46 protein-coding genes and 1 riboswitch (1 of these 47 only partly in view) are annotated in these 57671 nt (G+C 71.0%); of the genes, 24 read left to right on the forward strand and 22 right to left on the reverse strand.

The genetic code is table 11. The features are described 5' to 3' along the window. Nucleotides 1-462, reverse strand: a complete 462-nt coding sequence (gene rnhA / locus AB0M36_RS02110; RefSeq protein WP_364150977.1) for a ribonuclease HI — start codon at nt 460-462, stop codon at nt 1-3. Nucleotides 463-706: 244 nt separating this feature from the next. Here rnhA and AB0M36_RS02115 point away from each other — a divergent pair, with 244 nt between their 5' ends. From AB0M36_RS02115 to AB0M36_RS02165, 11 genes are all read left to right on the forward strand, one after another. Beyond that, nucleotides 707-1633 carry an ABC transporter ATP-binding protein gene (locus AB0M36_RS02115; RefSeq protein ID WP_364150980.1) on the forward strand — a complete coding sequence of 309 codons (927 nt, stop codon included), beginning with the start codon at nt 707-709 and terminating at the stop codon, nt 1631-1633. A gap of 83 nt (nt 1634-1716) precedes the next feature. Further along, nucleotides 1717-2511 carry an ABC transporter permease gene (locus AB0M36_RS02120; RefSeq protein WP_364150983.1) on the forward strand — a complete coding sequence of 265 codons (795 nt, stop codon included), beginning with the start codon at nt 1717-1719 and terminating at the stop codon, nt 2509-2511. A gap of 750 nt (nt 2512-3261) precedes the next feature. Beyond that, a complete protein-coding gene (locus AB0M36_RS02125; protein WP_364150985.1) occupies nt 3262-4779 on the forward strand; it encodes a sugar transferase in 1518 nt (505 codons plus the stop codon). 61 nt (nt 4780-4840) lie between these two features. Next, on the forward strand, nt 4841-5695 hold the full coding sequence (locus tag AB0M36_RS02130) for a phosphatase PAP2 family protein (protein ID WP_364150988.1): 855 nt from the start codon (nt 4841-4843) through the stop codon (nt 5693-5695). Between the two features lie 5 nt (nt 5696-5700). Then, the gene (locus AB0M36_RS02135) at nt 5701-6633 is read left to right on the forward strand and encodes a glycosyltransferase (RefSeq protein ID WP_364152221.1); all 933 of its coding nucleotides are present in this window, start codon (nt 5701-5703) and stop codon (nt 6631-6633) included. 215 nt (nt 6634-6848) lie between these two features. Then, on the forward strand, nt 6849-8747 hold the full coding sequence (locus AB0M36_RS02140) for a hypothetical protein (protein ID WP_364152224.1): 1899 nt from the start codon (nt 6849-6851) through the stop codon (nt 8745-8747). A gap of 99 nt (nt 8748-8846) precedes the next feature. Next, nucleotides 8847-10547, forward strand: coding sequence for a hypothetical protein (locus tag AB0M36_RS02145; protein WP_364150991.1), 1701 nt, complete (start codon nt 8847-8849; stop codon nt 10545-10547). Next, nucleotides 10540-11454 carry a glycosyltransferase family A protein gene (locus AB0M36_RS02150; protein WP_364150994.1) on the forward strand — a complete coding sequence of 305 codons (915 nt, stop codon included), beginning with the start codon at nt 10540-10542 and terminating at the stop codon, nt 11452-11454. Before AB0M36_RS02145 ends, AB0M36_RS02150 begins: the two co-directional genes overlap by 8 nt. 3 nt (nt 11455-11457) lie before the next feature. Further along, complete coding sequence (locus AB0M36_RS02155; RefSeq protein ID WP_364150997.1) at nt 11458-12831, forward strand: O-antigen ligase family protein; 1374 nt, start codon at nt 11458-11460, stop codon at nt 12829-12831. Continuing rightward, nucleotides 12828-14354, forward strand: coding sequence for a polysaccharide biosynthesis C-terminal domain-containing protein (locus AB0M36_RS02160; RefSeq protein ID WP_364151000.1), 1527 nt, complete (start codon nt 12828-12830; stop codon nt 14352-14354). The genes AB0M36_RS02155 and AB0M36_RS02160 overlap by 4 nt, the downstream gene beginning before the upstream one ends. Continuing rightward, nucleotides 14351-15238 carry a sulfotransferase domain-containing protein gene (locus tag AB0M36_RS02165; protein ID WP_364151003.1) on the forward strand — a complete coding sequence of 296 codons (888 nt, stop codon included), beginning with the start codon at nt 14351-14353 and terminating at the stop codon, nt 15236-15238. Before AB0M36_RS02160 ends, AB0M36_RS02165 begins: the two co-directional genes overlap by 4 nt. On the opposite strand, the gene AB0M36_RS02170 is transcribed toward AB0M36_RS02165, so the two are convergent. The 3 genes from AB0M36_RS02170 to AB0M36_RS02180 all read right to left on the reverse strand — a co-directional run bounded on the left by AB0M36_RS02170 (nt 15178) and on the right by AB0M36_RS02180 (nt 18284). Beyond that, entirely contained in the window at nt 15178-15489 is a 312-nt protein-coding gene (locus AB0M36_RS02170) for a hypothetical protein (RefSeq protein ID WP_364151005.1), read from the reverse strand. The two genes, AB0M36_RS02165 and AB0M36_RS02170, sit on opposite strands and share 61 nt — an antisense overlap. Continuing rightward, the gene (locus AB0M36_RS02175; RefSeq protein WP_364152227.1) at nt 15486-16670 is read right to left on the reverse strand and encodes a hypothetical protein; all 1185 of its coding nucleotides are present in this window, start codon (nt 16668-16670) and stop codon (nt 15486-15488) included. The genes AB0M36_RS02170 and AB0M36_RS02175 overlap by 4 nt, the downstream gene beginning before the upstream one ends. Before the next feature lie 105 nt (nt 16671-16775). Then, nucleotides 16776-18284: a family 16 glycosylhydrolase gene (locus tag AB0M36_RS02180; protein ID WP_364151007.1), complete on the reverse strand. Its 1509-nt coding sequence runs from the start codon at nt 18282-18284 to the stop codon at nt 16776-16778. A gap of 261 nt (nt 18285-18545) precedes the next feature. On the opposite strand from AB0M36_RS02180, the gene AB0M36_RS02185 reads away from it, so the two are divergent. Together AB0M36_RS02185 and AB0M36_RS02190 are read left to right on the forward strand one after the other, a co-directional pair. Next, complete coding sequence (locus tag AB0M36_RS02185) at nt 18546-19721, forward strand: hypothetical protein (RefSeq protein WP_364151010.1); 1176 nt, start codon at nt 18546-18548, stop codon at nt 19719-19721. Between the two features lie 333 nt (nt 19722-20054). After that, nucleotides 20055-20134: riboswitch (cyclic di-GMP riboswitch) on the forward strand. Nucleotides 20135-20148: 14 nt separating this feature from the next. Then, a complete protein-coding gene (locus AB0M36_RS02190; RefSeq protein ID WP_364151013.1) occupies nt 20149-23064 on the forward strand; it encodes a Calx-beta domain-containing protein in 2916 nt (971 codons plus the stop codon). 59 nt (nt 23065-23123) lie between these two features. Here the strand turns inward: AB0M36_RS02190 and AB0M36_RS02195 are convergent, their stop codons facing one another. The 5 genes from AB0M36_RS02195 to AB0M36_RS02215 all read right to left on the reverse strand — a co-directional run bounded on the left by AB0M36_RS02195 (nt 23124) and on the right by AB0M36_RS02215 (nt 29705). Beyond that, complete coding sequence (locus AB0M36_RS02195; protein ID WP_364152230.1) at nt 23124-25040, reverse strand: ABC transporter ATP-binding protein; 1917 nt, start codon at nt 25038-25040, stop codon at nt 23124-23126. Between the two features lie 121 nt (nt 25041-25161). Next, a complete protein-coding gene (locus tag AB0M36_RS02200; protein ID WP_364151015.1) occupies nt 25162-26898 on the reverse strand; it encodes an ABC transporter ATP-binding protein in 1737 nt (578 codons plus the stop codon). After that, entirely contained in the window at nt 26892-27524 is a 633-nt protein-coding gene (locus tag AB0M36_RS02205) for a TetR/AcrR family transcriptional regulator (RefSeq protein WP_364151017.1), read from the reverse strand. The genes AB0M36_RS02200 and AB0M36_RS02205 overlap by 7 nt, the downstream gene beginning before the upstream one ends. 25 nt (nt 27525-27549) lie before the next feature. Continuing rightward, a complete protein-coding gene (locus tag AB0M36_RS02210; protein WP_364151020.1) occupies nt 27550-29097 on the reverse strand; it encodes a glycerol-3-phosphate dehydrogenase/oxidase in 1548 nt (515 codons plus the stop codon). Next, nucleotides 29094-29705, reverse strand: a complete 612-nt coding sequence (locus tag AB0M36_RS02215; protein WP_364151023.1) for a helix-turn-helix domain-containing protein — start codon at nt 29703-29705, stop codon at nt 29094-29096. The genes AB0M36_RS02210 and AB0M36_RS02215 overlap by 4 nt, the downstream gene beginning before the upstream one ends. Before the next feature lie 17 nt (nt 29706-29722). Between AB0M36_RS02215 and AB0M36_RS02220 the strand changes: the two genes are divergently transcribed. Beyond that, complete coding sequence (locus AB0M36_RS02220) at nt 29723-31225, forward strand: FAD-binding oxidoreductase (RefSeq protein ID WP_364151025.1); 1503 nt, start codon at nt 29723-29725, stop codon at nt 31223-31225. Next, nucleotides 31222-32103 carry a YegS/Rv2252/BmrU family lipid kinase gene (locus AB0M36_RS02225; protein ID WP_364151028.1) on the forward strand — a complete coding sequence of 294 codons (882 nt, stop codon included), beginning with the start codon at nt 31222-31224 and terminating at the stop codon, nt 32101-32103. Before AB0M36_RS02220 ends, AB0M36_RS02225 begins: the two co-directional genes overlap by 4 nt. 728 nt (nt 32104-32831) lie before the next feature. On the opposite strand, the gene AB0M36_RS02230 is transcribed toward AB0M36_RS02225, so the two are convergent. The 3 genes from AB0M36_RS02230 to AB0M36_RS02240 all read right to left on the reverse strand — a co-directional run bounded on the left by AB0M36_RS02230 (nt 32832) and on the right by AB0M36_RS02240 (nt 34973). Next, nucleotides 32832-34064, reverse strand: a complete 1233-nt coding sequence (locus AB0M36_RS02230) for a helix-turn-helix transcriptional regulator (RefSeq protein WP_364151031.1) — start codon at nt 34062-34064, stop codon at nt 32832-32834. A 119-nt stretch (nt 34065-34183) separates the two neighbouring features. After that, nucleotides 34184-34639 carry a GNAT family N-acetyltransferase gene (locus AB0M36_RS02235; protein ID WP_364151033.1) on the reverse strand — a complete coding sequence of 152 codons (456 nt, stop codon included), beginning with the start codon at nt 34637-34639 and terminating at the stop codon, nt 34184-34186. 55 nt (nt 34640-34694) lie between these two features. Further along, entirely contained in the window at nt 34695-34973 is a 279-nt protein-coding gene (locus tag AB0M36_RS02240; RefSeq protein ID WP_364151036.1) for a YggT family protein, read from the reverse strand. A 299-nt stretch (nt 34974-35272) separates the two neighbouring features. On the opposite strand from AB0M36_RS02240, the gene AB0M36_RS02245 reads away from it, so the two are divergent. After that, nucleotides 35273-36043 (forward strand): hypothetical protein, encoded by a 771-nt coding sequence (locus AB0M36_RS02245; RefSeq protein ID WP_364151038.1) that lies wholly within the window; start codon nt 35273-35275, stop codon nt 36041-36043. Between the two features lie 110 nt (nt 36044-36153). On the opposite strand, the gene AB0M36_RS02250 is transcribed toward AB0M36_RS02245, so the two are convergent. Beyond that, the gene (locus tag AB0M36_RS02250; RefSeq protein ID WP_364151040.1) at nt 36154-37386 is read right to left on the reverse strand and encodes an IPT/TIG domain-containing protein; all 1233 of its coding nucleotides are present in this window, start codon (nt 37384-37386) and stop codon (nt 36154-36156) included. A 373-nt stretch (nt 37387-37759) separates the two neighbouring features. On the opposite strand from AB0M36_RS02250, the gene AB0M36_RS02255 reads away from it, so the two are divergent. Continuing rightward, on the forward strand, nt 37760-41353 hold the full coding sequence (locus AB0M36_RS02255; RefSeq protein ID WP_364151043.1) for a family 78 glycoside hydrolase catalytic domain: 3594 nt from the start codon (nt 37760-37762) through the stop codon (nt 41351-41353). Between the two features lie 20 nt (nt 41354-41373). Here AB0M36_RS02255 and AB0M36_RS02260 read toward each other — a convergent pair whose 3' ends face one another. From AB0M36_RS02260 to AB0M36_RS02275, 4 genes are read right to left on the reverse strand one after another with little or no spacing between them, the layout of a single operon-like run. Further along, nucleotides 41374-42408 carry an ABC transporter ATP-binding protein gene (locus tag AB0M36_RS02260; RefSeq protein ID WP_364151046.1) on the reverse strand — a complete coding sequence of 345 codons (1035 nt, stop codon included), beginning with the start codon at nt 42406-42408 and terminating at the stop codon, nt 41374-41376. After that, entirely contained in the window at nt 42405-43196 is a 792-nt protein-coding gene (locus AB0M36_RS02265; RefSeq protein WP_364152233.1) for an ABC transporter permease, read from the reverse strand. The genes AB0M36_RS02260 and AB0M36_RS02265 overlap by 4 nt, the downstream gene beginning before the upstream one ends. Further along, entirely contained in the window at nt 43193-43981 is a 789-nt protein-coding gene (modA, locus tag AB0M36_RS02270; RefSeq protein WP_364151049.1) for a molybdate ABC transporter substrate-binding protein, read from the reverse strand. The genes AB0M36_RS02265 and modA overlap by 4 nt, the downstream gene beginning before the upstream one ends. Then, nucleotides 43978-44373, reverse strand: a complete 396-nt coding sequence (locus AB0M36_RS02275) for a TOBE domain-containing protein (protein WP_364151051.1) — start codon at nt 44371-44373, stop codon at nt 43978-43980. The genes modA and AB0M36_RS02275 overlap by 4 nt, the downstream gene beginning before the upstream one ends. Nucleotides 44374-44521: 148 nt before the next feature. Here AB0M36_RS02275 and AB0M36_RS02280 point away from each other — a divergent pair, with 148 nt between their 5' ends. Further along, entirely contained in the window at nt 44522-45508 is a 987-nt protein-coding gene (locus AB0M36_RS02280; RefSeq protein WP_364151054.1) for a hypothetical protein, read from the forward strand. A 26-nt stretch (nt 45509-45534) separates the two neighbouring features. Here the strand turns inward: AB0M36_RS02280 and AB0M36_RS02285 are convergent, their stop codons facing one another. Both AB0M36_RS02285 and AB0M36_RS02290 read right to left on the reverse strand, forming a co-directional pair. Continuing rightward, the gene (locus AB0M36_RS02285) at nt 45535-45981 is read right to left on the reverse strand and encodes a hypothetical protein (protein ID WP_364151056.1); all 447 of its coding nucleotides are present in this window, start codon (nt 45979-45981) and stop codon (nt 45535-45537) included. Between the two features lie 107 nt (nt 45982-46088). Beyond that, nucleotides 46089-47633: a ricin-type beta-trefoil lectin domain protein gene (locus tag AB0M36_RS02290; protein WP_364151059.1), complete on the reverse strand. Its 1545-nt coding sequence runs from the start codon at nt 47631-47633 to the stop codon at nt 46089-46091. A 185-nt stretch (nt 47634-47818) separates the two neighbouring features. Here AB0M36_RS02290 and AB0M36_RS02295 point away from each other — a divergent pair, with 185 nt between their 5' ends. From AB0M36_RS02295 to AB0M36_RS02310, 4 genes are read left to right on the forward strand one after another with little or no spacing between them, the layout of a single operon-like run. After that, nucleotides 47819-48988, forward strand: coding sequence for an NAD(+)/NADH kinase (locus AB0M36_RS02295; RefSeq protein ID WP_364151062.1), 1170 nt, complete (start codon nt 47819-47821; stop codon nt 48986-48988). Then, on the forward strand, nt 48985-49275 hold the full coding sequence (locus AB0M36_RS02300; RefSeq protein ID WP_364151065.1) for a UBP-type zinc finger domain-containing protein: 291 nt from the start codon (nt 48985-48987) through the stop codon (nt 49273-49275). Before AB0M36_RS02295 ends, AB0M36_RS02300 begins: the two co-directional genes overlap by 4 nt. A 10-nt stretch (nt 49276-49285) precedes the next feature. Beyond that, a complete protein-coding gene (locus AB0M36_RS02305) occupies nt 49286-50944 on the forward strand; it encodes an FAD-dependent oxidoreductase (RefSeq protein ID WP_364151068.1) in 1659 nt (552 codons plus the stop codon). Continuing rightward, nucleotides 50944-52416, forward strand: a complete 1473-nt coding sequence (locus tag AB0M36_RS02310) for an ATP-binding protein (protein WP_364151070.1) — start codon at nt 50944-50946, stop codon at nt 52414-52416. The genes AB0M36_RS02305 and AB0M36_RS02310 overlap by 1 nt, the downstream gene beginning before the upstream one ends. 146 nt (nt 52417-52562) lie before the next feature. Here AB0M36_RS02310 and AB0M36_RS02315 read toward each other — a convergent pair whose 3' ends face one another. Continuing rightward, entirely contained in the window at nt 52563-53165 is a 603-nt protein-coding gene (locus AB0M36_RS02315) for a TetR family transcriptional regulator (protein ID WP_364151072.1), read from the reverse strand. A gap of 75 nt (nt 53166-53240) precedes the next feature. On the opposite strand from AB0M36_RS02315, the gene AB0M36_RS02320 reads away from it, so the two are divergent. Then, nucleotides 53241-53669, forward strand: a complete 429-nt coding sequence (locus tag AB0M36_RS02320; protein ID WP_364151075.1) for a VOC family protein — start codon at nt 53241-53243, stop codon at nt 53667-53669. 130 nt (nt 53670-53799) lie between these two features. On the opposite strand, the gene soxR is transcribed toward AB0M36_RS02320, so the two are convergent. Further along, nucleotides 53800-54309, reverse strand: coding sequence for a redox-sensitive transcriptional activator SoxR (gene soxR, locus AB0M36_RS02325; RefSeq protein WP_364151078.1), 510 nt, complete (start codon nt 54307-54309; stop codon nt 53800-53802). An 87-nt stretch (nt 54310-54396) separates the two neighbouring features. Here soxR and AB0M36_RS02330 point away from each other — a divergent pair, with 87 nt between their 5' ends. Further along, nucleotides 54397-55263, forward strand: coding sequence for an NmrA/HSCARG family protein (locus AB0M36_RS02330; protein ID WP_364151080.1), 867 nt, complete (start codon nt 54397-54399; stop codon nt 55261-55263). 53 nt (nt 55264-55316) lie between these two features. Here the strand turns inward: AB0M36_RS02330 and AB0M36_RS02335 are convergent, their stop codons facing one another. Beyond that, nucleotides 55317-57671: the 3' portion of an RHS repeat-associated core domain-containing protein gene (locus AB0M36_RS02335; RefSeq protein ID WP_364151083.1), read on the reverse strand. Its footprint extends 1506 nt past the window's final position; 2355 of the gene's 3861 nt are visible here — the last part of the coding sequence; its start codon lies beyond the right edge, outside the window; its stop codon occupies nt 55317-55319.

Here is a 57671-nt window from a genome sequence, read left to right on the forward strand (position 1 = left end):
TCAGCGGGCGGCGAGGGCTTCCTGGAGGCCCCGGGCGGCGAGGCGGTCGGCGCGCTCGTTCTCCGGGTGGCCGGCGTGGCCCTTGACCCAGTGCCACTGCACCTCGTGACACCGCACTGCCGCGTCGAGGCGTTGCCAGAGGTCGACGTTCTTCACGGGCTGCCGGGCCGAGGTCTGCCAGCCGTTGGCCTGCCAGCGGGGCAGCCACTTCGTGATGCCGTCGCGGACGTAGATGCTGTCGGTGTAGAGCAGCACGGGTAGCGGCGAGCGGGTCAGGCTCTCGAGGGCGCGGATGGGCGCCATCAGTTCCATCCGGTTGTTGGTGGTCGGGGTGGCCTCCCCGCCGCAGAGGTCCTTCTCCCGGGTGCCCCAGCGCAGCACGGCGCCCCAGCCACCGGGTCCGGGATTCGGCACGCAGGCGCCGTCCGTGTAGATCTCCACCGGGGTGACCGAGCCTGTCATGGGCAGCACCCTACCGAGGCGAAGGTGGCGATGTTCAGGCCGCCGGCCCGGGGGCCTGCGTGACTTGGACAGGCATCCGGGGGGAACCGGGTCCGGGCCGGCGGCCTGCCCCGCTTCCCGCAGCGTATGGGAGCGCTCCCAACGACGCAACCACCGAACGGCTCCCGACTGCGCGGGCAGGAGGTAGGACACACCGGCCGGAGGCCCGGAGGCGGCGCCGAGCCCTGCCAGTACAGTTTCGCCCATGGTCGAGGCCGCCGTCGTGGTGCAGGACGTCGTCGTCAGATACGGCGAGGTCACCGCCGTCGACGGTGTGTCCCTGACCGTCCCGCGCGGCGCGATTCTCGCCCTGCTGGGCGACAACGGCGCCGGAAAGACCAGCTTGTTGCAGGTCTGCGAGGGCTTCCGCGGCCCGGACGGCGGATCGGTGCGGGTGCTCGGTCTCGACCCGGTCGCCGACCATGACGCCCTGATGCCGCGGCTGGGCATCATGCTGCAGTCCGGGGGCGTCTACCCCTGGGCCACCGCGGGCGAGATCCTCCGGCTCTTCGCCTCGTACGCGGCGGATCCGCTCGATGTGGAGATGCTGCTCGACCTCCTGGGCCTGCGCAAGTTCGCCAAGACCACCTTCCGGCGACTGTCCGGCGGCGAGCAGCAGCGGCTCTGTCTGGCCGTCGCCCTCGTGGGCCGGCCCGAGCTGGTCTTCCTCGACGAGCCGACCGCCGGCATGGACGTCGGCGCACGGCAGACCACCTGGCAACTCGTCGACAGCCTCCGCGCGGACGGCGTGTCGGTGCTGCTCACGACCCACCTGCTCGACGAGGCCGAGAGCCTCGCCGACCACGTCGTCATCATGGACAAGGGCGTGGTGGCGGCCACGGGAACCCCGGCGGAGCTGACGGCCGCGGCCGGCATCGACCTCCTTCAGGTACGCGCGGATCCCGGTCTGCCCATCGCCGGCCTGGCCGCCCGCCTCACCGCCACCGTCACCGTCACCGTCACGGAGAGTTCCCCGGGGGAGTACACGGTGGCCGGTGCCCTCGACACCGAGGCGATCGCGGCGGTGCTGGCCTGGTTCGCCTCGGCCGGAGCCCAGGTGACCGCGGTGAACACGCGCCGCCGCACCCTCGAGGACGTCTACCTCGCCCTCACCGCGGGAGCGGCCCGATGAGCACCAGCAGCGCGGGAGCGGCCCGATGAGCACCAGCAGCGCGGGAGCGGCCCGATGAGCACCAGCAGCGCGGGAGCGGCCCGATGAGCACCAGCAGCGCACGGCAGTCGGCCGGCGCGAGGCCCGGCACGTTCACCCCGGCGCCCGGCCGCGCGCCCACCCGGGCGATCCTGCGCAGGCAGATCCGGATGGAGCTGCTCCTGACCGCCCGGCGCGGCGAGGCCGTGGTGCTCGCCATGGGCGTCCCGCTGCTCGTCCTGCTCGGCGCCGGGCTCACGCGCGCGACCAGCCTGCCCACCGACGACCGGCTCGGCTACGTCGTCCCCGGCGTCCTCGCGCTCACCGTCATGTCGACGGCGTTCACCGGGCAGGCGATCACCACCGGGTACGAGCGCAGCTACGGCGTCCTGAAACGTCTCGGCGCCTCGCCGCTCACCCGGCCCGGCCTGCTCTTCTCCAAGACCGCGGCGATCGGTTGCCTCGTCGGCCTGCAGACGCTGGTGCTCGCCCTGGTCGGCGTCGCCGCCGGCTGGCGCCCGGAGTTGTCCGGGCTCGTGTCCGCGCTGGGCGTCACCGTCCTGGCGACCGCCGCCTACTGCGGGCTGGCACTGCTCATCGCCAGCCTGCTGCGGCCCGAGACGGTCACCGCGGCGGCGACGCTGATCTACGTGCTCATGCTGGCCGCCGGGGGCATCATGTTCGCGGCGCCGGACCTGGGGTCGGCGGGTCACTTCCTGCTGCCGCTGGCCGCTCACGCCGAGGCCCTGCGGGCCACCCTCACCGCCGGCGCCGCCGTGCCGGGCACGATCTGGCTGAGTCTCACCCTGTGGGCCGCCGGCGCCCTCACCGCGGCCGCCCGTAAGTTCCGCTGGGAGTAGCCCTCCGCGCGGCGGCGGTCGTGCCGTGTGGGGCGGAGGCGCGGCGGCGGTCGTGCCGTGTGGGGCGGAGGCGCGGCGGCGGTCGTGCCGTGTGGGGCGGAGGCGCGGCGGCGGCTGAATGCCCGCCTCGCGGCGATTGCCGGCCCCGTCGTAATTGACCGGCTCCGATGGATTGGCCCGCTCCGAAGTGGTTGACCGGCCGCGCCGGGCTGGCCGAATCGGATCATACTGCGGCATCCCGGACGCACGCCGGTCCGTCGACCGGTGTCAAGTGGGCCGATCGACGGGTGTTGCTCACATCCGGGTGGTTCTGTCCAGTACGGACGATCGACTTCTCATCGAAGATCATGGCCTGCCGTCGGCGCGCTCCGAGGTGGGAAGGTTACTGAGCGCGGCCGCGAATTCCCGTATCGGACAAATGACGGCTGATCATGCGGAGAAATCGGTCAAATATTGACGGCGATATCAAGTCTTCCGTCACTCTCGGTTCTCCTGGTACTTTGTCCGCTGTAGAGACGAGTTCACCTGCAATGCACAGGATGCCTCGCAAGACGGCATCCGAAATTTTGCGTACGGCCCAAGTAAAGATTGCGACACGCGGGGTCGGCTTTCGTCGGTTCCTCGTCTAGCGTTCACCGCCTAGGCGTCCTTGCGCTTGTTTGTCGTGGGCCAAGGGGTGGGGGGCGTGGACCAAGTGGCGTGCAGAAAATTGCCGAGTGGGCGTGGGGTCTCACCGGAGGCAGAGGCGTCGTGACAACGACGGGAATGACGGCGGGCAACGCCGATACGCAGGACATACCAAAAATTTCCGACTACCCGGACGTCGGCGAAAGGGATCTCGACGACGCCTGGGGACGTGGTCACGCGGACCGGTGGGTGTGGGAGGCGCGCTACGTCAAGCTGCTCCTGGTCATCGACTTCGGAGCGACGCTGGTGGCCACCCTGGCCGCCTTCGTGCTGCGCTTCCAGGGCGCCGCGTACGCCGACTGGTATCTCGCACTGTCCGCGCTCATCCCGCCCGCGTGGGTGGGCCTGCTGGCGCTGTCGCACGCGTACGAGCGGCGCATCCTCTTCGTCGGTGGCGAGGAGTACTCGCGCGTGCTGCGGGCCGGCGTGCGCCTGACCGTCGGCATGGCACTGGTCTCCTACGTCGCCAAGGCCGACCTCGCCCGCGGCTATCTGCTCATCGCGCTGGTGCTGACCACCGTGTTGTCCCTCGGCGGCCGGTTCGCGCTGCGCAAGATTCTGCACCGCGCCCGACGGCGGGGCGCCTGCATGCACCGGGTTCTGGTGCTCGGTCATGCCCCGGCGGTCGCGCAGCTCACGAGCCAGTTGAACCGGCGTTCCCACCACGGGTTGCAGGTCATCGGTGCCTGCCTGCCCGCCGATCAGCTCGCCGGGGCGGCGCGCCTGGTGGACGTCCCGGTGTTCGGCGCCCTCGGTGCCGCCGCCAACTCGGCGGCCGCGGCCGGCGCCGACACCGTCATGGTGCTGTCCTGCCCCGAACTCGACGGGCCGATGCTGCGTCGGCTCGCCTGGGAGCTGGAACGCGACGACATCGACCTGATGGTGTCGTCCTCCCTGGTGGACACCGCGGGCGACCGCATCACGGTGCGTCCGGTCGACGGGCTGCCGATGATGCACATCGAGCACCCGCGGCTGTCCGGCGGACGGCGACTGATCAAGTCGGTCTTCGACGTCTCGGTGGCCGCCCTGCTGCTGGTGCTGCTCGCACCCGTCTTCCTGACGATCGCGCTGATCATCAAGCTGGACACCGGAGGACCGGTGTTCTTCCGCCAGATCCGCGTCGCCCGGGGCGGCGAGATGTTCCGGATGTATAAGTTCCGGACGATGCATACCGACGCCGAGGCGCGGTTCGCCGCCATGCGCGAGCAGAACGAGTTCTCCGGTGTGCTATTCAAGATCCGCGATGATCCGCGGGTCACCCGGCCCGGCCGTTGGCTGCGCCGGTACTCGCTGGACGAGCTGCCCCAGCTCATAAACGTGCTGCTGGGCGAGATGTCGCTGGTGGGTCCGCGGCCGCCGCTGCCCAGCGAGGTCGAGCAGTACCCGCAGGACATGCGCCGGCGGCTGGTGGTCAAGCCCGGCATGACGGGGTTGTGGCAGGTGAGCGGACGGTCGGATCTGTCTTGGGAGGACTCGATCCGGCTCGACCTGCGGTATGTGGAGAACTGGTCACTCACCGTGGACCTGGTCATCCTCATGCGGACAGCGATGGTCGTGACGCGGGGCGCGGGCGCGTACTAGACGCGCCCAGGCAAACAAGGGGATCGTGCGGTCGGGACACCGCGGATGTGGGGACAGTTCGGTGGTATTGCTGTATTTCATCGCGGCCTTGTCGGTCATCGTGCCGGCCGTGGCCGGTCCGTTGCTCGCGAACGGGCCGGGTCGTCGGCTGGCCGGGGGGCGCCTCGTGGCCAGGACCAGGGAGGCCGTCGCCGGCCTCGTCCTGACGCTGGGGCGGCCGGTGGCGGCGTTGGCGTTCCTGCTGTTCTGGGGCGCTGTCATCGTGGCCGTCTTCTGGCCCGTCGGGCTCCTGGCCCACAGCCTGGAGAACGTGATCGACTGGCCGGTGCTCCTGTGGATCACCGACCGGCGCAACCCCACCTTCGAGGATTTCAACTGGTTCTACACCGCGCTCGGAGACCGTGACCCGCTCAAGAAGGTGGTCGTGGCCGCCGCGATCGTCTTCGCGGTGCTGTGGCGCCGACGCTTCTGGATCCCGCTGGTCGCGATCCTGGTCAGCTTCCCGTTCGAGCAGTACGTCCAGGCGATCCTGGCCGGCATGGTGGACCGCGGGCACCCGCCGACCGGGCTGGGGTCGTACCCGTCGGGTGGCATCGCGCGGATTGTCATGACCTTCGGGGCGATCGCCCTGTTCATCGCCCTGACCTGGAAGCTGAGCCGTCGCTGGCACGTGGTGCTCGGCACCGTGGTGTTCGTGATGGCGGCCTACGAGGGCTACTCCCGGATGTACACGCAGAAGCACTGGCTCACGGACGTGATCAGCGGCCTGACCTTCGGCCCGGCCCTGTTCCTCGGCTACGCGATCGCCGTCTGCGTCCTCGCGGGCCGCTATCCCGGCGGCACGTCGGTCGCGAAGACCGCCGAGGTGCGGGAGAGCTCCGGCGACAAGCAGCCGGAGGCGGTGCCGGCGGCGTGACCACCATGCTCGTCGCCTCGACCGGCGGTCACCTCGCGGAGCTGCACGACCTGGCCCCGCGGCTCGGACTGGGCAAGCGGCGGTGGGTGACGTTCGACAGCCCCCAGAGCCGCTCGCTGCTCGACGGCGAGGATGTCGTCTTCGTCCCGCCGGTCACCAGCCGTGACATGACCGGAGTCCTCCGCGACCTGGCGGTGGCGCGGCGCATGTTCAAGGCCGAGCGGTACGAGCAGGTCATCAGCACCGGCGCCGCCGTCGCCATGGCCTTCTTCCTGCCGGCCGCGGCCGCCGGGGTGCGGTGCTCCTATATCGAGAGCGCCACCCGCACCGCCGGTCCCTCGCTCACCGGTCGGCTCGCCGCCCGGATGCCGCGGGTGAGCCTCTACACGCAGTATCCGGGGTGGGCCGAGGGAAGCTGGCGCTACGGCGGCTCCATCTTCGATGCCTTCGAAGCCGAGGCGCGGGTCGATCCCCCACCGATTCGCAAGGTGGTGGTGACACTCGGTACGCATGCGCGGTACACATTTCCGCGTTTGCTCACCCACCTGGTCAAACTGCTTCCGCGGGAGTGGGACATCCTGTGGCAGGTTGGCTCGACTGTCATCGATAAGATGCCCGAAGGTGCACGCCGGCAGGTGCCGATCACCGAGATGCGACAAGCTTTGGCGGAGGCGGACGCCGTCATCTCCCACGCGGGGGTGGGCTCCGCCCTGGCGGCGATGCAGGCCGGCAAGCGCGCGTTGTATGTCCCCCGGCGTAAGGCGTTTGGCGAGCACATCGACGACCATCAGGTCGCGATGGCTCGGGAACTGGAAGGCAGAAAACTGGTCGTGGCCCGCGAGGCACAAAACGTGACCCTCGAGGACCTGGAAGTAGCCGCGGCCTGGTCGGTGCGAGCCTCACCGGGCGTCGCGCCGTTCCGGCTCGCACCACGGTGACAGCGTGTCCGTGCCCCGTCCCCAGTGCACGGACCGAGGACAAAAGATCGCGCTCTTCGTCCGTACGGTCGATAGCGCACCGCCCTTTAGGGCAGCAGGCTGCGTCAATCTTTAAATTTCTATTAGGAGGGCTCGTGTCCTTGAAGCGTCGACTCCGGTCGCGGCCGCTCGCCAGAGTGCTGGTGCCGGCCGTGGTGACGAGTCTGACGGTCGCAATGACCGCCATTCCGGCGAAAGCCGTGTATGTGCCGGCGAGCGAACCGGCCACCATCGTCGCGACGAGTCCTGCGGACAACACGCCGCACGCCCAGAACGGCAGCATGCGCGCGTTCGCGCAGATCGGTAACACGGTCTACGCGGGCGGTTCCTTCACCGGCATCAAGGCGGCCGGCGCGACCGCCTGGTCGCCGGCCAACCACCTCGTCGCGTACGACGTGACGACGGGCGCGCTGAAGACCGGCTTCGCCCCGGCGCTGGACGGTGCGGTGCAGACCCTCGCGGTCAGCCCCGAGGGCAAGCTCATCGTCGGCGGCAACTTCACGACCGTGAACGGTGTCGCCCGCAAGAACCTCGTGGCCCTCGACCCGGCGACCGGCGCGACGGTCACCAGCTGGGTCGGCCGCGCCGACGGCGGCGTCGTGCGCCGGGCGATCGTGCAGGGTAACCACCTCTACATCGCCGGCGCCTTCCACTGGGTCAACGGCACCGAGCACTCGCTGCTCGCCCGGCTCAACGCCACGACCGGCGCGATCGACTCGACGTTCCAAATCGACGCGGGCGGCGCCCGCCCCTACCCCAACTCGACGGAGCTGGTGTGGGGTCTCGCGGTCGCACCCGACGGCAAGACCGTCGTGGCGGTCGGCAACTTCACGTCCGTGAACGGCGCGAGCCGCAACCAGGTCGTGATGATCGAGACCTCCGGCACGCCGGTCGTCGCCGACTGGAGCACCGATCGGTACGTGGCCGCCTGTTACAGCGGCACCTTCCCGTTCTACGCGCGCGACGTCGACTTCTCGGATGACGGCAAGTACTTCGTCATCATCGCCGACGGTGGACTCAGCGCCAACGCGTACTGCGACGCCACCGCCCGTTGGGAGACCGCCGACCGGGGCACGAACGTCAAGGCCACCTGGGTGGACTTCACCGGTGCCGACTCGGTCACCTCCCTCGAAGTCGCCGACGGCGTCGTCTACGTGGGTGGGCACTTCCGGTGGCAGAACAACGCCAACGGCAACGACAAGCAGGGTCCGGGCGGCGTCGGCCGTTACGGCGTCGCCGCGTTGGACCAGCAGAACGGCGTCCCGCTGAGCTGGAACCCGACGCGCTCGCCGGGCAGCCAGCTGCCGAGCGGCGGCACCAGCTGGGGTCCGATCATGTGGGAGATCTGGAAGGGGCCGAGCGGACTCTTCATCGGCCAGGACTCCGACGGTCTCGGCAACGAGTACCACGGCCGCCTCGGCTACTTCCCGGAGGCGGGCGGGCGCACCATCGCGCTGCAGGACGCGCCTCAGGCCGCCTCGGGCAACATCTACCTGGGCGCGGGCAACGGCCAGGTCACCAAGTTCGCGTACGGTCCGGATGGCCTCGGCGCCCCGACGACGGTGAGCCAGCCGCAGCTCACCAACGCGCGGGCGGCCTTCGCCCTGCACAACAAGCTCTACTGGGCGAAGGTGGACTTCTCCGCGCCAAGCGGTTCGGTCCTGAACGCGTCGATGCTGACCGGTGGCACCATCGGTGCGCCGTGGGTCGGCAGCGGCTTCAACTCCTGGTTCCAGGCCTCGTCCATGACGGGTGCCTTCTACCTGCAGGGCCGGATGTACTACACGTCATCGAACAGTAGGGATCTGTCCTACCGGTACCTCACGCCGGACGGCTCGGTGATCGGCTGCACGGTGTTCACGTTGCCTACGAAGGGTATCGACTGGCGCACCGTCCGTGGTATGACCTGGGTGGCGGGGAAGCTCGTCTATGGTTCGACGGACGGATCGCTGCGTACTGTGGGGTTTGACCCGGCGGCCGCCACGGCGGTCGACGGCTCGAGCGCGACCGTGGTGGCGCCCAAGACCGGGGCGGTGAGCTGGAACAACCCCACCCTGTTCTTCGCGACGTCCTAACGGAACCAGGAGCGGACCGTTCCCGGCCAGGCAGCCGCCCGGCCGGGAACGGTCCGCCGGACAAGCACCACAACTGCACCACCCGGGGAGAGACGACACATGGATGTGACTGATTCCGTCGCCGCGAGCCGGCAGCGGGTCGTCGGCTTTGCGGATGTCGTAAGGATTCCGCTGCGCCGCTGGCGTGTGGTGGCGGCCGCGACCGCGGGCACCACGCTTTTGGTGATCGCCTACCTGTTGTTCTTTCCGGCCACATTCCGGGCCACCGCGGTCGTGGTGCTGCGACCTGTGGTGACCGACCCGTTCACGCTGCCGTCCAGCGGCGCGGACCGGGCGATCAACATGACCGCCGAGAACGGCATCGCGCTCGGCAATGACGTCATCGACTCGACCGCGAGCAGCCTCAAGCGCGACCCCGAGGACGTGCGCGAGGCGCTCAGCACCGAGGTGCCCACGGGTGGGCAGGTGCTGCGCTTCGAATACGCCAGCAACAGCGAGGACAGCGCGATCACCGGCGCGAACACGGCCGCCCAGACCTACCTGCGGGTTCGCGAGGACATCTACAAGCAGCAGCGAGAGGCGCTGATCCTGTCGTACGACAACACCGTCAAGTCGGTGTCCGAGCAGCGCCAGGCGGCGCAGAAGGGCCTGCCCGAGGACGCGCAGGACGGCTCGGAGTTCGTCTCGCCGCGTACCCAGGCCAAGCTGGACCAGGTCAGCAAGCTCAACGACCAGATCGCGCAGCTCGCCAACGCCCGCGCGAAGGTCGCCTCCGCCGACCTGAGCCCCGGCTCGATCGCCGCCGCGGCCCGCGCGCCCGTGCCGTCCAGCCACGACGCCGCCCTGCTCTACCTGGCCGCCGCCGTGCTCGGCGGCCTGCTCTTCGGCATGGTTGCCGCGCACGCGCGGGAGGCGCTGGACCGCCGGATTCGCTCGATCGACCAGGCCGCCGACATCGTCGGGGTGCCGGCCCTCGGGGTGGTCCGGGCCGGCGGACGTCACGGCGACGCGGGACCCGCCGCCGACGCGCGGTACGTCTCCCTCGCCCTCCTGAAGTGGATCGATCGGGACCCCGACCGGCCGCTGGTCGTGCTCTCCGGCAGCGACGACGAGGGCCGCACCACCGTCAGCGGCAATCTCGCCGTGGCGCTGGCCGAGGCCGGTCAGGACATCACGCTGGCCGCTCCCAGCCAGACGCAGGAGGAACTCAAGCGCATCCTGTTCGCGGCGCAGAAGCGGACGCCTCCACGGCCGCGGGCGGCCCAGTCGTCCAGCGCGGGGCTCAACGGCAGCAACGCGACCGGCGGCGGCTTCGGCCGCGGTGTCGGCGCGGGTGTGTCGGCCGCGTCCGCCGGTGGGCTCCCGTCCGCCGGTGGGCAGAGACATGGCGCTCCCATGCGGCTCGCCGAGGCTCGGCCCGGGGTGGTGGGGCAGGACCCCGATGCGACGCTCATCATGCAGGCGGGCATTCCGCGGCAGAGCTCCGCGTCGACCACCGGCCAGCCGCACCGGTCCACATCGGATCTCGACTCGCGGGCGGGGCACGTCGTGCTCGTCGGCGCCGGAGTCGTGCGGCTCTGCACGCTGGGCGAACAGCCCGAAACCGGCGTGGTGGTCATCGACGCGCCCGCCTCGGACACCGACGAGCGGGGCGTGCGCGCCGCGCAGGAGGGCGTCGCCGTGCTGGTCGTCGCCCGGGACCGGACCCGCAACAGCGAGCTCAGCCGCCTGGTGGACCGCCTGCGGTCCGCCGGTGCCCAGACCGTCGGCTTTGTCCTGACCGGAGGCAACGGTGCCTGAGGGTTACCCGGACATCAGTGTCATCGTCGCCACCCGCGACCGGCCGGGTCTGCTGGAACGGGCGGTCGCCAGCATCCTCCAGCAGGACTATCCCGGCCGCGTCGAGTGCATCGTCGTCTACGACCACGTCGACGTCCGCGACCTTGGCGTCACCGCGGGGCCCGACCGGTCGCTCAAGCTCATCAACAACACGCACAAGCAGGGGCTGCCGGGCGGGCGCAACAGCGGCGTCGACGTGGCCACCGGTGAGCTGTTGGCCTTCTGCGACGACGACGACATCTGGCTGGCGGCGAAGCTGAGCCGCCAGGTGGAGCTGCTCGCCGACCCCGCCGTCGGCGCGGTCAGCTGCGGGCTGCGGCTGCGCGGGCCGGGCATCGACAAGGAACGCGTGCTCGAGCGGGACCTCGTCACGCACGAGGACTTCCTCGCCGACCGGGTGATGGAGGTGCACTCCAGCACCATGCTGGTGCGCCGCACCACGTGGGAGGCGGCCGGCCAGGTCGACGAGGGGATCCCCGGCGGCTACAGCGAGGACTACGAGTGGCTGCTGCGGGTCTCGACGCACACGCCGGTCGCGGTGGTGCGCCGGGCCCTCGTCATCGTCGACTGGCACGGCGGCTCGTTCTACTTCGGCCGCTGGGCGACGATCGTCGAAGCGCAGCGTTACCTCATCCGCAAGCATCCCGACCTCGCGCAGCACCGTGCCGGCCTGGCCCGGCTGCGGGGTCAGATCGCGTTCGCCCTCGCCTCCAGCAACCGGCGCACGGAGGCGGTGCGGGAACTGGCGGCGGTGATCCGGCTCAACCCGTGGGAGAAGCGGGTGCTGGTGACCGTGCCGGTGATTCTGCGGCTCATGACCGGCGAACGGGTTCTGCGGATGGCGCAGAAGCGCGGCAAGGGGATCTGAGGCTTGGCCAGGACGTCCGTGCGGACCCGGCGGCTCGTGCGGGCGACCGCGCCGGCCCGGGCCCGCGCGGTCGCCGCGGTCGCCGAGGGTGTGCTCGATCCCCGCGCCTGGCTCGTCCGCACCGCCAAGCTGCCCCTGTGGCCGCTGGTCGTGATGTTCGCGTTCATGCCGGTCTGGTGGGCGCTCGGAGTCTGGTATTTCGTCTGGCCGTTCTTCGGCGTGATCCTGCTCGCCCTGCTCACCACCCGCGGCGACGTGCGGCTGCCCACCGGCACGTGGCTCTGGTTCATCCTGCTCGGCATCGTCGTCATCAGTGCCACCCGGCTCGAACGGGTCACCTCGCTGCTGACCTTCGGGCTGCGCCTCGGCCACCTGTTCACCGCGCTCATGGTGGGCATCTACGTCTACAACGTGGCCCGCGACCGCGCCTCGTGGGTGAAGATCGCCAACCCGCTGGCCATCTTCTGGCTCTCCATGGTGGCGCTGGGCTGGCTCGGCGTGCTCGCGCCGAAGTTCAGCATGCCCAGCCCGTTCGAGCTGGCGCTGCCGCAGGGCGTGCGCAGCGAGCGCTTCATCACCGACGTGTCCCACCTGGACTCCACCGAGTTCAACGCGCAGAGCCGTAACCCCATCTATCGGCCGGCGGCGCCGTACCCGTACACCAACAACTGGGGCACCGCGTATTCCTTCCTCGTGCCGTTCGTGCTCGCGTACCTGACGTCCGTGCGTCGTGGGAAGATGCGCGTCCTGCTGATGGTGTCGCTGCCGCTTTCGATCGTTCCGGCGTTCTTCACGCTCAACCGGGGCATGTTCATCGGCCTGGGCGCGGGCGTGCTCTATCTGCTCGGTCGGGAGATCGCCCAGGGCCGGGTGCGGCTGCTGGTGCCGGTCACCGCCATCCTGTTCGCCGGCTGGGTCGTCACGCTGTTCATCCCGGTCGTCGACATGATCACCAACCGCACGTCGACGACCGACACGACCTCCGACCGCCTCGACCTCTATGTGCAGACCTGGGCGGCCGTCATGCGCTCGCCGCTGCTCGGGTTCGGCCAGCCCAACTCGGTCGACACCACGCACTCCACCGAGCCGCTCGGCACCCAGGGCATGATCTGGCAGCTGATCTACAGCCACGGCATCCCCGCGACGCTGTGCTTCTATCTGCTCCTACTGATCCTCGCGCGCCGGCTGGCCGCCGCGGTGACGCCCGCCGGGCTGTGGCTCAGTGCCCTTCCGATCATCGCGGCGGTGGTCACCCCGTTCTACGCGTACATCGATCCCAATATGTCGGTGTTGCTCTTCGCCACCGGCCTCGGGCTCGCGGCGGTGGACGGCCCGGTCAACCGTGAACCGAAGATCGTCCCAGAGGCGCGACCATGACGGCGGTCGCCGACGAGACAACCGCCACCGAGGTACGCCGGAGCACCCGCAGCGGGGCGATCGGCCTCGTCGGCGCGGCGGTCAACGGTGCCTTCGGCTTCGTGCTGACCATCGTCGTGGTGCGGGCGTTCGGCGCCGACGGTTCGGGCGCGCTGTTCAGCGCCATCGGGCTGGTCTCCATCGTCGGCGCGGTCTGCTGCCTCGGCGCCGACACGGCGCTGATCTGGGCGCTGCCGCGGCGGCGTAGCGGGCCGGACGGCAACGCCGCCCGCCTGCTGCTGCCGGCCCTGGTCCCGCCGGTGGGACTCGCCCTGCTCGTGGCGGCGATCGGGCTGATGACGGCCGGACCGATCGCCCGGGCGTTGCTCGACGACGCGGACGGCGCGGCGCTGATCCGGCTGGCCTTCGCCGGCGTGCCCATGATCGTCGCGGTGACGGTGCTGCTCGCGGCCGTACGGGCGACCCGCGCCGTATCGGCGTACGTGGCGGTGCAGTTCTTGTTCGTCCCGATCGCCCGGCCGGCGCTGATGATCGCCGCCGTGGCCGCCGGTGGGGGAGTGCTGGCCGGGTTCGGCGGCTGGCTGCTGCCCCTGACCCTGGCGCTGCTCATCGCGCTCGCGCTCGTGATCAGACCCTTCGGCATCGGTGCGGGTGCCTCGCTGCGGCCCGCCGTGACCGACTGGCGGCCGTTCTGGGGCTTCGCGCTGCCGCGCGCGGCGTCGGTGGCCATCGACGCGAGCAGCATGTGGGTCGGCGTGCTGCTGACCGGTGCCCTGGCCACGCAGGCCGAGACGGGCGTGTTCGCCGCCGTGGGCCGCTATGCCCTCGCCGGGCTGCTCGTCATGCAGGGGGTGCGCGTGGCGATCGCCCCGCAGCTCTCCCGCCTGCTCGGGGCGGGCCGGCGTCCCGAGGCGGCGCGGATCTATCGGAGCACGAGCCTGGGGATCGTCCTGCTGTCGTGGCCGGCGTACCTGATGCTCGGGGTCTTCGCCCCGGCGTTCCTGGCCCTGTTCGGCGCGGACTTCCGCTCGGGAGCCACGCCGATGGCCGTGCTCGCCGCCGCCATGGGAGTCAACGTCGGCCTCGGGCTCGTGCAGACCGTGCTGCTGATGAGCGGCAACAGCCGGGGGCATCTGATCGCCACCGTCTCCGGACTGACGCTCAACGTGGGGCTGTGTCTGGTGCTGATCCCGCGGCACGGCGCCCTGGGCGCGGCTATCGCCTGGTCGGCCGGCATCGTGTGCGAGAACGTGCTGGCCGCCGTCCTGGCCCGCCGGGCGTTGGGCGAGGCGCTTTTCGGGCGTACCCTCGTCGTCTCGGCCCTCGCGGTGACGGCCGCGACCGGCGCCGCCGCCGCGACGGGCGTCCTGGTCGCCGGCCGGGGCCTGACCGGCCTGGCCGTGGCCCTCGCGATCGTGGCCGTCGGCGCCGCCGCCCTGCTCGCCGACCGCCGCGTTCGCGCGGCCCTGGCATCCGTTCGCCATCAGCTCAGGCCCTCCGGGCACTCCAAGGAGGAACAGTGACCGTCAAGGACCGGATCAAGAGCGTCGCACCGCGAGGCGCCCGGGAGCAGGTCCGCGAGTTGCTGGTCCGCTACGGCGAGCGCACCAGCGACCAGCGGCCACTGCCGGACTTCCTCGTCATCGGCACCAAGCGTGGCGGCACCACGTCGCTGTGGCGTTACCTGATCCAGCATCCGCTCGTGCCGCAGTTGTTTCCCGCGTGGAACACCAAGACCTCGCACTACTTCGAGGAGAACTGGTCGCGCGGCGAGGCTTGGTACAGGTCGCACTTCCCGACCCGCCGGCAGCGGGCTGCCCTGGAACGCAAGCACGGTGGGCCGTGCAAGGCCGGCGAGGCCGCGCCGCTGTACATGTTCCACCCGCTGGTGGCGGGGCGCGTGGCCGACCTGATGCCGAAGGCCCGGATGATCGTGTTGCTGCGTGACCCGGTGGAGCGGGCGTTCTCGCACTGGAAGGAGCGCCGCACCGAGGGTGTGGAGCCGCTGGACTTCGCCGCCGCCCTGGCGGCCGAGGAGAGCCGCACGGCCGGAGAGGCCGCCCGGCTGGAGGCGGAGCCAGGCTACTTCTCGCCAGCCTTCGACTCGTACTCGTACCGGGCACGCGGACGGTATCTGGAGCACCTGGAGCCGTGGCTGGAGCGGTTCGACTCCTCGCAGCTGTTCATCGTCGCCAGCGAGACGCTGTATCGGCAGCCGGCGCGGACGTACGCGCGGATCCTCGACTTCATCGGGCTACCGGCGTACGAGCTGCCCGCCTACGACGTCTACAACGACCGGCCCAGCAAGGGCATGGACGCCTCGGTACGCGCGGAGCTGAGCGCCTACTACCGGCCGTACAACGCGGCGCTCGAGGAGCGCCTGGGCATGACGTTCGACTGGTCCTGAGCCGCGGCCCGCTGCACCAGCCGGGCCAGGTGGAGCAGTTCGGCGCTGTGCGGGAAGTCGCGACGCTCCAGCTCGGCCGTCGCACCGGCCAACATGGAACGCTGCACCGACGTCAGCCGCCCCCGCGAGTCGAGCACGGCGACGGCGCTGGCGCGCACCTGGGCGGCCTCCGCGTCTCCGGTGGTGTGCAGGTGCGCCACGCGTTCCGTCCAGAAGCGACGGACCGCGAGCAGGTCGGCGGAACCACTCATCGCGGCAGGCGGGTGGCGAGCACGTCGAGCAGGGCGGGATGCAGCTTGGGATTCCAGCCGGCGCCGCCGCCCGACAGCTCGTAGGTGCGCAGCCACAGCTCCACGAGGTAGGCGTCGGCCACGAACCGTCGCGCCTCGCCGTCCAGTCCCAGCGCCGCACCGTGCTCGCGCAACGCCTCGTCCACGGCGACAGCGCAGGCCGCCGCCGGGCGCCCGTGGGTGGACAGGGCCGTCTGGAACGCCTGGTGGGCCAGGTCGAAGCCGACCGGCACGCCCGCGGACCGGTTCTCCCAGTCCCAGACCAGCAGGCCGCCGCGGTGCCGGGCCATGTTCCACGGCACCCAGTCGCCGTGCCAGTCGCCGAACTCGAGCGAGATGCCGGTGTCGAGCGCGTCGATGAAGTCGAGGATGCGCGGGTCGGCGCCCGCCGCGCGGCGCCGCCACGTCTCCAGCAGACCGGTGACGGGTGCCGGGGGAGCGGCGGGTCCGCCGCGTCGGGCGACCGCCAGCATGGCCTCCAGCCGGGGCCGGCCGGGTCGCCGGATGCGCTTGACCGTGCGGGGCATGGGCTCGATGACGGCGATCTCCCGGCCCCGCCACCGCGTGTGCAGCAGGAGCCGGGGTGCGGGCGGGAAACCACCGCCGGACGGCAGGTCACCCAGGGTGGCGGTCTCGGCGCGGACCATCGCCCGGGTGCCGTCGTTCCAGCCGATCTTCGCGTACCCGCGGGGGCGTCCGCGATCGTCGAAGAGCTGGAGCGTCGGCTTGTGGTGCGGGTCTGGCGGGCGGATGCCGATCGCGGCGTGCAGTCGGGGCTCGCCCAGGAGGTCGGCCAGGAAGGCCGCGAGCAGGTCGCCGGGCTCGGTGGCGTGCACGGAGAGGGTGGGCGCCTTGGTCAGGCCCAGCAGGCCCACGCGGGCGAGCATCCCGACGGCGGCCCGGCCCGCTCGCACCTTCGGCGGGCGCAGGGCGTTGTAGGCCAGCAGCGACGCCGCGGTGACCCGGGGCGAGACGAGCGGCAGCAGGAAGCGCGCGTTGTCGAGGGACGGAATCACCGCGTATCGGACCGTGGCTCCGGGGTCGTCGCCGACGGAGACCGTCACGCCGGCGTCGCCGAAGATGGCGCGGGTGACCCAGCCGAGGCCGTCCCGTCGTTCCCGGGGGTCGTTTTGGGCCGGGATGGGATCTGACGGGGGCCGCTGTCCGGGTACGGCGGCCCGCGTCGACTCATTCAGCACGAGCTAGACGATAGGTGAAGGTCTGTCATGAAAAACAGGCCCCCGGGGTCAGCGTTGGTAGACCCGCACGTAGTCGACGACGAAGTCCGCCGGGAACCGCGTCTTGGCGTCCGGGTTCCCGAGCCAGCCGCCGACCTGGAAGTTCAGTCGGATGTTGTACGGCTTGTGGAAGGCCTTGTCGTACCACGGCGTGGTGGTGCGGTCCCGGCTCCAGACGAGCTTGCCGTCGACGTACCACTTCAGCGCGTTGGCGTCCCATTCCGTGGTGTACGTGTGGAAGCCGTCTCCCGGGTAGCCGCCACTGGGCAGGTCGATGCGGGTGTCCTGCTTGACCGGGCTGTAGTCGTAGAAGATGGCCGCGGTGGTCTGGTCGTACCAGCCCTGGCCGCCGGGGAGCTCGGTCACGTCGATCTCGCCGTTGCCGCCGTCGTTGGGGCGCAGCCAGAACGCTGGCCAGAGGCCCTGGGAGGTGTCGGCCTTGTTCGGTGATTTGGCCCGGATCTCGAAGCGGCCGTACGTCCACGAGGCCTTGCCGATGGTGTCGAGGTACGACTGGGTGTACTGCCGGTTCTGCGAGCTGCAGGTGGCGTTCTCCCGAAGGGCGCGCAAGGTGAGGTTGCCGCCGCTGACGAAGGTGTTCTTCGGATCGTCCACATTGCAGCCGAGGTCCATGTCGCGGCCCTCGTTGTCGCGCAGGTTCCACTTGTAGAGGTCGACCTTGCCGCCGGTGAATTCGTCGTTCCAGACCAGCTTCCAGCCCGGTGGCGCCGGCGGGGTGGTGGGGGCCGGCGGCTTGGTGGTCGGCGCGGGCGCCGTCTTCGTCGGCGTCGTCGGCTTCGAGGTCGTCGGCGTCGCGGTCGGCCTCGGGGGTGCCGTCGTGGGCGGCGGCAGCGCGGTCCCGGGCGTGGTGGGTGTCGGCGGGGGCTTGCCGCCCGTCTCGTACGACAGCACGAGCTCGGGGTGCAGCTGGTCCTTCGCGTTCTCCCGCGACGCCCAGTAGACCCGGGTGTTCAGGGTCTCCTGGGACAACGCGAACGTGTAGGTCCCGTTGCGCCGCACCGACGCGGACACGTCGAATTCGTTGTAGCCCTTCTTCACCGCGTTCAGCGCGGGGACCGCTGCGGCGGTCGCGAACCGCTCCGGATCGGCCGCGGCGCTGAGGTCGCCGGGGATGGTGCGGGCCACGATGCGGGCGGCGACGTCGTGCCACGCGTACACCCGCAGGGTGGCCTTGACCCTGGCGACGTGGGAAGGCAGCTTGTCCACCGCGAACTGCAGGGTGGCGTCACGCCGGCCGCGCGCGTTGTTGTCGCAGAGGGCGGGGCAGCTCGCGAGCGTCGTCTTGGCGCTGGTGTCCCCGTCCTGGCGGACCTGGGTGACGGTCGTGTCGGCCACCGGGTGCAGCGTCAGGCCGTGGTCGTCGCCGGCGAAGACCGGCACGAGGGTCGCGGCGGTGACGGCGGTAACCGTCGTGCCGATGATGATCAGCGATCGGGTGCTCCGGATCCCCCGTCGCGGCGCCGGTGCGTGGACCGGCGCGTGCGCCCTGCGCGACATCAACTCTCCCTTGTGGTTCGTCGATGTCGGAGCGTATAGGTACGGCGGAAAGATCACAGCCTCGCACACCAGGGCCTAATGCATGTTTAAGGCAGCCCTAATCCGAGCGCCGTGCATTTCCTCGGACGACGAATCAGTCTTGTCCGCACATGTCCGGTGCATCTGTCGCGCTCGGGGAGTAGTACGTTCGGTCGGGCCGAAAAGCCGGGAGCGTTATCGAATCGAGATAGTCGGTGGCGCCGGCTTTCTAAGCTCGGCGCCATGCTGCGCAGGATCGCCGCCGTCGTGGTCACGCTGGTCGCCCTGGTCGCGGCCGTGCGGCTGACCGGCGGCGACGACACCGCGGGGGTACGCCGTCAGCTCACGTTCCTGCGGTCCGCTCTCGACGACGGTGCCGCCGACGACGCCCAGCGGCTCTTCCCCGAGGGCTACTTCTTCCTGCACGCCCTCTACGGCCTCACCCAGGTGGAGCTCGGTGACGAGCAAGAGGCCCGCTGGGCCTTGGAGCGGCTGGAGAGCCCGGCCGGGCGGGCCCCGTTCAGCGCGGGCCTGACCCCGGCGTACGGCGTCTTCTACCAGGGCTGGACGAACTGGCTGCGCGGCGGCATCCTCTCGATGCGCCCGGATCCGGCGCTGAGGGAGCGCTTCGAGGCGTCCTCGGCAGCCCTGGCCGCGGCGTTCGACGCGGCGCCAACGCCGTATCTCGTCGCCTATCCCGACCAGGCGTGGCCGGTCGACTCCACCGTGGCGATCGCGTCGCTGCGTCTGCACGACAAGCTGCTCCCGCCGCGGTACGCCGCCACGGTCACCCGGTGGCTCGACGGCGTGCGGTCGCGCCTCGACCCGGTGACCGCTCTGATGCCGCACGCCGTGGATCCGGTCACCGGGGCGCCGGCCTCCGTGGCCCGCGGCACGTCGCAGAGCATGATTCAGCGCTTCCTGGTCGACATCGACCCGGCCTTCGCCCGGGAGCAGTACCTGCGCTTCCGCTCGACATTCGTGACCCGGCCGCTGTGGCTCGGCCCGGCGGTGCTCGAATTCCCGCCCGGCGTCGACGGTGCCGGCGATGTCGACTCGGGGCCGCTCATCCTCGGCGTGAGCCTGTCCGCGACGGCGGTGACGCTGGGCGCCGCCCGGGCGCAAGGGGACACGGGTCTTGCCGGGGCGTTGTCCGACTACGGGGAACTGGCGGGCGTACCGGTCTCCACGCCGTGGTCCAAGCGGTACGCGCTCGGGCTGCTGCCGATCGGCGACGCGTTCCTCGCCTGGTCGAAGACCGCGCGGCCGTGGGTGTCGGCGCCCCAACCGTCGCCAGCCCCGGCGCTCACCCGTCTGTGGAGGCTGCCGTTGCTGGGCGTGCTGGCGTTGGCGGTGTTGCTCGCCTGGCTGCCGGTGGCCCGGGCCGCTGCCGCTGCCGGTCGCGCCGGACCGCGATAGCCCCGATCCCTTTTGCTCGCTTCTTGTTCCTAATGCCGTCAGCCACCGCGGGGCATGCCTGACTGGGCCTGCTCGGCGTGCGGGCGATAGTAGCGGCCGGTCCCTTCTCGGCGCCGCGACAAACCGGTGACCATGAACGAACGGATGATCACCGCTGGCCCTAAAACCGTGCAGAGAGGGCTATCCGAGCGAAAAGTCCATTTCCCCCACAAGCCCTCAAATCCGTGGTTAGAGTACGGTCGGCGCAGTTCCCAAGTGCGAGCTTTGTCCCCGTGCTTCCGAGCGCGCCGAACCGGCTTCGAGGCCGGCGCTCCATCCGCCGTCGCGTGCGGCACCGAGAAAAGGCAAACCCGTCGAGAGTCGGGGACGCAAAGCCAGGGACCTCCCGAGCGGGAGGCGGCCCAGCCGCCGAAGGAGACAGAAACACATGCGCTATTCACCAGCCCATGCGGCCAAGAGCGGCTCGGTTCCGTTCATGCTGCGTGGCCCGAAGTCGGTCCGTACGGTGCTGTCCGCCGCCGTCGCCGGTGTCATCGGCCTCGTGCCGGCGGTCATGATCACTTCGCCCGCCCAGGCGGCCATCGCGGACTACACGGTCTCGTCGCCCACCATCACGGAGGGCGGAGACCTGGTCTTCGTCATCACCCGTGACCTCAATGCTGCCGCGGCCGAGGAGGAGACCCTCACCTGGACCATCGACGATCCCGACGACGGCGCCGGGGTCGACGACGATGACCTCGAGGAGACCAGCGGCACGGTGACGTTCTCCGCGGACGCCACCACGCCGTTCCCCGACCAGACCGAGGTCCTCACCATCGGCACCAACAACGACACGCTGGACGAGGAACAGGAGTCCTTCAAGCTCATCCTCACGGACGAGTCCGCCACCGACATCACGGTGGCCCCGACCGGCACCATCCTCGACAACGACGAGGCGCCCACCTACACGATCGAGTTCGACGACGCGAGCACGGACGAGGGCGCCGGCTCGGTCCAGGTCACCGCGAAGTTGAGTGCTCCGTCCGGCAAGGCGGTGAGCATCCCGATCACCACCAAGGACGGCACGGCCAAGGTCGCCAACGACGACTACACGCCGATCCTCGCCGGCGCCGGCGAGACGTTGGACATCGCGGCGGGCGACACCGAGAGCGTGCCCGTGGCGATCGCGCTGAACGACGACGACCTCTATGAGGAGGCCGAGCAGACGTTCACGGTGGTCGGCGCCGCCGACACCACCGTCAAGGGCACGGCGACCGGCACGGTGACGATCCTCGACAACGAGGACGTCCCCGAGCTCACCATCGCCGGATCGAACGCGACCGAGGGTTCCCCGATCACGTTCACGGTCACGATGTCCGCCCGCTCCGAACGGGAGGTCACCGCCTCCTACAGCACCGCGGACGGTCCGGGGGCCGACACCGAACCCGAGGACGTCGAGGACCATGGCACCGCCACGGCCGGCAGCGACTACACCGCCGTTCCCGCCGGCACCGTGAAGTTCGCGGCCACGACCACCGACACCGCGGGCGCCCAAACGACGACGTTCAACGTGAACACCCGGATCGACAACGCGGACGAGCTCGACCCCGAGGACATGCACGTCACGCTGGCCAGCCCCACTGTGGCCAAGCTGGGTGCGGCCGACGAGATCGTCGCCACCGGCGAGATCGACGATGACAACGACGCGCCGGTCGTCGACCTGCTGCCGTCCACCTTGGAGTTCTCGGAGGGCAACTCCGGCAAGAACACCAAGACGTTCACGGCCCGGCTCGCGCAGGCGTCCGGTCAGCAGGTCACGGTCAACTACAACACGGTGTCCGACACCGCGATCCAGGGCCAGGACTTCACCCGGGCCGCGGGATCGCTGGTCTTCGCGCCGGGCGAGACCTCCAAGACGTTCACGGTGGACCTCGTCGGCGACACGATCTACGAGACCGACGAGGACTTCGACATCAGGCTGACGGGAACGGGGATCTTCGGTCCGGTCACCGAGACCGTCACCATCGAGAACGACGACAAACTGCCCACGTTCACCGTCTCGGCGATGAGCGTCGCCGAGGGCGACGAGGGCACGGTCGCCGTCTTCCCGGTGAAGCTGTCGAACGCGGCGGACACGGCGATGACCTTCACCGTCAACGCCACCGCGGACTCGGCGACCAAGGACGCCGGCGACGACGATGACGACGGCGACGTCGACGGCGACGACAGCGTCGACCCCGGTGACATCGACTACCTCGAGCCGGGCAACCTGGTGATCCCGGCCGGGCAGACCACCGGTTACATCTACTTCCTGGTCAACGGCGACGACGTCTACGAGACCAACGAGACGTTGAACATCGAGGTGGACCCGACCTCCGCGAACGTCACGGACGGCAACAAGGACGCCGACGTCAGCATCACCAACGACGACTCCGCACCGACGCTGACGATCATGAACACCTCGGGCAACGAGGACGAGACGGTCCAGGTCCGTGGCATGACCGCCGGGGTGGCCCAGGACGACATGCAGTTCAACATCACCTTCGTGGGCGGCTCCGTCGACGGAAGCACCGCGGCGTCGTCGGGTGACTTCACCGCTTCCAGCCCGGCTGCCGTCACGATCGAGGGTGGCACGTTCTCCGGCTCGATCATCGACGTCGGCACGGCGGTGGAGCTCGAGGACGACGCGACCTCCGAGGGAGCCGAGACCATCGTGGTCTCGGGCACCGGCTTCGGTGCCGGCACGGTCAACAAGGGTGTTCTCACCATCGCGGCCAGCGACGGTGGCACGACCCCGCCGCCGGCTTCCGACAAGCCGACCCTCGCCGCCTCGGCCGCGTTCCGGCTCGGTGCCGGTTCGCTGAAGCTGACCGGTAAGGCCGCCGCCGGCGCCACCGTGAAACTGTGGGGCACGCCGATCGGCAGCGACGTCGAGGGGGACTGGGAGGACCTCGGCTCCATCGCGGCGAGCTCGGCGGGCACCTACAGCTTCATGCCCGAGTTCACCACCACCGGCTGGTGGTTCCGGACGACGGTGGGCGACGCGCAGTCGAACACGGTCAAGGTGAACCTCAAGCAGGACCCGGACTTCTTCGTCCGGTCGTCCGCCAAGGGCGCCGCGACCCTGTCGGTCTTCGGTGACCCGCGGGTCGGCGGTCTCTCGGTCCGCTTCCTGCGCGCCAACAAGGGCGGCACCTGGAGCACGGTCGGCTCGGGCACGCTGGACGCCAACGGCAAGCTCGTCAAGACGCTCACCGGTCTGAAGTCCGGATCGTCGATCCTCTACAAGGCGTTGGTCCTCGGCGACGGCGACGTCGGCATGCTGACCAACTACTCGAAGAGCGCACGCGTCTCGGTGCGCTGAACCACCTAGCGACAAAGAAGGGGGCGGCCCGGTGGGCCGCCCCCTTCTCCCATGTCCGCTCAGTCCACGTCGACCGCCGCCTCGGCGAACTGCGCCGAGTACAGCCGCGCATACGCCCCGCCGGAGGCGATCAGTTCGTCGTGGGTGCCCTGCTCGACGATCGCGCCGTCCTCCATCACGAGGATCACGTCGGCGTCGCGGATCGTGGACAGGCGGTGGGCGATGACGAACGACGTACGCCCGGCGCGCAGCGTGTTCATCGCCCGCTGGATCAGCACCTCCGTCCGCGTGTCCACCGAGCTGGTGGCCTCGTCCAGGATCAGGATGCTGGGCTCCGCCAGGAACGCCCGCGCGATCGTGACGAGCTGCTTCTCGCCGGCCGAGACATTGGCACCCTCCTCGTCGATCACCGTCTCCATGCCGTCCGGCAGCGTCCGCACGAAGCGGTCCACGTGCGCCGCCTCCGCCGCCGCCGCGACGTCCGCGTCGGACGGCGCGTCCGCACCGTAGGCGATGTTCTCCGCGATGGTCCCGCCGAACAGCCAGGTGTCCTGCAACACCATCCCGACGCGCTCGCGCAGCTCGGCCCGCGGCAGAGTCGCGATGTCCACGCCGTCGAGGGTGATCCGTCCGGATGTCACGTCGTAGAAGCGCATCAGCAGGTTGACCAGCGTGGTCTTGCCGGCGCCGGTGGGCCCGACGATCGCCACCGTCTGCCCCGGCTCGGCCACGAACGACAGGTCCTCGATCAGCGGCCGGTCGCTCACGTAGCGGAACGACACGTGCTCGAAGGCGATCCGACCCGCGGCCGGCCGGACGCCCGGCGACACCGGATCCGGCTCCTGCTCCCGCGCGTCGAGCAGGGCGAAGACCCGCTCCGCCGACGCCACCCCGGACTGCACCAGGTTGGCCATGCTCGCCACCTGGGTCAGGGGCTGGCTGAACTGGCGCGAGTACTGGATGAACGCCTGCACCTCGCCGAGCGACAGGGAACCCGAGGCGACCCGCAGGCCGCCCACCACCGCCACCAACACGTAGTTGATGTTGCTGATGAACATCATGGCCGGCTGGATCAGACCCGAGATGAACTGGGCGCGGAAGCTGGACGCGTACAGCTGGGAATTGTGTTTCTCGAAGGTCTCCGCCGCCTCCTTGCCGCGACCGAAGACCTTGACCAGCGAGTGGCCGGTGAACATCTCCTCGATGTGCCCGTTGAGCCGCCCGGTGGTCTTCCACTGCGCGACGAACTGTGGCTGCGAACGCTTGCCGATGCGGGTCGTGACCCAGATCGACACGGGTACGGTGACCAGCGCGATGACCGCCAGCAGCGGCGAGATCCACAGCATCATCGCCAGCACCCCGACGATCATCAGCAGTGCCGTGACGAGCTGGGCCAGCGTCTGCTGCATCGTCTGCGCGATGTTGTCGGTGTCGTTCGTCGCCCGGCTCAGCACCTCGCCGCGCGGCTGCTGATCGAAGTAGGACAGCGGCAGCCGGGACAGCTTCGCCTCCACGTCCCCGCGCAGCCGGTGGACGACGTTCTGCGCCACCCGTGCGGTGAGCCGGCCCTGGAACACGCCGAACACCCACGCCGCGACATAGAGCACCAGCACCCACAGCAGGATGTGGCCGAGCCGGTCGAAGTCGACGCCACGGCCCGGCACGAAGTCCATGGCGGCGAGCATGTCGGCGCGGCCGCTCTCGCCGCGGGACCGCAGCTGCGCGACGACCTCGTCCTTGCTGACGCCGGCGGGCAGGTCACCGCCGACGACCCCGGCGAAGACGACGTCGGTGGCGTGGCCGAGGATGCGCGGCCCGATCACCGACAGTGTCACGCTGGCGATGCCGCACAACAGCACTAGGCCGGCCAGCGTCCGCTGCGGGCGCAGCAGGCCGAGCAGCCGCTTGCTGGAACCCTTGAAATCCTTCAGTTTCTCGGCCGGCATCCCGCCGGCCATCATCCGCGCCGGCCCCATGGGCGGCGGTACGGCCCGCCGTTCCGTCGTCGTCACGCTGTGCCCCCCATTGGCATGCCTTCCTGGCCCTCGCCGTGCTGGCCGTCACTCGCCGCCGGCAAGCGAGGCTCGGTGCAGTCGGTCATGCCGCTGCCTCCTGCTCGGTGAGCTGGGAGAGCACGATCTCCCGGTAGGTCTGGTTCGTCTCCATCAACTCGCCGTGGGTGCCGCTGCCGACGACCAGGCCGTCGTCGAGCACCACGATCCGGTCGGCGTCGCGGATGGTGCTGACCCGCTGGGCGACGATCACCACGGTCGCGTCCGCGGTCTGCCGGGTCAGGGCAGCCCGCAGTGCCGCGTCGGTGGCGTAGTCGAGCGCCGAGAACGAGTCGTCGAAGAGATAGATCTCCGGCCGGTGCACCAGCACCCGGGCGATCGCCAGCCGCTGGCGCTGGCCGCCGGAGACATTGGTGCCGCCCTGGGCGATCGACGCCTCCAGGCCGCCGTCCATCCGCTCCACGAAGTCCCGCGCCTGCGCCACCTCCAGCGCCGCCCACAGTTCCTCGTCGGTGGCGTCGGGGTTGCCGTACCGCAGATTCGAGGCGACCGTCCCGGTGAACAGGTACGGCTTCTGAGGCACCAGACCGACCGTGCGAGACAGCAGGCCGGCGTCGAGGTCGCGCACGTCGACGCCGTCGACCAGCACCGTGCCGCCGGTCGCGTCGAACAGCCGAGGCACCAGGTTGAGCAGCGTGGTCTTGCCGGAGCCCGTGCTGCCGATGACCGCGGTGACCTCGCCCGGCCGGGCCCGCAGGCTTATTCCGGACAGCACCGGCGCCTCCGCGCCGGGATAGTGGAAGTCCACGTCGCGCAGCTCCAGGTGGCCGTGCCGGTCGAGAGTGGTGACCGGGGCGACCGGCAGCCGCACCGAGGCCTCGGTGTCCAGCACTTCCTGGATGCGCTCGGCGCACACGTCGGCGCGCGGGATCATGACGAGCATGAACGTGGCCATCATGATCGCCATGAGGATCTGCATGAGGTAGCTGAGGAACGCGGTGAGCGCGCCGATCTCCATCGGTCCGCTGTCGATGCGGTGCCCGCCGAACCACAGCACGGCGACGCTGGAGACGTTCACGACGAGCATCACGGTGGGGAACATCAGCGCCATGAGCTTGCCTGCTCGCAGGGAGACATCGGTCAAGTCGTCGTTGGCGGCGCCGTAGCGGGCCTGCTCGCGGTCGTCGCGGACGAACGCGCGGATCACCCGGATGCCGGTGATCTGCTCGCGCATGATCCGGTTCACCGTGTCGATGCGCGTCTGCATGCCCCTGAACAGCGGGCGCATGAAGGCGATCAGCACGACCACTACGATCAGCAGCAGCGGCACGATCACCAGGAGCAGGCCGGACAGCGGCACGTCCTCGCGCAGCGCGAGCAGGATGCCGCCCACGCACATGATCGGTGCCGAGACCATCAGCAGGAACCCCATCAACACCAGCATCTGCACCTGCTGGACGTCGTTGGTGACCCGCGTGATCAGCGACGGCGCCCCGAACTGGCCCACCTCGCGGGCCGAGAAGCTCATCACCCGGTCGAAGATCGCGGCTCGGATGTCCCGCCCGGCACCCATGGCCACCTGCGCGCCGAAGTACACCGCGGCGATCTGGGCGACGATCTGGACGAGCGTCACGCCGAGCATCGCGGCGCCGACCTCCAGCACGTAACCCGTGTCACCGGGCACGACTCCCTCGTCGATGATGTCGGCGTTCAGCGCGGGCAGGTAGAGCGTGGCGAGAGTGGCGACGAACTGAAAGAGCACCACCAACAAGATCGATTTTCGGTACGGCCGCAAGCGCGCACGCAGCAGTCGGATCAGCACCGGTCAGACCCCCCATGATCGATCCGGGACGAGACGAGCAGCCCGTCGAGCAGGAGCGAGACAATCTCGTCCGCATTGAAACTCGGGTCGCCGAACGGCCCGAAGGAATTTGCTCCGCAGAAGAGCAGAAGGAGCCCCGCGGCCGTGCCCGGTGACCGCCGCAGCAGGGCGGCGTCGGGCTCGATCAACGCGGTGAGCCCGGCATGCAGCCGCTCGCGGCCCGCGGCCATTCGGGCGGCGGCGTCCGGGTGGGTGTCCGAGTCGAACAGCAGCTTGCGGGCACCCGCCAGGAGATGGGTGTTCGAGGCGAAACGCTCGCTGATCAGCGTGGCCGCGCGGATCAGCCGCTCCCGCAGTCCGGCGGCGGGGTCGATGGCGGCGATGGCGTCCAGGGTGGGTTGCGGTTCGAGGGCGCGCAGCAGGGCCGCGACGACCAGCGAGCCCTTGTCGGGGAAGACGCCGAAGATGGTGCCCTCGGCGACCCCGGCGGCCTGGGCGATCTGGCGCGTGCTGACGTCGAGACCGAACTCGCACAGCAGGGGAACGGTGGCGGCGATGAGTGCGGCCCGGCGGTCGTCGGGTGCCATCGCGCGCACCCGTCGCCGCCGGACCTCGGGAGAAGTCACGCCGGGAAGCCTAATGAGCGAGCGCTCACTCAGCCAGTGAATTAATCCTCTCGGCGGCGAGCGCGGCCCGGGCGGCGGGCACGGCCCGCACCCGGTCCTCGGGGACCAGGCCGAGCCGGGTGCGCCGGTCCAGCACGTCGTCCTCGGTCAGGGCGCCCTCGTGCCGTACGGCGAAGAGCAGCTCCGCGCCGGTCACCTCGATCCCCGGTGCGACCGGTTTCCGCAGCTCCGGATCCGCCTCGCCGAGCGCGTGCACCGCCGGAGCCTCGGCGCCGTACCGGGCGATCAGCCGCGCCGGCGCCGGAATCCCGGCCAGGCGGTCGGGCGCCGCCGCGCCGACCAGCGGCGTGCGCGCCGAGCGGCACGGGCCGGCGGACAGGCCCGCCTGCCGCACCGCGGCGTCGACCGCGTCGGCCGCCATCTTCCGGTACGTGGTCAGCTTGCCGCCGACCACGGTGGTGACGCCGCCGGGGGAGGTCAGCACCGCGTGGCTGCGCGACAGGTCGGCGGTGCGGTCGGCGCGCCCGGCCAGCAGCGGCCGCAGGCCGGCGAACTTGCCCACCACGTCCGCCTCGGTCACCGTCACGTCCAGCGCCGTGGCGAGCACGTCGAGCAGGAACCCGACCTCCAGCGCGCTGGGCTCCGGCACATCGCTGACCGGACCCTCGACCGGCTCGTCGGTGAGACCGGCATAGACGAGACCGCCGGGCTGGGGCAGCGCCATGACGAACCGGTTCGTCTCGCCCGGCACCGGAATGGTCAGGGCCGCCGTCGGGTGGCCGAGCGTGGCGGCGCGCAGCACCAGGTGCGTGCCGCGCGACGGGCGCAGCCGCACCGTGGGGTCGAGCTGCCCGGCCCAGACGCCGGTGGCGTTGACCACGGCCCGGGCCCGGATCTCGTGGTGCTCGCCGGTCATCGTGTCGCGGACGGTCGCGCCTCGGCCGTGCAGTTCCTCGGCGGCGCAGTGGGTCAGAATGCGGGCGCCGAAGCCGGCCGCGGTCCGGGCCAGGGCCACCACCAGCCGAGCATCGTCGACTAGCTGGCCGTCCCACTGCATCAGGCCGCCGCGCAGCCCGTTGCGACGCACGGCGGGGGCCAGGCGTCGCACCTCGGGGGCGGAGATCCGCCGGGAGCGGGGGAGTGCGGCGCTCGGAGTGCCGGCCGCGGCGCGCAGCGCGTCTCCGGCGGTGAATCCCGTGCGGATCAGCCACTCGCGCGAGCGCGACACGAACGGCGTGAGCGGCAGCAGCATCGGCAGCGCGCTGACCAGGTGCGGTGCCGTACGCAACAGCAGGATGTTGCGCTCGGCGGCACTCTCGTAAGCCAGCCCGACATGCCCGCCCGCGAGGTAGCGCAGTCCACCGTGGACCAGCTTGGAGCTCCAGCGAGAGGTGCCGAAGGCGAGGTCGCCCGAGTCGACGGCGGCCACCGACAACCCGCGGGAGGCGGCGTCCAGCGCGACACCGGCGCCGGTGACGCCCAGGCCGATGACGAGCAGGTCGACCGTGGTGCCGCCGGCGAGGTCGGCGAGCTCGCGCAGGCGGCGGCCGGCGGAGAGCGAGGTCGCGCTCATGGCCGGAAGTACCGGTCGAGGAGCAGCCGCAGCTCGTCGTCGAGGGCTTCCTCGGTGACCTTGGAGTCGCCGGCCTCCCCCACCATCGTCGCCGCCGAGACGACGAAACCGTGCATGGCCAGTATCGCCGCGCGCGCGAGCAGCACCGGATCCTGCCGGCGCAGCGACCCGTCGCCGTCGCCCGCCTCGATCCAGGTCACGAGGTGGTCCAGGATGGCGTCCTGCACGCCGCCGCGCCGGTCGACCAGGTAGGGCACCAGCACCTCGGGGTCCAGCTCGACCACCCGGCGGAACATCGCGTGGCGCCGCAGCGCCCGCCCGCCGCGCACCAGGGCGTCGACGATGCGCTCGCGGGCGGTCGCTCCCTCGGCCTCAGCCTCGGCGTCGATCACCAGCGCGGTCCACTCGCGGGTCATCAGGTCGGCCATCAGCGTCGCCATGTCCGGCCAGCGCCGGTACATCGTCATGCGGGAGACGCCGGCCCGGCGGGCCACGTCGGTCAGCGTCGTGCGCCGCAACCCGACGGCGAGCACGCACTCGCGCGCCGCGTCGAGCAGGGCGTCCTCCGCACCATTCCGTGCGGAGGGACTGTTACGAGTTGACGTCATGTGTCACAGTGTAACGCATGACCACCTTCCGCTGGGGAGATCCCGCCGACGCCGTCACCCTGCCATCCTCGGTGCGCGACCTGCTCACGGCCGCACTGGGCGTGACCGGGCCCCGCCCGGCCGCCGAGCCCGTCCTCGACCCTCCCGCACCGCTGCCGGACTTCCCCGGCCTGGACGTTACCGCCGAGACGCGCCTGCGCCACGCCGGCGGCATGTCCACCGAGGACCTGCTCACCGGCCGCTCCGGCACGGTGCCCGACGCGCCCGACGGCGTGGCGCGGCCCGCCACCCACGACGAGGTGCTCGACGTGCTGCGGATCGCCGCGGAGCACCGGATCGCCGTCGTGCCGCACGGCGGGCGCACGTCCGTCGTCGGCGGCCTGCGCGCCGTCCGGAACGGCTACGCCGGCGTCGTCGCCCTCGACCTGAGCGGCCTCGACCGGCTGGTAAGCCTGGACCGCACCTCGCGCACAGCGACCTTCGAGGCCGGCGTTCCCGCCCCCCGGGCCGAGGAACTGCTCAACGCGGAGGGCTTCACCCTCGGCCACTTCCCGCAGTCGTTCGAGTTCGCGACGATCGGCGGCTTCGCCGCCACCCGCTCCAGCGGCCAGGCCTCGGCCGGGTTCGGCCGGTTCGACCAGATGGTCGTCGGCCTGCGCGCCGCCACCGGCGCGGGCACGATCGACCTCGGCCGGGCCCCGCAATCCGCCGCCGGACCCGACCTGCGCCAGCTTCTCCTCGGCTCCGAGGGGGCGTTCGGCGTCGTCACCGAGGTGACCGTGCGGATCCGCCCGCTGCGCGAGCTGCACTACACCGGCTGGTCCTTCCCGTCGTTCGAGGCGGGCATGCGCGCGGTGCGGGCGCTCGCCCAGGACGGCCCCCTGCCGGCGGTGCTGCGGCTCTCCGACGAGGCCGAGACCATGATCAACGCGGCGACCGGCTCCAGCTCGGACGCCGGCGGCGGCTGCCTCGCGATCGTCGGCTGCTTCGACGGCACCGACCCCTCCGACCGGCTCAGGGAATTCGGGGGTGAGCCGCTCGGCGAGGCGCCGGGCAAGGCCTGGGAGGCGGGCCGGTTCCGGGCGCCGTACCTGCGGGACGCGCTGCTCGACGCCGGAGCACTCGCCGAGACCCTGGAGACCGCGACCTTCTGGGACCGGCTGCCCCAGACCTACGCCGCGGTCCGCGACGCCCTGGTCACCACCCTCGGCGACGGCGGCACCCCGCCGATCGTCATGTGCCACATCTCGCACGTGTACGAGACCGGCGCGTCGCTCTACTACACCGTCGTGGCGGCCCAGTCCGAGGACCCGGTCGCGCAGTGGCGGGCGGCCAAGACGGCGGCCGGCGACGCGATCTCGGCCTCCGGCGCGACCATCACCCACCACCACGGCGTCGGCCGCGACCACCGTGCCTGGTACGCCACGGAAATCGGCCCCGTCGGCGTCTCGGTGCTGCACGCGGTCAAGCAGGCCATGGACCCGCACAACGTGCTGAACCCGGGAATCCTCCTACCATGATCCGCGAGACGTTCACGGCGGTGGTGAACCCCGCGGCCGGCTCGGGTGCCGCCGCCGCGACGATGATCGGCCTGGCCCGTGCGCTGCGCGAAACCGGCGCCCGGGTCCAGGTCACCTACAGCCGCGGCCTGGCACACGCCACCGAACTCGCCGCCGCCGCGGCCGCCACCGACGGCGAAACGGTCCTCGCGGTCGGCGGCGACGGCATCGTCGGCGCCGTGGCCGCGGGCCTGCTGGGCACCCAAGCGGAACTGGGCGTGGTCCCGGCCGGCCGGGGCAACGACCTGGCGCGCGCCGTGCGCATCCCCCGCGACGACGTGGCGGAATTCGCCGCGGCCCTGCGGGAGAGCCCGAGCCGCCCGGTCGACGTGGCCATGGCCGGCGAACGCGTGGTCATCGGCAGCGTCTGCGCCGGCCTGGACGCGGCCGCCAACGACGCCGCCAACCGCTGGCGCCTGCCCCGCAAACCGATCGCCTACCAGATCGCGGCGGTCGGCGTCCTCGCCCGCTGGAAGCCGATCACCTACGAACTGACCGTCGACGGCGTCTCGGAACAGCTCCGCGGCAACACCGTGGTCGTCGCCAACTGCAAGTGGTACGGCGGCGCACTCCAGATCGCACCATCAGCCGTCCTCGACGACGGCCTCCTGGACCTGGTAACGATCGGCGACCTCAACCGCCGCCGCCTCGTACCGGTCCTGACCGCCATGCGCCGCGGCGCCCACGTGACCATGCCGGGCATCACCAGCCGCCCGATCCGCGAGGTCACCATCGCCACGGACCGCCCGACCCCGTTCTACGCCGACGGCGAGCGGCTGCCCTCGGGCCCGCTGACGGTCCGCGTCCGCCCATCGGCGCTCCGCCTGATCGGCGCCTGAGCAGTCGTGGGCCGCCCTCCGCCAGGGGCGGCCCACGACGAACCCGTATCCTCCGCGCCTGAATCACCGGGCGCTATGGCTGGACTCGCCGAAGCCGTGCCGGCGCCAGCGGCGCGAGGAGCTACGGCAACGACGTGCTCTCCGGTTCCTCCCGATTCTCCTCGTGGCGTGGGCAGGGGCACGTGTTCGGATAGGGGCAGTCGCGGTGCCAGGAGAGCTTCCGGTCGAGGGTGTTGATTGCCGCACCGTGGTTCTCCAGCCAGCACGGCATGGTCAGACTCCGTGGCTTGTCGGTCGTCAAAGCGTTGACCGTTGACGCTGGTTGGCGCTGCATGCCGCCTGACCAGGTGTAAGAAGCGGCCGGTCCACCCGACTGAATTCAGCGTTCCGGTAGTCTCGCCGCACCGCGGCGCGGCCCACCGTATGCACAGCTTCGGTCGGCACCGTCCACCCCGGAGGCGCCTGGACCGGGCATGGCCACTGCCTGATGCCGCACTGACAGACAGACCCGCCGCCAGGGCGCCCACCACAGCGGTCGAGGTCCGTGGATGGTGTGGTTGTGCATCGCTGCCTCCGCCCGTCGAGGGAGGCGACGAGCGGCGGTTAGTGCGCTCCCCAGCCACCCGCCGCCTCCTGACCTGAAGCTTCGCGGGCACGCAGGGGGGGTGGGTGCGACAGCGCGTACTACTGGGACACCGTGATGAGACTGCCGGGTAGGACGAATCGTCCTACCCGGCGGGAACACCCATCCGCTCTGCGAGGCTCACCAGACCGGGAAGGCGCTGCTTGCGGCGGCGTGGGAGCAGCTCAGCAACGATGGTCCGGGCGATCGTCTGGTGGAAGAACAGGTCCGGAGCGATCTTCTCTGCCCGCAGGAGCGTGCCCACCGCGGCCTGCGAGCGATAGTCGGCCATCTGCGCCCAGGCCACCGTAAGCAGATGTCGCGAGCGCATCGACGGAGACACCGAGCCGAAGTTCGGGACCTGGTCCTCGAGAGCGAGGGCCTGGCGGTGGCGGTCGGCGGCGCCAGCGACTGCCACGGCAGTCATCGTGGCCAGCGTTGCCCCGAATGCCAGCCCAGCCAACGGCCGGGTGGACTTGTCGGTGACGCGTTCCGTCCATGCCCTGGCGGGTCGCGCCGCCTCGACGCGGGCCGCGGCGAGCCGCAGGCGCGGGAGGAGCTCGGCCGCCTCCGTGTGGCGTCCGTCGCGCGCCAGGGCCACGCACGCATAGCGGAGGTTCTCGCCCCAGATGGCGACCTGGTCCACATTGGCTGTCGCCATGGACGGCTCGATGGAGCGGGCTGTTGCCAGCGCCAGGGACTCGGCCTCGCCGAGCAGTCCTTGCCGGGACAGCATCCAGGCCCGGGTCGCGGACATCCCCGCGACCAGGAGCTCGTCTTCGGCGTGCCCTGCCGCGGCGAGGGCCTGGTACATGGCCAGCGCGGCAAGGTCGTCATGGGCGAGGTGGGCGAGGAGCGACGCGACCAGGTGGAGGAAGTCAGCGAGAACTGCCTGCGCCTGGCGTGCCGCAGCCGGGTCGGCAGCAGCTCGGACGGATGCGCGTGCTGCGGTGATATTCGCCGGGAGGGCCCGCGCAAGTGCGGCGTACCTGCCCACCCAGTACAGCCGCCACGCGTCGCCCAGTTCGTCGCGCAGCACAGCCGCGTCCGGCTCTGCTTCCGCGGGGATCAGGTCTAGGACGGCTCTGCGCAGGTGGGCGATCTCGCCGTCCTCAGCGCCGACGACCAGGCCACGCGGTTTGCCGATGAGTTCCGCCAGGTCCTGATCGAGGGCGCCGGCGATCTTGACCAGAGTTCCGAGTCGGGCGGTGTGGCGCTGTCCCTGCTCGAGCTGGCGGACGGTGTCGACGGATATGCCTGCGGCTTCGGCAACGTCGCGCTGGGACATGCTGCGACGGCGTCGGTAAATGGCCAGTTGCTCACCGAGAGTGCGGGTCATGGCGGACTCCCTGGTTGAGGTCAGGGTGGGTGGCCGGCGCTACTCCGGCCGCCCCGCACCTGCAGCCTATCCGCGACCGCCGCTGACCTCGATGGTGCGAACTTGCCAGCCGGGTCCCATCAGGGGGCGCCGCGGTGCATGATGTGGCCGGTCGCCGTGAAGGCCTCGTTGCCCACCAGGCGACCGGTTCTGGTCTCGGTGATGACGAAGCCTTCCGCGCGGTAGAGCGCCACCGCCGCCGGATTGCCCGCCAGCACGGTGACTTCGATCTGGTCGGCGTCGCATGCGGCGACCGCGTGGCGTAGCAGGGCCCGGCCGATGCCTTGCCGGTAGCGGGCCGGGTCGACGTACAGCCAGGTGATCTCGTCGTCGTCGTGTGCCACGAAGCCGGTCACCGTGCCGCCGTCGTCGGCGACCCAGAGGTGGCCGTCGAAGAGGCCTTCGCCCTCGGCGGTTTGCGCCAGGGTCAGGAATGCCTCGACGCCCACGGAGTCGCGCAGCTCGTCGAGGCGTGCGGCGTCGTGGATGCGGGCGATCTCCGGCCAGTCGTCGTCCCGGTATCCCCTGATGAGCATCCGGACATGATGTCGGCCCCGCGTCGGCGGCGCACGCGGATTTCCGGACGCCTGGTTACGTCAGGAGCGAGCGGATCACGATGATGGCCACGAAGACGACGATGAAGGCCAGGTCGATGCTGACGCCGCCGACGCGCAGTGGGGGCAGGACGCGGCGGACCGGGGCGAGGATCGGCTCGGTCACCGTGTAGATGCCCGCGGTCAGGCGGGAGCGGAAGGAGCCGGGGAGGCTCGGTCCGGCCAGCGTGGCCGTCCAGTCGAGGACCGCCCGGACGATCAGCAACACCTGCACCAGCAGCAACAGCAGGCTCACGATGGTGAGCAGAGATCCCATGGACTACCTCCAAGACCCGGTGGACCACTCACTATGCGGGGCTTTGTTGTGAATTTGCTGAAGCTTCGGTGAGTTCCCGCCGAGGGTGGCCGGTCAGCGGGTGGACGGGCCGCTGGGCGCACCGGCGTGCCCGGCGCCGGCGAAGGTCCGCAGTAACCGCGTGGCGGGCTCGTTGTCTGCGGCGGGACAACTCGTCGTTTGCCCCATTACGTCCTTTACGCGTGGGACCATCGTTGCTCGGGGCCTGCCGCCGCGACCTTGGGCGGGCCTGTTATCCGAGACCCGCAAAGGACTGAAGCATGGGCAACGTTGACAAGGGCGCCGCTACGGAGCCGCAGCCGGACGACGGCGCGAACGAGGTGTACTCGTCGGCCGTCTCTCGCCGTACCCGGCTGCGCAGACAGGCCATGATCGGCGGGGCCGGTCTGCTCGCCGTCCTCGGGGTGGGCGGACTCGTCGCGCACCAGGTGCTCGACGACCGGGACACCGCTCCCGCCGCCCAGACCGGGGCCGAGGAGCCGACGGTGCCGGGTGCCGCACCGGCGACCTCCGGGGTCGTGCCACAAGCCGCGCCGTCCACCGGCGCCCGGGCCAGCTCCGCCGCCGCGCCACCGAAGTCGCCCGCCGCTAAGACGACGACACACTCCAAAGCCGATGCCGAGCGGATCGCGGCGGTCCGATCCGCTGCGGCGAAGGCCAGCGCGAGTGCGCAGATCCGACGGCCGGTGCCGAACGCCGCTGCCGCGAACGTGGACGCGTCCGCGGTCACCTCCACCACCGTGCGGCAGGGCGGGGAGGCGTTGCGGATCAAATCCGCCCGGCAGGATCTCACCGGCTATCGCGAGCTGGGCTGGATCGCCGACGAGGGGGTCCAGGTGGGCAACTCCCGGTGCACTCAGAGGATCCGGCTGAGCACCAACACCGCGGCCCGCGAACGCCCGACTCTGCTGATTTGCTGGCGTACCAGCGCGCAGAAGAGCGTTTACACCGTGGCCGTCAAGACGGACGGGCGCCCGTCCAAGGAGTTGAGCGTTGCGGAGATCGACAAGCAGTGGGCCAAACTCGGCTGACCCTGCGTCGACCCCACAAGCGGCGGCCCGGAGCGCGTGTGCTCCGGGCCGCTGTTGGTGCTTCGTTGGGTCATCGGGTGGTGCCTAGGGCGTCACCCGGGCGCTCCGACTTAGTACGGGGCGATGGTGAAGGTGGCACCGCTGGTGATGTCGGACTCCACGTAGCCATTGGGAGCAACCGCATCCTCAGCCGCCTGGTTCGCCAGAGTGGAGCCGCTGGCGACCACCGTCACGGTGTACGCCCCCAAGTCTTCTCCCGTGGTGTCGAGGGTGCAGATCAGCTCGGTGTCCATGATCGGCAGGACGTCCTCACACTCGATATCGGAGTTGGGCGCAGTCTGGGTGTATGGCGCGTCACGGACAAGGTAGACGTGTGCGGCGCTAGCGGCCGACCCCCAGTTCAGCTCCAGGAAGCCGGCTCCCATGATGTCGAGGTCGACCTCACCGCCCTCGGGCGCGGTGTTCGGCGAGATCGAGAGTCCGAAGCTGTAGTTGTAATAGAGGGGGTTGTTGGTAGCGGGGTTATTGTCAGGGTCATCGCTGCTGACCCTGCCGCCCGCGGCCGTCACGACCAGCGTCTGGTCGGCGGTCGACGGGTTCGACGGGAGGGTGCCGACGAAGCTCAGGCCGTTGGTGGCCACCCTGATGTTGGTGAGCGCACGTCCGCCGAGCGTGGCGTTGGTCGCCGTCGTGCCGGCAACAGCGCCGGCGCCGGGCGTGAAGCCGGTTCCCGTGACGGTGATGTCGTTGCCGCCGAGCGAGGGCCCGCCCTCCGGGGTGAACTCGGTGATGGTGGGCGGCACCGCGATGGTGTACGTCCCCTTGGCGATCAACGGGCTCGTGGTGGCCACGGTGCCGCTGTAGACGCACAGGTTGTACTTGGCGGAGGTCTGGTTGGCGGCGAGCTTGAGGCCGTCGTTGTTCTGACCACTTGCGGCATCGTCCGACGGGATGGTGATGGCGAGCTTCGTCGTCGACAGCTTCTTCACGTCGGCGGCGGCGGTGATCACGACGCCGCCGGTCAGCGCGTAGGGGCTGGTGGCGTTTGCGGTGATCGCCGCGGCGGCCTTGTAGGTGAGGCTGCAGGTAGCCGCTGCGCTGGCCCCGAACCACTGGAACTGGACATACGGAGTGACGCCGGCGGTGAAGGGCGCGGGGTCATTGGCGGTCACGGTAGCCGTGGCGGTGATTGTGTTGCCACCCTCGCTCGGGCCGCTGGGGCTGCTCAGGACGAGGGCGTTTGGCGCCGCGAGCGCTGGTGTGGCGGTGGCGGCGAGCAGCATGGCGGTGGCCGCTCCCGCCGCGAGCCCGGCGCGGATCAGCCGGGATTTGGATCTGGACATGGACTTACGCATGCGTGGTCCCCTCCTACGGTCCTCACGAACCGCGTCGGTTGGTGTGGATAAGGCGCGCGCCGGTGATTCTGCGGCCATCTCGCGGAAGCGTAACCAAATGTGCTCAGCCAATTGCTTAGAGTCACGAAAACCATTGGATTGTTACCGCCCAGGAGGTCATCCCGCACGGCCGCGACACTTCTGCGCCGGGTCGTCGATCGGTGCGTCGCGTGGGGTGGCCGGGGTGCCCGCACGGCCTTCGCGGCAGCTGGGTTCTTGAGTGGATCTTCGAGTTCGGCCTAGGCTCAGAGGGTCAGGTCGTTGAAACGTTTAAATTCCTGACCCGCTCCGTGCCCTTCTCTCATCGACCGAGGAGAACCGCATGGCAAGAACCGCGACAGCCAGGGCGGCAACCGCCGTGCTGGCCGCGATAGTCGCGCTCCCGCTGTCCGCCGTCCCCGCCGAAGCCCGCCTCGATGACCGGAGAATTGAAACGCTCTCCGGCGCGCACTGGATCTGGTTCCCCGAGGGGGACCCCGCCACGTCGGCACCCGCCGCCACCCGTTACGTGCACCGTGTCTTCACCGCCCCGGCCGGTCCCTACTCCGAGTCCCAGCTTGTCTTCACCGGCGACGACACCGTCGACGTCTGGCTCAACGGCACCTGGCTCGCCGGCTCGCCGCGCGTCGCCGATTCCTGGAAGAAGGCCCTGTCCGTCGACCTCGCCGCAGCCCTTACGCCGGGCACCAACACCCTCACCATCGCCGCGCGCAACAGCGGCGGACCGGCCGGCGTCGTCGGCCGGCTGCGCGTCGTGTCGGCGCAGGGGACGGTGGAACTCACCACCGACGGTGCCTGGGAAGCCGCCGACGCCGTGCCCCAGCGCTGGGTGCCCGCCAAGGACCTCGGGGCATACGGCAGCGGGCCGTGGCGCGAGAACGTCGCGCTGCCCGATCCCGGTGCCGCCTCGCCGGTCACGGTCGGTGGGCTCACCACCGAACGCCGGACCGACCCGGTGGGTGTCGACGCGGCGAAGCCGCGCTTCGGCTGGCGGCTTGACTCGGCCGCGAAGGGCCAGGTGCAGGGCCGCTACCAGGTCACCGTGGGCACGACCCCGGGCACGGCCGACGTCTGGGACAGCGGCACGGTCGCGTCGCAGCGATCGGTCGACGTCGCGTACGGCGGCCCCGCGCTGGCACCCAACCGCACCTACCACTGGCGGGTCCGGATCTGGGACGCCCAGGGACGCCCCGGCCCGTGGAGCGCCGCGGCCCGGTTCGACACCGGCCTCGCCGCCTGGCAGGCCGACTTCATCGGGGTGCCCGGCACCGCCGACCTCGCCGGCGCGTCCTGGATCTGGTACCCCGAGGGCGATCCCGCGGTCTCCGTGCCGGCGGCCACGCGCTACTTCCGGCGTACGGTCGAGATCGCCTCGCCCGGCCCGACCACCCTGGTGGTGACCGGCGACGACACCGCCGACGTCTGGGTCAACGGGGCGCCTGTCAGCACGTCGCGGCGGTTCACCGACTCGTGGAAACGCGCCACCACAGTGGACGTGACCGCGCAGCTCAGGGCGGGCGCGAACACCATCGCCGTGGCGGCGTCCAACACTTCCGTCGGGCCGGCCGGGGTCATCGCCAAGCTCCAGGGCGCGGTGACGACGGGCACCGACGCGGCCTGGAAGGCATCGCAGAGCGCGCCCGCCGGCTGGCAGAACCCCGGCTTCGACGACTCCGCCTGGCCCGCCGCCCGCGTCGCCGCCGCCTACCGGTCCGGGCCGTGGGGTGACCAGGTCATCGTGCCGAACCCGGCGCCGCGGCTGGGCAAGACCTTCGACATCGGTAAGCCCGTGGCCCGGGCCCGGCTCTTCGCCACCGCGCTGGGACTGCACGAGACGTATCTGAACGGCGCCAAGGTGAGCGAGGAACGGCTCGCCCCGGGCTGGACCGACTACACCAAGCGCCTGCAATACCGTGCCTACGACGTGACCGCGGCTCTGAAGCCCGGTGCCAACACGCTCTCCGCGTTGCTGGGCAACGGGTGGTACTCCGGCAGCCTCGGCATGGGCGGCAACCGGCGCTACGGCGCGTCGCCCTGGTATTCGGCCCAGCTCATCGTCGAATACGCGGACGGAACACGCGCGGACGTGCGTACGGATGCGTCGTGGTCGGCGACCACCAGCCCGGTCGTTTCGGACGACCTGTACCACGGCGAGGATTCCGATGCCCGCATCGCGGGCGGCGCCGCACGGGCCGTGACCGTGCGCACCGGCTCGCTGCCGCGGATCGTCGCCCAGGTTGACCCGGGCGTGACCGTGCAGCAGCAGCTGCGCCCGGTGCGGCTCACCCAGCCGAAGCCGGGCATGTGGATCGCCGACCTCGGCCAGAACTTCACCGGCTGGAACCGGCTGCGGGTCGAGGGCCCGGCCGGCACGAGGGTGACCCTGCGCCACGGCGAGATCCTCAATGCCGACGGCACCCTCTACACGGCGAACCTTCGCTCGGCCCAGCAGACCGACACCTTCACCCTCGCCGGCGGCGGGCCGGAGACCTTCGAGCCGCACTTCACCGTGCACGGCTACCGATATGTGGAGCTGACCGGCTTCCCCGGCACGCCCACGGCCGACAGCTTGACCGGACTGGCCGCCTGGACCGACGGCGCCCAGACCGGCACGTTCACCACCTCCGACCCGCTGGTGAACCAGGTGCAGAGCAACATCGTCTGGGGCGCCCGCTCCAACATGCTGTCGATTCCCACCGACTGCCCGCAGCGCGACGAGCGGCTGGGGTGGACCGGTGACATCGCGGCGTTCGGTGCCACCTCCACATTCAACTTCGACACCCGGGGCCTGCTCAGCAAGTTCGCCACCGACATGGTGGACGCCCAGCGCGCCGACGGCGCCTTCACCGATGTGGCGCCGGACGTGCTCGGCGGGGCCGGCAAGGCCGGCTGGGGCGACGCGGGCGTCATCGTCCCGTACGTGCTCTGGCAGCGTTACGGCGACCTCACCGCCGCCGACCAGCACTTCGACGCGATGGCCCGCTGGGTCGACTACCTGCGGGCGACCGCGGGCGCCGACCTGATCCGCAACCGCGACACCTACGGCGACTGGCTCAACGTCAACGATCCCACCGCCAACGACATCACCAGCACGGCGTTCTTCGGCTGGTCGGCGCGGCTGGTCTCGCGGATGGCGGCGGCGACCGGGCGCACCGACAAGGCAGCCGCCTACGGCGATCTGGCGGACCGCATCGGCACCGCGTTCACCCGCCGGTTCATCGCCGCCGACGGCACGGTACGCGGTGACAGCCAGACCGGGTACGTCCTCGCCCTGGCCTTCGGCCTGGTCCCGCCGGACCGGACGCAGGCGGTGGCGGACAAGCTCGCCGCGAAGGTGGCGTCGCGCTCCGGTCACCTCTCCGTCGGGTTCATGGGCGTCGAGAACCTGCTCCCGGTGCTCGCCGGGCACGGGCACCTCGACACGGCGTACCAGATCCTGCGACAGCCGGATTATCCCGGCTGGGGCTACATGAACTCCCGGGGAGCGACAACCATCTGGGAGCGCTGGGACGGCATCCGGCCGGACGGCACGTTGCAGGACCCCGGCATGAACTCCTTCAACCACTACGGCCTGGGGTCGGTCGGCGACTGGCTCTATCGCAGCGTCGGCGGCATCGCCCCGGCGGCGCCGGGGTATCAGCGGCTGCTGCTCGCGCCGAAACCCGGCGGCACGCTGACGTCCGCGACGACCGCGCTCACCACCGGGTACGGCCAGGCACGGACACAGTGGACCAGGGACGGCGGCAAGCTGACCCTGACCGTGGTGGTGCCGCCGAACGCGACCGCGACGATCGAGGTTCCGGCGACCTCGGCGGCTGCGGTCACCGCCCCGGCTGAGGCGGTGCCGCAGGGCTTCGCCGCCGGCACCGCGTCGTACTCACTGGGCTCGGGGTCGTACACCTTCACGGCGAACTGAGCCGGACCGGCGCCGGGTCGTCAGGCGGGGTAGGACGAGGCCTCTGTGGCCTTGAGACTGGCCCACACCCGACGGCCCGGCGCGAGGTCGAGCTGGACGGCCGCGGCGGGCGTGACGTCGGCGGCGACCGCGACCGGACCGTTCAGCTCGATGCGTAGCGCGTCCCCGTGCCGGGCCACCGACGCCACCGTCGCCGGCCACGTGTTGCGCGGGCTGCCCTCCGGGCGGGCCGCGTAGAGCGCGACGGCGGCCGGCGGGAACGCCACGAACACCTCGCCGTTCTGCGGGGTCGCCGTGGTGAGGGCGAAGTCGGCGGCGACCTGGACCAGCGTGCCCTCCGCCCGGCCGCGATAGAGGTTGAGCCCGACCAGCCGGGCCACGTAATCGGTGCGCGGCGCCGACGTCACCGACGCCGCGTCGCCGGTCTGCACCACGCGTCCGTCCTCGAGGATGACCAGCCGGTCGGCGAGCATCATGGCGTCCAGCGGGTCGTGGGTCACCAGGATCGTCGGTCCCGGGTGCGTGCTCAGATGGCCGCGCAGGTGGGTGCGGGTGTCCAGGCGTGTCCGCGCGTCCAGCGCGGCGAGCGGCTCGTCGAGCAGCAGCAGCTCGGGCTCGGTGGCGAGCGCCCGGGCCAGCGCCACCCGCTGAGCCTGGCCGCCGGACAGCTGCCGAGGCTTGCGGCTCGCGTGCTCGGCCAGCCCGACGCGGTCGAGCAGGGCGGCCGCCCGCGCCCGCGCGGCGGCCCGGGAGACGCCGCGACAGCGCGGCCCGAAGGCCACGTTGTCCAGTGCGGACAGGTGCGGGAAGAGCAGGTAGTCCTGGAAGACCACGCCGATGCGGCGGTGCTCCGGCGCGGTGTCCTCCAGGCGGCGTCCGTTGAGCGCGACGTGCCCGTCGTCGAGGTCGGTCAGCCCGGCCAGCGCCCGCAACGCGGTGGTCTTGCCCGCGCCGTTCGGTCCGAGCAGCGCCACGACCTCGCCCGGCGCCGCCGAGAGGGCCGCGTCCAGGGTGAAGCCCGGCCGCCGGACGACCAGCCTCGCGTCGAGCGTCACGTCGTGCCCAGCCAGCGGTCGCGCAGCCCGGCGAGGATCGCCACGGAGACGGCGAGCAGCACCAGGCTCAGCACGATCGCGGCGTCGAGATCCCGCTCCAGGGCGAGGTAGACGGCGAGCGGCATGGTCTGCGTCCGCCCCGGAAAGTTGCCCGCGAACGTGATCGTCGCCCCGAACTCGCCGAGGGCCCGGGCCCAGCACAGCACCGCGCCGGCGGCGACGCCGGGAGCGATCAGCGGCAGGGTGACGCGGCGGAAGGCCGTCCAGCGGCCGGCGCCCAACGTCGCCGCCGCCTCCTCGTAGCGGGCGTCCGCGCTCCGCAGTGCCCCCTCCACGCTGATCACCAGGAACGGCATCGCGACGAACGCCTCCGCGAGCACCACCCCGGTCGTGGTGAAGGGCAGGGTGATGCCGAACGCCGAGTCCAGCCACTCACCGACCAGGCCGCGCCGGCCGAAGACCAGCAGCAGCGCGACGCCGCCGACCACCGGCGGCAGCACCAGCGGCACGGTGACCAGCGCCCGCACGAACCGCCGGCCCACAAAGGTGGTCCGGGCCAACAACCACGCCAGGGGTACGCCGGTCAGCAGGCACACGCCGGTCGCGAGGGTGGCGGTGAGCAGGGACAGCCGCAGCGCCGCCAGGACGTCGGGCTCGGTCAGGCGCTGCGGCAACGTCGCCCACGGCGCGCGGATCAGCAGGCCGGCCAGGGGCAGCACGAGGAACGCCAGCCCGGCGATCGCGGGGATCGCCAGGACGAGCGGTGCGCTTCGGCCGGCCCGGCTCAGGGCTTCTGGAACCCTGCGTCGGCCAGCACCTGCTGGGCCTGCGGCGTCCGCACGAACGTCACGAACGCGCTCGCGCCGGAGGGATTCGGGGCGTTGGTCAGCGCGACGATCGCGTAATCGTTCAGCGTCGACGCCGACTCGGGAAACTCCACCCCGTCGACCTCCGCGGCGGCCGATCTCGCGTCCGTACGGTAGACCAGCGCGGCGTCCACCTCGCCCAGCTTGAGCTTGGCGAGCGCGGCTTTCACGTCCTGCTCCTGGGTCACCGGGGTGACGGCCGCCCCGGCGGTCGCCAGCGCCTTCTTCGCGGCGGCGCCGCACGGCACCTGCTCGGCGCAGAGCGCCACCTTGACCCCCGGCTTCGCGAGCGCGGCGAGCGAGGTGATCCCTTTCGGATTCCCCTTCGGTACGGCGATGACGAGCTGGTTGCGGGTGAACGTCACCGGCGTGCCGCTGCTGTCGCCCGCGTCGACGACCGTCTTCATGGTCGCGGGGCTAGCGGCCGCGAAGACGTCGGCCGGGGCGCCCGAGGTGATCTGCTGTGCCAGGCCGGAGCTGCCGCCGTAGGAGAAGGTCACGTCCACGCCGGGGTTCAGTCCCTCGAAGAGGACGCCGATCTTGTCGAACGACTCGGTCAGCGACGCCGCGGCGAGCACTGTCACCTTGCTGGTGTTCGCCTTCGCCGACGCGCCGGAGCCCTTCGCCGGGGCGTCGGCGGCGGCGCCGCATCCGCTCGTCACCAGCACCGCCGCCAGCGCGGCGGCCGTCGTCAACCGTGTCCTCATCTGTCGTCCCCTCGCTCCACGACCACCGTCGTGGACTTGATCACGGCCACCGCCACGGACCCGACCTCGAGGCCCAGATCATCAACGGCTTCCCGGCTCATGAGTGACACCACCCGGAACGGGCCGGCCTGCACGTCCACTTGCGCCATCACGGCGTCGCGGGTGATGGCCGTGACGATGCCGCGCAGCCGGTTGCGGGCCGAGGACCGGTGCGCGCCCCGGTCCGGCTCGTCGAAATGCCGCGCGAACGCGGCGAGGTCGGCCCCGGCGATGCACCGGTGCCCGTTGTCGTCACGGATCGCGGCGAGCCGGCCCGCGTCGACCCAGCGCCGCACGGTGTCCGCGCTGACCCCGAGCAGCTCCGCCGCCTCGCCGATCCGGTATGTCGCCACGCTCGGAGCATAGTGCTCGCAGATGCGAGAGCAAATCTCGGTATTGCCTCGCACATGCTTTCACCGTGAGCGGAAGGCGCTTGTGCTTCGCGGCGCGGCGGGGAAATCTGGAGGTGCCTCCCGCGCCGGAAGGGGTACAGACCCTCCCATGACAGTCCGTGACGCACACCCGAGGTTGGCGGACCCCGGTCGCGACACCGCCGTGCGTAACACCCGCCCGGTGCCCGTCAGGGCCCCGGATTCCGCGGCTGACCTGCCCCGTTACCTGGGCGTGCTGCGCTGGCTGTCGGACGCCGACGACCTCGCCGTCGCGCACGCGGGATGCACCCTCGCCGTGGAGGTCGCCGGACGCGAGGGTGCGGCGGCCGGTCTCGTCATGGCGTACTCGGAGCGCAGCTCGTCGGCCCGCCGCCTCGGCGATCTCACCGCCGCCCGCGAGGACGCGGAGGCCGCCGCGGAACTGCTGGAGGTCTCCGGGGTCGAGCCGGACGGCGCCACCGCCGCGCTGCTGACGGCCCGCCGGATCGCGGTCCGCCTGGACCTCGGCGAGCTCGACTCGGCGGACGCCCTGCTCTGCGCCACCCCCTTCGGCGGCGATCTACCGGACGAACCGGAATACCTGCTGTTGCGCTACGTGCGGGGCCGGCTGCACGCCGCCCTGGCCCGGCCGGGCGAGGGACTCGCGGACCTGTACCGCTGCGGGGAACGGGTGGCGGCGCTCCGGTCCGACCATCCGGGCGTGCTGCCGTGGCGCTCGGCGGCGGCGTTCGTCCTGGCCGGCCTGGGCGCGGCCGAGGCGGCGGAGCGGCTCGTCGCGGAGGAGGTCGCGCTGACCCGCCGGCACGGCCTGGCGTCGGCGCTCGGCCGGGCGCTGCGGATCCAGGGCCGGGTGCGGCCTGGCCTGGCCGGCAAGGAGCCCGCCGAGGAGGCCGTCCGGGTGCTGCACGGCACGCCGCGCCGCTTCGAGCTCGCGACCGCGCTGGTCGACCTCGGCGGCCTGCTGAACCTGGCCCGCCGCCGCCCCCAGGCCCGCCGGGTGCTGCGCGAGGGCCTCGAACTGGCCGAGAGCTGCGGATCGCCGGCGCTGGTCGCCCGGGCCCGGGGCTACTACGCCGGACGGTCGCCGGCCAGATAGAGGCGGAGTCGCGCCACGCCGAGGCGTCAGGCGTCGGCGGTGGGCCCGTGGTTGCCGGCCCGAGCCCGGGCCAGCGCGGCGATGGCGGACCACGCGACCAGCGGCAAAGTGGTGGCGGCGACCGCGATCAGCCAGCCGTACGCCGCCGCGCGAACCGTCGTGTCGGTCGCCGCGCTCCACCCGGCGGCGGCCAGACCCAACAGCGCGGTCGCCATGGCGAGAGCCGCCAACCAGCGCAGCCTGCTGGCTGCCTGGGCGACCAGCACCGAGGGAAACACCACCAGGGCGGTCACCACCCCGCCGGCGGTGCCGGCGAGGAGCACGAACAGGATCCCCGCGAGTGGGCCGCCCGGGTCGAGGCAGGCGAGGAACGCATAGGCAAGTAGGGCGAGGTAGGCCAGCACACCCTCCGCGCAGAACAGCAGCCAGGCCGCTGCCGCTCCGATGGCGTGTCGGGGGATGGCGCGAAACATGGGTCTCCGGGGGTCGGTTGGCGGGCCAGGATACCCAGGTCAGAGCGGCTGAGCACAACGGGGCGTCAGCCGGCGCACACTGGTTTGCCAGCATGGTGCTCGTCCGGCTAGACGCGGCGCCACTTCTGGTTCAGGGTGCCGGCGCAGTCCCACAGTTGCAGGCGGGCGCCGTCGCCGCCGTTCCAGTCCTTGATGTCGACGCACTTGTTGGCCTGCGGGTTGACCAGGTCGCCGGCGGCCGACAGGACGAACTGCTGTGCCGGGTTGCCGCTGCACCCGACGATCTGGATGACGGCGCCGTTGGCCGTCGAGCCCCAGGCGACGTCCATGCACTTGGAGTTGGAAGTCTGCAGGGTGCCGTTCACGAACGTCCACCGCTGCGCGCCCGTGCCGTTGCAGTTCCACATCTGCAGGGGTACGCCGTCGGAGAAGTTCGAGTTCGGCACGTCGACGCACTTGTTGTTCCAGTTGCTGACGACCGAGCTCGCGCCGCCACCGCCGCCGCTCGTGGTCAGCGACAGCCCGTAGACGCCGAGGATCTCGTTGACCGGCTGGAACCACATGGTGGCGCCGGTCGAGCAGTTGCCGCTGCCGCCCGAGGTGACGCCCTGGGCCTGGTTGCCGGAGATCCAGGAGCCGCCGGAGTCGCCCGGTTCGGCGCAGGCGTTGCTGCGGGACAAGCCGGAGACGGCGCCCTGGGCGTACACAATGGTTTCGTCGCGGCCCAGGATCGTGCCGCAGCGCCATCCGGTCGTGCGGCCGGAGCGGCAGACGGAGCCGCCGATCGCGGCCTCCTGCGATCCGGCGACCGTGACGTTGCCGCCGGCGTAGTTGTTGACCCACGGCCGTGGGGTCCAGTTGCCGTTGGTGCGGATCCACGCGTAGTCGTTGCCCGGGAACGACGATCCGGCGAAGGTGCCCTGTGCCACGTTGTTGTAGCCCAGCGTGGGACTGTTCACGCCGCCACAGTGTCCGGCGCTGACGAATCCGCCGGCGACCGCGAAGCCCACCGAGCACAGCGTGTTGCCGTTGATGACGTACTGGTCGCCGCCGCGGATGTCGTACACCGGCCGCGGCTGCTCGGCGGTCTCGGTCACGGAGACCGGGCCCGCTCCGCTGGCGGCGGCGAACGTCCGCGCCTGTGCCGACGCGCCGGGCTTCGCCATGACGACCACGCGGTTGGCGGCGACGTCGACATACCAGCCGCGGATCGCGGTGCCCACGGCCCGCGCGGCGTGGTGGTCCAGCTTGGCCCGGGCGGCGGCCAGGTCGGCGTCGCTGCGGCGGACCACGACGGGTACGGCGCCCTCGGCGCGCACGATCGGCGCCCGGGAGGCGTCAGTGACGGCGACGGTGAGCCGGTCCGCGCCGGCGGGAATCCACGCGCCGCCGAACGCGGGGCCGAGCCGGGCGCGCAGCCGCCGCTCGATGACCGGGGCGGCGGCCTCGGTGGCCAGGCGGGCGGCGATCCGGTCGTCGGTGAGCCCGAGGTCGCGGCGCATCGCCGCCACCATGCCGGGGGCCAGGTCGAACCGGGGTGCCACGGCCGGCGCGGCGGAGGCGGGGGTGTCGGTGGCGAGGCTCGGAGGTGGCAGGAGACCGGCGGCGGTGAGCGCGGCGGCGGTGACGCCGAGCGTGAAGGCACGGGACATGGGGATTCCTTCCGCTGATCCGGGGGAGCCGGGGAAGGAGAGCGCTCTCTGTATTGGAGTCTGTCTATGTAGGTCATATTTGTCAACAATGTTTCACAATATCGACGGACCCCTGTCCACAGGGTCGTTCGCCGTCACCGCGCCGGCGTGGAAGGCTGAACCCGACGTCGGAGGAGGATGGGCCCATGGGCATGGTCAAGGTGGTCGGTCTGGTCCTGCATCCGCGGCGCGACTGCGGCGCCGCGATCGACGCGATCGTGCGGTGGGCCAAGTCCCGCGACGTGACGGTCCTCGGCGTGCCCGAGGAGATCACCCGCATCGACTGCGCCGCCGAGGCGGTCTCCGCCGAGGAGATGGTCGAGCGGGCCGGGCTGCTGGTCAGCCTCGGCGGTGACGGCACCATGCTGCGCACCATGCGGCTGGTCGAGGGGCGCAAGACGCCGGTGCTCGGCGTCAACGTCGGGCGCCTCGGCTTCCTCGCCGAGGTCGACCTGCCCGACCTGCCCGACGCCCTGTCGATGATCGACGAGCACCGGTTCACCGTCGAGTCGCGCACGGCGGTGCGCACCGTCCTGCCGGACGGCAAGGAGGTGTCGGCCTTCAACGACATCGCGATGGTGCGCGTGCCCGGCCACGGCCTCGCCCACATCGGCATCAACGTCGAGGGCAGCAACTTCGTGCGCTACGCGGCCGACGCGGTGATCGTCGCGACGCCCACCGGGTCGACGGCGTACAGCTTCTCCGCGGGCGGGCCGATCGTCTCGCCGAACGTGGCGGGCATCCTGGTCACCGCCTCGGCGGCGCACTCGTCGTTCAACCGCTCGCTGATGCTCTCGCCCGACGAGCAGCTCGAGCTGGACGTGGCGACGACCAGCGGCCGCCTCGCCATCGAGGTCGACGGCATCATCCAGGGCTACGCGGAAGCCGGCGACCGGCTGACGATCATTCCTGTGCCGGCGGCGGCCCAGGTCATCCGCTTCGGCCGCACGTCGTTCTACGAGCGGGCCCGGCGCAAGCTCCGGGTCGAGGGCAGCGCGCAGGTGGGCGGCGGCGACCCGGGCGACGCGGTGGTCGTGGACAGCTTCGAGCAGTCCCGCTACGAGATCCTGCTCGGCGGCGAGCTCGCCGGCGTCCTGCACTACCGCCGCGACGGCGAGCGGATCGAGCTCGCGCACACCGAGATCGACCAGGCCTTCGAGGGCCGTGGCCTGGCCGGGCGGCTCGCCTCGGCCGCCCTCGGCGACGCCCGCCGCCGATCCGCCTCGGTGCTGGCGACCTGCCCCTTCGTGGCCGGATATGTGGAGCGGCACCCCGAGTTCACCGACCTGCTCGTCCGAGGAGGAACACCCGCATGACCGGTTCCGTCTGCACCCACCTCGACCAGGCGCGAGCCGTCACCCCGTCGGGCGACGGCTGCGTCGAGTGCCTGGCGGCCGGCGGCCACTGGGTGCACCTGCGCGTCTGCATGACCTGCGGACACGTCGGCTGCTGCGACTCGTCACCCGGCAAGCACGCGACCGCGCACTTTCACGCGCAGGACCATCCGATCGTCCAGTCGTACGAGCCGGATGAGGACTGGCTGTGGTGCTATCGCGACGAGACGGTCCTGGTGGCCAGCCTGCCCTCGTTGACCTACCGCTGAGGACGCAGCCATGGGCCACCCCGCCATCCTGACCGTCGACGACGACCCGTCGGTGTCCCGGGCCATCGCCCGCGACCTGCGCCGGCGCTACGGCGAGCACTACCGGATCATCCGGGCCTCCTCGGCCGACGACGCGCTGGAGGCGTTGCGCGACCTCAAGCTGCGCGGCGGGCGGGTGGCCGTCCTGCTCGCTGACTACCGGATGCCGCAGATGAACGGCATCGAGTTCCTGGAGCAGGCGATGGACCTGTTCCCGCACGCGCGGCGGGCGCTGCTCACCGCGTACGCGGACACCGACGCCGCCATCCAGGCGATCAACGTGGTGGACGTCGACCACTACCTGCTCAAGCCCTGGGATCCGCCGGAGGAGAAGCTCTACCCCGTCATCGACGCGCTGATCGACGCCTGGCAGGCCACCGGCGACCGGGAGGTCGAGGACATCCGGGTCGTCGGGCACCGGTGGAGCGAGCCGTCGTACCAGATCCGGGATTTCCTGGCGCGCAACCTGGTGCCGTACCGATGGCTCGGTGCGGACGATCCGGAGGGCCGCCGCCTGCTCGACGCGGCGGGGGTGGGCCCCGAGGCGATCCCGCTGGTGGTCAAGGCCGACGGCCGGGCCCTGGCCCAGCCGAGCCCGTCGGAGCTGGCCGAGGCGGCCGGCCTGGCCACCGCGCCCGACCGCGACTTCTACGACCTGATCATCGTCGGCGGCGGCCCGGCCGGGCTCGGCGCCGCGGTCTACGGCGCGTCCGAAGGCCTCAAGACGCTGCTGATCGAGCGTCGGGCGGTCGGTGGCCAGGCCGGCCAGAGCTCCCGGATCGAGAACTACCTCGGCTTCCCCGACGGCATCTCGGGCGCCCAGCTGACCGACCGCGCGCGCCGGCAGGCCGGCAAGTTCGACGCCGAGGTGCTCACCACCCGGGAGGTCACCGGGCTGCGCCCGGACGGCTCGGCCCGCACGCTGACCTTCGCGGACGGAGGGGAGGTGTCGGCGCACGCCGTCGTGCTCGCCACCGGCGTCGCGTACCGACCGCTGGTCGCCGACGGGGTGGCCGAGCTGACCGGCTCCGGCGTCTTCTACGGCTCGGCGGCGACCGAGGGGCCGTCCTGCGCGGGCAGCGACGTCTACATCATCGGCGGCGCCAATTCCGCCGGTCAGGCCGCGCTCTTTTTCTCCCGGTACGCCCGCAGCGTCACCCTGCTGGTCCGCGGCGATTCCCTCGAGGCGTCGATGTCGTACTACCTCATCCAGCAGCTCAACAAGATCGACAACATCCGGGTGCGGACCCGCTGCGAGGTGGTCGGCGCGCGCGGCGACGGACGCCTCGAGGCCATCACCATCTGCGACAGCAAGAACGGGCTCACCACGACCGTCGAATGTGGGTACCTCTTCGTCTTCATCGGTGCGGAACCCCGCACCGACTGGCTCGGCGACGCGGTGGCGCGCGACGGGAAGGGCTTCGTCCGCACCGGGCCGGATCTGCTGCGCGACGGCGGGCGCCCGCCGGGATGGGATCGCGACCGGGATCCGTTCTATCTGGAGTGCAGCGTTCCCGGCATCTTCGCCGCCGGCGACGTCCGGGCCAGCTCGGTGAAGCGGGTGGCCTCGGCGGTCGGCGAGGGCGCGATGGCCGTCACGCTGGTCCACCGCTATCTGGAGGCTCAGTGATGAGCGAGACCGACGTCGAGGAAATCCACCTGCGACCGTGCGAGCCGGGCAGGCTGACGCCCGCCGAGCTCAGGACGCTGTTCCTGTTCGAGAAGCTGACCGACGACCAGCTCGCCTGGATCGCCGACCACGGCTGCACCATGCACGCCCCCGCGGGCTCGCTCGTGCTCCGCGAGGGCGATCCCGCGGAGAAGTTCTTCGTCCTCCTCAGCGGCACGGTCTCGCTCACCCGGCGGGTGGGGCAGGACGACGTGCAGACCACGCGGACGGAGCAGCGCGGCGTCTACATGGGCGCGACCCAGGCGTACATCCGCGACGACGGCGTGCAATACACCTACATGGCCTCCATGCGGGCGCTCGACGACGCCGACTTCTTCGTGCTCTCGGCCGCCGACTTCGGCTGGATGATGCGCGAGTGGTTCCCCATGGCGATCCACCTGCTGGAGGGCCTCTACCTCGGAATGCGCAACACCCAGGCGGCGATCGGCGAGCGCCAGCGGCTCACCGCCCTCGGCGCGCTCTCCGCGGGCCTGATGCACGAGCTCAACAACCCGGCCGCGGCCGCCTCCCGGGCGACCGGCGCGCTGCGCATGCGGGTCGCCGGCATGCGGCACAAGCTGGGCATGCTGGCCGCCGGCAAGGTGGCGGCCGACCGCCTCGACGCGCTCGTCGAGCTCCAGGAAGAGGTCATCGAGAAGGCGGCCAAGGCGCCGGCGCTGACCGCCCTGCAGGCCGCCGACCGCGAGGACGAACTCGGCGACTGGATGCAGGAGCGCTCGATCACCCACGCCTGGGACCTCGCCCCCGTCTTCGCCCAGGGTGGCCTCGACGCCCGGTGCCTCGACGACATCGAGGCCAAGGTCGGCTCGCCCGAGCTGCTCGACCAGGCCATCCACTGGATCGGGTACGCGCTGGAGACCGAGCAGCTGATGAGCGACATCGAGGACGCCACCGGGCGCGTCTCCTCCCTGGTCTCGGCCGCCAAGCAGTATTCCCACCTGGACCGCGCCGCGCACCAGTGGATCGACGTGCACACCGGCCTGGACAGCACGCTGGTCATGCTCGGCCACAAGATCGGCGCCGGCGTCACGGTCGTCAGGGAATACGACCGCGGTCTGCCCGAGGTCCCGGCCCACCCGGCGGAGCTGAACCAGGTCTGGACCAACATCATCGACAACGCGGTCCAGGCCATGAACGGCGCCGGCACGCTGACCGTTCGCACCTACCGCGAGGACGATCACGTGGTGGTCGCCATCGGCGACACCGGCCCCGGCGTCCCCGAGGAGCTCCGCAAGCGGGTCTTCGAGCCGTTCTTCACCACGAAGCCGGTGGGCGAGGGCACCGGGCTGGGCCTGGACATCTCCTACCGGATCATCGTCAACGGCCACGGCGGTGACATCGTCCTGCGCTCCGAGCCGGGCGACACCCGCTTCCTCGTCCGGCTCCCGACCTCCGAACCACCCTCCGAATGACCGCGCACCCCGGCTGTCGCTTCCGGTAACCGTGCAGGCGACCGCGCCGTCGGGGCCGGTCACAGCTATCCGCGTCCCGCCCGAAGCGGTCGTGGGCGCAAACGGACGCGCCGTCAGCGACGAGCGCCGCTTGGCGGTCAACCTCTCTACTTGTTCGTGCCGGGTCTACGGAGGCCCCGAAGCAGGCGCAGCAAGTCGGGCCAGGTGTCGGCCAGTGCGGCATCCCGGTCCGGCGCCTCGGCGATCCGAAGCGCTGCCTCGTTCATCGCGCCGGAGAGTAAGGCGGCTGTTGCCTCGGGTGAGTTGACCTCAAGGCGTCCGCCTGCCGCTAGCGCGGCCACCGCCTCAGTCAGGTGGTGCCCGGAGGCGGCCGCGTCTTGGCTGCGCCACGTGCTCCAACCCATCACCGCGGGCGCGTCGACCAGCAGGATTCGCCGGTGCGTGTCGGCGACACTGGCGATGAGGAATGCCTGGCAGCCGGCGACCAAGCCCTCCCATGGGTCGGTGGTCGCGTCGGCCGCTCTGGCAACCGCGTCGGCCACCCGCTCTTGCGCAGCGGCCGCAACAGCTTCGAACAGATGCTGCTTGTTGCGGTAGTGGTGGTAGACCGCACCCCTGGTGACCCCGGCTGCGGCGGCTACCTCTTCCAGGCCGACGGCGGCGTAGCCACGTTCGGCGAACAAGGCCGCGGCGACGTCTCGGATGCGCCGTGCGGTGATTTCGCTCTGCTCCTTGGTGGCCCGTGCCATGCCGCACCCCTTCTCTTACATACACCGCGTATGTATAGTCTGCTTACCTGCACAGTGTATGTAAAGGAGTTCGAGATGACATTGACCAGCTCGTATCCGGTCCTCATGACCACTGATGTGGCCGCGACCGCGGCCTTCTACCGCAATCACTTCGGGTTTCAGCCGACCTTCGAGATGGAGTGGTACGTGAGCCTGCGCCGCGGCCAGTGGGAGCTGGCCGTGCTGGACAGCAAGCACGAGACCATCCCGGCGGCCTACCGCGGGCCGGTCGCCGGCGGGATGCTGCTCAACCTGGAAGTGGACGATGTTGACGCCGAGTGGGAGCGCCTGCGAAACCTCGAGATCGTGCTTCCCATCCGGACCGAGGAGTTCGGGCAGCGGCACTTCATCCTCGCTGGCCCAGACGGCGTCTTGATCGACGTCATCACCAACGTGGACGCCTCGGAGGCGTACGCGAGCCACTTCGCTCCTGAGTACCTCGACGCAACTTCGAGATCTATGTGACTGAGCGTGGGCTTGATGGGACCAGGTCAGCCTGTTGAACAGGCGGCGGATTTCGGGCAGGGAGAGCCGGATCGTTCTTGGCGGCCTGGAAGCCATTCCGCGACTGCCCAGCGGCTGGGTGGCGATTGGCTCACTGATTGTCGGCTCCTTGTCGCCGTTTACCGGCGTGGTCCGACGGGCTTGGCGGTGGTTCCAGGAGGCGGCGGGCGCCGGTGCCTTCGCGGCGGAGGACGTCTCGGGGGTTGGTCAGATGACAGGAGCGTAGGGACAGGCAGCCGCAGCCGATGCAGTCGGTGAGATTGTCGCGCAGGGCCTGGAGTCGCGCGATGCGTGCGTCCAGCTCGGCTCGCCAGGCCACCGACAGGCGGGCCCAGTCCTCCCGCGTCGGCGTGCGCGCGCTCGGCAGTCGGTCCAGGGCCTCCCGGATCTCGGCGAGCGAGATGCCGACCTGCTGGGACGCTCGGATGAAGGCGACCCGGCGCAGGGTGTCGCGGCCGTACCGGCGCTGATTGGTCGCCGTGCGGGTGCTGTGGAGAAGGCCGTGGCGTTCGTAGAAGTGCAATGCGGAGATCGCGACGCCGCTGCGCTCGGCGACCTGTCCGACGGTGAGTTCATGGAAGGTCGTACGGGGGCGTGGCATGTGTCGATCTTAGGACTTGCCCTCAACCTTGGTTGAGGGCACAGGATGGGGCGCGTCCACCCCTCGAACGATCCTGGAGCTGACCCCTTGAGCAGCGTTCTCGTCATCGGCGCCACCGGCCGGCAGGGCGGCGCCGTCGCCCACCTCCTCCTAGACCACGGTCACGACGTCGCCGTCTATGTCAGATCGCCGGAGTCGCCGGCCGCCTCGACGCTCGCGCGGGCCGGCGCCCGGATCGTCGCCGGAGACCTGAGTGACCCGCGGTCGCTCACCGCCGCAGCCACCGGCGTCGACGCCGTCTTCGGGCTGTCCGTCCCGTTCGGATCCGGCGGCCAGCGCGAGGAGGTCGAGCAGGGACGCCACCTGATCGACGCCGCGGCGCGGGCCGACGCGCATCTCGTCTACTCCTCGGTGTGCGGCGGCGAACGGACACAGAGGACCGACATCGGCCACGCCGACAGCAAGCAGCAGATCGAGGCCTATCTGCGACAGCGGCGGCTCCGTGCCACGGTCCTCGGTCCCGTCTACTTCATGGAGAACGCCCTCAACCTCGGCTTCAGCCGCCTCGCCGACGGCGTCCTGGCCAATCCGCTGTCGCCGGGCAAACCCTTGGACCAGGTCACCGGACGGGACATCGCCGCGCTCGCGGTGCACGCCGTCGAACACCCGGACCGCTTTGTCGGCGAGCGCGTCGACATCGTCTCCGACCGGGTCACCGGCGAGCAGGCGGCCAGGATTCTCAGCGAGGTGACCGGCCGCGAGATCCCGTACCGTCAACTGCCGCTGGACCAGGTGCGGCAATGGGCCGGCGCCGAGATCGCCGACATGTTCCAGCGGTTCGAGGACGCCACCGAATTCATGGACGTCGAGTCGCTGCACGCCCGGTATCCCGAGGTGAAGTGGCACAGCTACGCCGACTGGGCCCGTACCGTCGACTGGGACCGCATTCTCTGAGCGCGGATCCCCGCACCCGGCGACGGGTGCGGGGATCCTGTCGAGGACGACGGTCACTCGGGGGTGGGAAGGGAATCCCAGATCTCGTCCGGGCCACCGCCGCCGCCCCAGTCGGAGTCGTCCCAGCCCCAGTCCGAGTCGCCCCATTCGGAGTCGTCCCATTCGGAGTCGCCCCAGTCGCTCCAGTCGTCCGAGTTCTCGACGCCGTCGATCGTGTCGTCGGTGCCGTCGGTGTTGTGATACTGGTCGGCCACGTCCTGCTCGCACTGCGTGTTGCTCCCGCAGCCCTGCATCTGGTTCATGACCTTGTCGAACTCGGCCTGGTTCTGTGCCGTCTCGATGCACCCCGTGTTACCGCCGCAGGCCGCGAGCTGTCTGGCCAGGTCCGCCGGTCCCTCCAACTGGGCCTTGTCATAGGCGTCCTGCCCGAACTTCTCGATGGCGCCGTGGTACCAGTCGGCGCCCATCCGGCAGAAGAGGGAGCCCCAACTGCACGAGGCCCGAGCGTTGTCCCGGAACTGGCTGTCACAGGTTCCCCTGCTCACGCCGGCGCCGTAGCAGAAGTCGTGCCGGTTGCACGCCGAACCGAAGCTGAACTCCGGGAACTTGACGCCGCCGGACGACCCGCAGCCGTTGACGCCGGGGACGTACAAGCCGCTCGGGTCGGTCAGGTTGACCGGGTTGTTGTTGGCGTATCCGTACGGCTGCCGGGTCATCGACACCGCCGGGTCGCGGCTGATGAACTGCGCGGTCCCAGGGTCGTAATACCGGGCCCGCAGGTGGTACAGGCCGGTAGTGGAATCCCAGTACTGCCCGGCGAACTGGAACGGATTGTTCGCCGTTCCGGTACGGCTCTTGAGGGCACCGTCGGCGGTGTACTCGTAGGTGGTGTTCACCGAGCCGTCCTGGTTGGTGAGCACCCGGGTGCTGCCGAGCTGGTCGTGGAAGTAGTACAGCGCCGTGGTCCCGGCGATCTGCGCCAGCGGCAGGCCCCCGGGTCCGGTGACATAGGAGAAGCCGAAGTCGGTGAGGATCGTCGGCAGGCCCTCGCCCACGTTCCAGGTGTACTTCTGGGTCTGGTCGGGTCCGCCGATGTGCTTCGACACCCGCAGGCCGTCACCGTCGTAGGCGAAGGTGTGGTGCCCGTACCCGGTGTTGTCGAGACCGGTCATCCGCCCGGCCTGGTCGAAGCTGTAGCTCGTGACCCCGCTCGCGGAGGTGCGCTTCGACCGGTTGCCGTGCTTGTCGTACGTGTAGGTGGTGCTGTCGTCACCGGTGACCTTGCTCAGCAGCTGGTCGCCGTCGTCGTAGCTCAGCGTCGTGCCGCCCGTCTTGATCCGGCGGTCGGCGGCGTCGTAGCCGAACGCCGTGCCGCCGGCGGAGGCCAGCCGGTGGGTGGGGTCGTAGGTGTAGGCCGTGGCGTCCTCGGCGCTGACCATTCCCGCGGCGTCCCGGGTGTATCCGAGCCGCTTGAGCACCGTGCTGCCGTCACTGAGGCTGAGGACGGTGGCGCGGTCGGTCGCGTCGAACGCCGACCGGATCACGTCGCCGTTGCCCAGCGTGGTCGTGGTCAGGTTCGAGTTCGCGTCGTAGGAGAACCGGCTGGTGTTGCCGAGCCAGTCCCGCACCGAGGTCATCCGGCCGGCGTCGTCGTAGCCGCGGACGACCTTGTTCACCCCGCCCGGATAGGTCAGCGTGGTGATGAGGCCGCGCTTGTCGTAGGCGTACCCCACCGTGGCGCCGGCGCCGTCCTTGCGGCTGATCAGCCGGTCGTGGTCGTCGTACGCGTACGAGATCGTGCCGGTCCCGTCGGTCATCGCGGTCCTGCGCCCGGCCGCGTCGAACGTCGTGCTGGTGATTCCCTTGGTGCCGTCCGAGTATCGCGTGGTCACGAGCCGGTCCATCGCGTCGTAGCCGTAGGTCGTGGTACGGCCGGCCGCGTCGACCGTGGTGGCCACGTTGGACGCGGCGTCGTAGGTCAGGCTTTTGCTTCGCCTCAGCGGGTCGGTGACGCCCGCCAGCCGACCGGCAGCGTCGTAGCGGTAGGTGGTGGCATGTCCCAGTCCGTCGGTCTGGGTGAGGACCTGGCCGTCGGCGCCGTACGCCGTCTTCGTGGTGCGCGCCGAGGGAGTGCCGACCGCGACCGTGGTGGCCGTGGGCCGGTCCAGCGCGTCGTACGCGGTCGTGGTGACGGCGCCGGTCGCCTCGGTCAGCTTCGTGACGTTGCCGCCGGCGTCGTACTCGGTGCGGGTCACCCGGTGCAGGGGGTCGGTGACCGCGGTGACCCTGCCGGCGGCGTCGAGGGTGTAGGCCGTGACGGCGCCGGACGGCGCGGTGCTGCTGACCCGGCGCCCCACCGCGTCGTACGACGAGCGGCCGGTGTTGCCGAGCGGGTCCCGCGACGATGC

The sequence above is a fragment of the Actinoplanes sp. NPDC051346 genome (assembly GCF_040682215.1).
Classification (GTDB): domain Bacteria; phylum Actinomycetota; class Actinomycetes; order Mycobacteriales; family Micromonosporaceae; genus Actinoplanes.

What these genes read in the sequence shown, in the direction of transcription:
- AB0M36_RS02280 (WP_364151054.1), top strand. Translation starts at nt 44,522, where the DNA reads ATGACAGTCCGTGACGCACACCCGAGGTTGGCGGACCCCGGTCGCGAC.
- AB0M36_RS02135 (WP_364152221.1), top strand. Translation starts at nt 5,701, where the DNA reads ATGCTCGTCGCCTCGACCGGCGGTCACCTCGCGGAGCTGCACGACCTG.
- AB0M36_RS02305 (WP_364151068.1), top strand. Translation starts at nt 49,286, where the DNA reads ATGGGCCACCCCGCCATCCTGACCGTCGACGACGACCCGTCGGTGTCC.
- AB0M36_RS02185 (WP_364151010.1), top strand. Translation starts at nt 18,546, where the DNA reads ATGCTGCGCAGGATCGCCGCCGTCGTGGTCACGCTGGTCGCCCTGGTC.
- AB0M36_RS02170 (WP_364151005.1), bottom strand. Translation starts at nt 15,489, where the DNA reads ATGAGTGGTTCCGCCGACCTGCTCGCGGTCCGTCGCTTCTGGACGGAA.
- AB0M36_RS02140 (WP_364152224.1), top strand. Translation starts at nt 6,849, where the DNA reads ATGACCGCCATTCCGGCGAAAGCCGTGTATGTGCCGGCGAGCGAACCG.
- AB0M36_RS02160 (WP_364151000.1), top strand. Translation starts at nt 12,828, where the DNA reads ATGACGGCGGTCGCCGACGAGACAACCGCCACCGAGGTACGCCGGAGC.
- AB0M36_RS02235 (WP_364151033.1), bottom strand. Translation starts at nt 34,639, where the DNA reads ATGCTCATCAGGGGATACCGGGACGACGACTGGCCGGAGATCGCCCGC.
- AB0M36_RS02320 (WP_364151075.1), top strand. Translation starts at nt 53,241, where the DNA reads ATGACATTGACCAGCTCGTATCCGGTCCTCATGACCACTGATGTGGCC.
- rnhA (WP_364150977.1), bottom strand. Translation starts at nt 462, where the DNA reads ATGACAGGCTCGGTCACCCCGGTGGAGATCTACACGGACGGCGCCTGC.
- AB0M36_RS02255 (WP_364151043.1), top strand. Translation starts at nt 37,760, where the DNA reads ATGGCAAGAACCGCGACAGCCAGGGCGGCAACCGCCGTGCTGGCCGCG.
- AB0M36_RS02250 (WP_364151040.1), bottom strand. Translation starts at nt 37,386, where the DNA reads ATGTCCAGATCCAAATCCCGGCTGATCCGCGCCGGGCTCGCGGCGGGA.
- AB0M36_RS02145 (WP_364150991.1), top strand. Translation starts at nt 8,847, where the DNA reads ATGGATGTGACTGATTCCGTCGCCGCGAGCCGGCAGCGGGTCGTCGGC.
- AB0M36_RS02215 (WP_364151023.1), bottom strand. Translation starts at nt 29,705, where the DNA reads ATGACGTCAACTCGTAACAGTCCCTCCGCACGGAATGGTGCGGAGGAC.
- AB0M36_RS02210 (WP_364151020.1), bottom strand. Translation starts at nt 29,097, where the DNA reads ATGAGCGCGACCTCGCTCTCCGCCGGCCGCCGCCTGCGCGAGCTCGCC.
- AB0M36_RS02115 (WP_364150980.1), top strand. Translation starts at nt 707, where the DNA reads ATGGTCGAGGCCGCCGTCGTGGTGCAGGACGTCGTCGTCAGATACGGC.
- AB0M36_RS02310 (WP_364151070.1), top strand. Translation starts at nt 50,944, where the DNA reads ATGAGCGAGACCGACGTCGAGGAAATCCACCTGCGACCGTGCGAGCCG.
- AB0M36_RS02220 (WP_364151025.1), top strand. Translation starts at nt 29,723, where the DNA reads ATGACCACCTTCCGCTGGGGAGATCCCGCCGACGCCGTCACCCTGCCA.
- AB0M36_RS02190 (WP_364151013.1), top strand. Translation starts at nt 20,149, where the DNA reads ATGCGCTATTCACCAGCCCATGCGGCCAAGAGCGGCTCGGTTCCGTTC.
- AB0M36_RS02315 (WP_364151072.1), bottom strand. Translation starts at nt 53,165, where the DNA reads ATGGCACGGGCCACCAAGGAGCAGAGCGAAATCACCGCACGGCGCATC.
- AB0M36_RS02295 (WP_364151062.1), top strand. Translation starts at nt 47,819, where the DNA reads ATGGGCATGGTCAAGGTGGTCGGTCTGGTCCTGCATCCGCGGCGCGAC.
- AB0M36_RS02195 (WP_364152230.1), bottom strand. Translation starts at nt 25,040, where the DNA reads ATGGGGCCGGCGCGGATGATGGCCGGCGGGATGCCGGCCGAGAAACTG.
- soxR (WP_364151078.1), bottom strand. Translation starts at nt 54,309, where the DNA reads ATGCCACGCCCCCGTACGACCTTCCATGAACTCACCGTCGGACAGGTC.
- AB0M36_RS02225 (WP_364151028.1), top strand. Translation starts at nt 31,222, where the DNA reads ATGATCCGCGAGACGTTCACGGCGGTGGTGAACCCCGCGGCCGGCTCG.
- modA (WP_364151049.1), bottom strand. Translation starts at nt 43,981, where the DNA reads ATGAGGACACGGTTGACGACGGCCGCCGCGCTGGCGGCGGTGCTGGTG.
- AB0M36_RS02120 (WP_364150983.1), top strand. Translation starts at nt 1,717, where the DNA reads ATGAGCACCAGCAGCGCACGGCAGTCGGCCGGCGCGAGGCCCGGCACG.
- AB0M36_RS02285 (WP_364151056.1), bottom strand. Translation starts at nt 45,981, where the DNA reads ATGTTTCGCGCCATCCCCCGACACGCCATCGGAGCGGCAGCGGCCTGG.
- AB0M36_RS02245 (WP_364151038.1), top strand. Translation starts at nt 35,273, where the DNA reads ATGGGCAACGTTGACAAGGGCGCCGCTACGGAGCCGCAGCCGGACGAC.
- AB0M36_RS02300 (WP_364151065.1), top strand. Translation starts at nt 48,985, where the DNA reads ATGACCGGTTCCGTCTGCACCCACCTCGACCAGGCGCGAGCCGTCACC.
- AB0M36_RS02180 (WP_364151007.1), bottom strand. Translation starts at nt 18,284, where the DNA reads ATGTCGCGCAGGGCGCACGCGCCGGTCCACGCACCGGCGCCGCGACGG.
- AB0M36_RS02230 (WP_364151031.1), bottom strand. Translation starts at nt 34,064, where the DNA reads ATGACCCGCACTCTCGGTGAGCAACTGGCCATTTACCGACGCCGTCGC.
- AB0M36_RS02290 (WP_364151059.1), bottom strand. Translation starts at nt 47,633, where the DNA reads ATGTCCCGTGCCTTCACGCTCGGCGTCACCGCCGCCGCGCTCACCGCC.
- AB0M36_RS02240 (WP_364151036.1), bottom strand. Translation starts at nt 34,973, where the DNA reads ATGGGATCTCTGCTCACCATCGTGAGCCTGCTGTTGCTGCTGGTGCAG.